The organism is Streptomyces sp. HUAS YS2 (assembly GCF_033343995.1).
GTDB classification, from domain to species: domain Bacteria; phylum Actinomycetota; class Actinomycetes; order Streptomycetales; family Streptomycetaceae; genus Streptomyces; species Streptomyces solicathayae.
Genome location: NZ_CP137573.1, coordinates 4,244,695 through 4,302,365, shown reverse-complemented (window position 1 = coordinate 4,302,365; position 57,671 = coordinate 4,244,695). Strand labels below are relative to the sequence as shown.

Sequence of the window (57,671 nt, the reverse complement as noted above, 5' to 3'; positions counted from 1 at the left end):
CCCGCACCTGCGGCGACGCGGCCCGCGCGGCCCGCGCGATGTCGGTGGTCCCCCGGTAGTGGCGCACCCGCACCCCGGCGAGGTCCAGCTGTCCGACGTACCGCACCTCGCGTGCGCCCCGCAGCAGCTCGGCCGCCGCGGCCGGGTCGGTCGCCCCGCCGGTGACGAGGTTGCCGTCGGTGAGCGTGGTGGTGTCGATCCGCACCCACTTGTCGGCGGGCACCCCCGCGCCGCGGTTCTTCATGTACAGCGCGCCGGGGGCGAGCAGCTCGGTGATCGGCCGGTGCTCCTCGGCCCCGGAGGCGTCCGTGGGCAGCACGACCTTCAGCCGGCCGACGCGCTGCCGGAAGTCGTACGTGCCTTCGCCGCGGATCGTGACCCGGGTGCCGCCGGTCGCCATCTCCATGGACGTCCGCGTCTTCGACGTACCGGCGTGGGCCAGCACCACCGAGGCGTCCCGCACCGTCCGCGTCGGGTCGGCCTCGCCGGTCCGGGCGTCGGCCCGGCCACCGGAACAGCCGCTGAGGGAACCGGTGAGGGCCGTCACTCCGACCACGGCGGCGGCGACGGCGACCGTCCCGCCTCTGAGCCTGTGCTGCTGCACCACCATCGCCTGCCAACCCCCAACGCGGTCCCGCCGATTGCCCGAACCCACCCAGCCGTCCTAACGACGGCCTCGGGCACTCGTCACGCGAAGTACCGTGGAGAGGTGCACGACCAGCCCCTCCATCAGACGTCCACGACGGAACGCGGCTCGTTCGCGGTAGCCCGGTGCAGCTGCGGCTGGACGGGGCCGGCCCGCAGATCGCGGGAGCGCGCGCGAACGGACGCGGCGGCGCACTTGGCGCCGCCGCAGAAGGATTCGTAGGGGTGTCGTAGGGGCACGCAGGAGGCCGTAGGGGACTCCGTAGAGGCTCGTGGGGCGAGTCGGTAGGCCGCCCCCGCCGATCGGGAGAGGGCAGGCCCGACCTCAGGCCGCCAGGTCGTTCTCCCCCGAACCGATGCGGGGCTCCGGGATGTCGACCGCCTCGGTCAGCGGCAGGTCCGCCTTCCGGGACCGTACGAGCCTGCCGACCCGCGGCGAGCGGGCGACGGCGGAGACGACCGGGGTGAGCAGCGCGAGCGCGAGCGGGGCGAGCAGGAGCGCCACGGCCGTGCCGAGCGCGAAGCCGCCGACGACATCGGTCGGGTAGTGCACGCCCATGTAGACGCGGCAGAAGCCCTCGGCGAGGGCGAGGCCGATCGCGGCGAGACCGAACTTGCGGTTGGCGACGAAGAGTCCGACGCCGATCGCCATCGCCATCGTGGCGTGGTCACTGACGAAGGAGAAGTCCGTCTTGCCGGACACCAGGACTTCGATGCCCTCGTGGTCGTTGAACGGCCGGGGCCGCTCGACGAAGCCGCGGATGGGGATGTTGACCAGGAGGGCGATGCCGGCCGCGAGCGGGGCCCAGATCATGCCGGCCACGCCGGAGACGGAGTCCGTCAGGGAGCCCCGGCGGCGGACGCTCCACCAGCACCAGAGCACCACCATGACCATCGCGAGCATGATGCCCCACTCGCCGACGAATTCCATGACCCGGTCGAACCACGGGGGTGCCGACTTCGCGAGTCCGTTGATGTCGTAGAGCAGGCTGACATCGGGGTTCGACCCGTCCGATGCGAGTCCAGCCATCTGCTGCGGCCCCTTGCCTTGTATTCCGGCCCCCGTGGTCGTGTGTGGTCAGAACTAGGGAACGACACGCTCCGCGCATACGTTCCAGACTCCACCGAACGATCACTATGACGTTATCGAAGAGTGACACATCGTCGCAGCTCAGGGCCTTGGCTTCACGGAGAGTTCCGTCCCCGTCCGACAGGACGTCAGGCGCGCGGCAGGCCGGTCGGCAGCGCCGCGGCCCCGTCCTTGGTGACCCGGGTCGCACCGAAGTAGTCCGGTGTGTCGATCTTGTCGAACCGGATGACGGCCCCAGTGTACGGCGCGTTGATCATGTAGCCGCCGCCGACGTACAGCCCCACGTGCCGGATGGCCCGCGAGTTGCTGAGGTCGTCCGAGAAGAACACCAGGTCACCCGGAAGGAGTTCGTCCCGCGACGGATGCGGCCCGGCGTTGTACTGGTCGTTGGCCACGCGCGGCAGCTCGATGTCCACGGTCCGGTACGCGGCCTGCGTCAGGCCCGAGCAGTCGAACCGCCCGTTCTGCTCCGGCGTACCGTTGCCGCCCCACAGGTACGGCGTGCCCAGCTTCTGCTGCGCGAAGTAGATCGCCCCGGCCGCCTGCCGCGACGGCTCGATCCGGCCGACCGGCCGCGCGAAGCTCTTCTCCAGCTCGCGGATGATCCGCACGTAGTTCTGGGTCTCGCTGATCCGCGGCACGCCGCCGGACTTAATGACCCGGTACGCGCCGGCGTTGTACGCGGCGAGCATGTTGTTGGTGAGGTCGCCGGGCACGTTCTTCACGTACCCCGCGAGCTCGCAGTCGTACGAGGCCGCGCTCGGGATCGCGTCGTTCGGGTCCCAGACGTCCCGGTCCCCGTCCTTGTCCCCGTCGATGCCGTGCCCGGCCCAGGTGCCGGGGATGAACTGCGCGATGCCCTGCGCGTTGGCCGGGCTGACGATCCGCGGGTTCCAGCCGCTCTCCTGGTACAGCTGCGCCGCCAGCAGCGCCGGGTTGATCGCGGGGCAGAGGTTCCCCCACTTCTGGACCAGCCCCTGGTACGCGGCCGGAACCGCGCCCTTGGCGAGCGCCACGGTGCCGTTCTTGCCGTTCCCCGCACCCCCGATGAGCCCGGCGGCGGCGGAGTACGTGCCGACGACGAGGAGCACGACGAAGCCCAGGCAGGCCCCGATCGACACCCCGGCGACCATCCACGCCTTACGCACCGTCAACCACCCCTAGGGTCTTGGCAGTCCATCCCGCCCAGTCTAGGCGGGCAGGGTGGTCAGCCGAAGGAGAGCAGCGCGACGAGGCTCAGAATGACCGTCAGATGCGGCAGCAGGCCCATGGACGCCACGGCGAGCCGGGCACGCTGCCAGCGCACCCGCCAGGGCAGGGCCAGCGCGGCGACCATCGCGAGCGGGGTCAGCACGAAGATCCCGTAGTAGGCCAGCGACATCACGGTGAGCGGCACCGTGACGCCCGGCGCGCAGTCGTCGGGGCCGCAGCTGCCCGAGGCCATGGCCGAGAAGCCGTAGACCAGCAGCACGAAGAAGTGCGCCGCGACCGCCACGAGCCCGACCACGACCGACGGCACCCACGCCGTCGTGTCCCGCTCCTCGGGCCGGCGCGGCAGCTTCCGCTGCGCGGCCCAGTGCGCCCGGGCATACACCTTGTCCCAGCGGGGGTCGGTGGAGCGGGCGGCGGTGGCGGTCGCGGGCCGGTTCGTCGTCATGCGTCCATGACACCGCGCGGGGCGGACGGGGCGCCTCGGCGCGGGTACTCAAGGCGTACTCATCGCGTACTCAAAAAAATTCTCGGCGGACCTGTCACATCGGTCCCCCGGCGCGGGTCAAGCCAGTGAACGACAACAGCGAACCACCGAGCCCGACCCACACGAACGCCGCTGAGGAGCCCCGACCATGAACGTCGACTTCACCGCCTCGACCGCCACCACGATCGTCACCGTCGTCGCCGCCGCCCTGGTCGGCTTCTCGGCCTTCTCGGTCTTCACGAAGGCCCAGTGGGTGGTGCAGCCTATGGCCGACTACGGCATCCCGATGAACTGGCTGCCGCTGCTGGGCACCGCCAAGGCCGCCGGGTCGCTCGGCCTCCTGGCCGGACTGTTCGTCCCCGTCCTCGGTCTCGCGGCGGCCGTCTGCCTCGTCCTGTACTTCACCGGGGCCGTCATCGCAGTGGTCCGCGCCCGCTCGTACGCCCACATCCCGTTCCCGCTGGTGTACGTGGCCCCGGTCGTCGCCGCCCTGATCCTGGCGAACTGACGGGTGCCGGCCCCCGCCGTCACTTCCGGCCGACGCCCGCGTACATCGCGACGTCGGCCGCAGGCGTCTCCGGCCGCCACGCCGAGCACGAGACCACACCGGGCTCCAACAGCTCCAGCCCGTCGAAGTAGCGCGCGACGGCGTCGGGGGTGCGCTGGGTGAGCTTCGGGGTCCCGTGCTCGTTCCAGAACGCCACCGCCGCGTCGACGTCCGGCATCTCGGGGTGCTTGACCGTGTGGGAGAGGACCAGGTGGCTTCCGGGAGCGAGCGCGTCCATGAGCTTCCGCACGATCCCGTACGACTCCTCGTCGTCCTCGATGAAGATGACGACGCCGAGCAGCATCAGCGCGACGGGCTGCGAGAGGTCGAGCGTCTTCGAGGCGGCGGCGAGGATCGTGTCGACGTCCCGCAGGTCCGCGTCCAGGTAGTCCGTACGGCCCTCGGGCGTGCCCACGAGCAGTGCACGGGCGTGGGCGAGCACGAGCGGGTCGTTGTCCACGTAGACGACACGGGACTCCGGCGCGACGCGCTGCGCGACCTCGTGCGTGTTGTCGGCGCTCGGCAGCCCGGTCCCGATGTCCAGGAACTGCCGGATGCCCTCCTCCTCGGCCAGATACCGCACCGCCCGCCCCAGGAACAGCCGGTCGGCCTTGGCGTACTCCCCGATCCCGGGATGCAGCTCCCGGATCTGGTCGCCCGCCGCCCGGTCGACGGGATAGTTGTCCTTGCCGCCGGTCCAGTAGTTCCATATCCGGGCGGTATGGGGCCGGGACGTGTCGATCCGCGATTCGATGTCGGTCACGCCCCCAACGTACCCGCGATCGATGAACTCCCCGCGAACCAGGGCCCCTTGACATCTCTATGTCACATGACACTCCCAGCCCACTCGACCTGTGGCGGGAACGCGGGGGCTACGGTGGCCATGGAAGTCTCCAAGTGGGGAAGTGGGTTGGTCGCGCGAACTCATCCACAACCTGGCCCAGAGCCTGTGAAGGGGAGCCCGATGACCTCGTACGCCTGGCAGAAGTCCTCGTACTGCCCGCAGGGCGAAGCCTGCCTGCACGCAGCCGCCACCGCCGACGGCAACATCGCTCTCACCGAGTCCGACGACCCCACCGGCTCCATAGTCACCACCACCCCCGCCCGCTTCCGCGCGCTCCTGGACTCTGTCCGGGCGGGCGGGCCCTTCACCTACGACGAGATCGAGGTCCTGCCCGGCCCCGACGGCGTCGTCCGGCTGCGGGACGTGGACGGGGGCGCCGTCGTGACGACGTCCCGGGCGAACTGGGACGCCTTCGCCCGCGGCGCGCGGGACGGCGAGTTCGACCACCTCGTACGGATCCGGCCGCGGCAGTTCCACGAGGCCGCGGGGACGGAGGACTGGCGGGTCCTCGGCGAGGGCGCGTGTGCGTACTTCCGTACGGGATCGTTCGCGGCGGGCGTGCGGTTCGTGCAGGCGATCGGGGAGCGGGTCGGGGAAGGGCCCGACATCGACCTGCGGGCCGAGGGCGTGACCGTCCGGCTGATCACGCTGACGGCGGAGTACTACGGAATGACCGAGCGGCACGTGACGCTCGCCCGGGAGATCTCGGCCGTGGCACACGAGCTGGGCCTCACGGCGGACCCGTCCGCCGTGCAGACGGTCCAGGTGACCGTGGACGCCCTGGCGATCGAGAAGGTCACACCGTTCTGGCGGGCGCTGCTCGGGTACGAGGAGCGGGCCGGGAGCGGTGAGGACCTGGTCGATCCGCAGGGGCGCGGCGCCCCGTTCTACTTCCAGGAGATGGACGCGGCGCGGCCACAGCGCAACCGGGTGCACGTCGACGTGTGGGTGCCGTACGACCGGGCCCAGGCCCGGATCGCCGCGGCGATCGCGGCGGGCGGGACGCTCGTGACGGACGAGCACGCACCGGGCCACTGGGTGCTGGCCGACCCCGAGGGCAACGAGGCCTGCGTGGGCACCACGGGCGGCTGAGCGGCCAGGAGCGCCGGGAGCGGCCGGAGTCGCCGACGCCGCGGCCGCATCGCACGGCTCGTGGCGTCGGCGGTCAGACTGCCGTCAGGCGGGCCGCGTGAGCGGCCGCGACGAGCGCTTCAGGACCGTGATGCCGACGGCCAGGGCCCAGTAGACGACCAGCGCGGCAGTCATGGCGGTGTTGCCCCAGCCGACCGCACTGTAGAAGTCGGCCGCGTCCGTCCCGAAGAACAGGGACGGAACGAACGCGAGGTTGACGATCGCGACGGCGTAGGCGAGGCGTCCGGTCCAGCGCGGCAGCGTTCCACTGCGCAGGATCGCGTATCCGGCGGCCGTCAGCAGGATCGCCGTCAGGAGCCGGGCCCACCGAGCCGTGCAGGAGCATGTTCGCGTGGGACGTAGGCCAGCCCGGAGCCGAACACCAGACTCGCCGGCCACTCGAACTCGGGGCCCGCGCTCCGGATCAGATGGCGCAGCCCCGTGAGGAAGACCAGGAGCGCACCGCACGTCAGGATGTTCAGCAGGATCCTGGCCAGCACGTTCGATGCCGGCGGTGCTCCGGAGTACACGAAGTAGAGGGGGACGCTGACTGCGGCGAGTGCGCCGGCGGCGACGCCGCAGACGCCCATGAGCCGTCCTAAGCGGATGTCATTCATCCCGTGCTTCCTTCCGTCGTACGTCAGGGGATGCCAGTCGGGTCTCGATGCCGTCCAGCAGGCACTGCATGCCGTGGCGGACGATGGGAGTGACGTCGCCGTCCTCCTCGTCGTCGAGCCCCTCAGTGCCCAAGAGCGAGCACAGGGTGGGGAATCGATCCGGGTCCAGGCGCTCGGCCAGGACCTGGCCGTAGGCGGCGGCCTTTGCGGGGTCGAGTTCGGTGGCGACCCGTGCCAGGTCGCGCACAGCGCTGGAGACGAAGGTGGCGAGCGGAATCAGCTCGCCGTGGTCGAGTCCGGCGCGGTGGAGAGGGGCCAGCAGGGCCTCCAGCCACGCCAGTTCGTTCGGGCCGACCGGTGCGCTCAGCGTCTTCGCCTGCAGCATCCACGGGTGACCGAGGTAGACGCCCCACAGCGCCTGCACCCACGACTCGACCTCGGTGCGCCATGTCGTGTCGGGCGAGGAGGTCGCGGGTGGCCGGCCGGTGGCGGCGTCGGTCATCGCCGCGATGAGCTGGTCCTTGCTCGCGACGTGCCGGTAGAGCGCCATCGCGGTACAGCCCAGTTCGGACGCCACGCGCTGCATCGAGAGCCCGTCCAGACCTTCGGCGTCGGCGACGGCGACCGCGGTACGCACGATCAGGTCGACGCCCAGCCGGGGACGGGCTTGCTCGGCGCGGTCGGCATCCGCGCGCCACAGGAGGTCTGCGACGGCGCTCAGTTCGTTCGTGCTCTTGGAGCCCTCGGTGCGATTTGCGTCAGGCATGAACCCCTCCCGATAGCTTGTTTACACGCTTAAACAAGGGCTCACTCTTCGGTCGCACCGCCCCCTCCGCTGCGCGGCGGAGCAGGTGCGGCCCGCTGGGCGATGCCCGGTGGGCCGCCGGCTGCGAGCGTCGAGACCGAGCGGGCCGGCCCGGGCCCACCGGAACCGAGGACCGCCCATGCAGCCGACCCCGCACGTCAAGGAACCCGCCGTCGCTGTCCGACCCGGGCGCCTTCGCGCCGCGTGGCGGTCGGCGCACGAACCGGCCGACGGAGTGTCCCGGCGGATGCGACTGCTCGCGTACGCCGTCCCGCTCACCGTTCTGCCGGCCGGGCTGTGGCGACTTCCCGCCGCGTTCGACACGGGCATCGGGATCGGCGAGCGGCTGTACATCGTGTTCCTGTCGCTGTTCTCCGAGGCGGTCGCCTTCACGGCGATCGGCCTGATCGCCCGGTGGGGCGAGGTGTTCCCGGCCTGGATCCCGCTGCTGCGAGGGCGGAGGGTGCCCACGACGCCGGTGGTCGTCCTGGGGTCCCTCGGGGCGGCGTTCGTGACGCTGCTGTTCAGCGTTCTGACGGTGGTCAGCCAGCTGGCGGGCACGACGATCCGGGGCGACGAACTGCCCGCGGACTTCCCCAGCGAGGCCGGCGGTTGGGAGGCCGCGTCGTTCTACGTCTGCTACGCCCCGCTGCTGCTGTGGGGCCCGCTGCTGGCCGTGCTGACGGTGGCGTACGCGAGGCGGCGCCGCAACCGGAACCGGTGACGGTGACGGTCATGCAGGTGCGGGTCGACCTGAGGTGCTTGGGGTGGGCCGGGTCCTCAAGAGGCGGGTGGGACGGGGTCCACGCGAACAGGCCGGTTGGCGCGTGCCACCGTGGGCGGCTGCCGCGCCCGTGGGTGGGATGCGCGGCAGTTGCATGGGGTGCCCCATCCCGTCTCGGCGGCACGGCGGCCGTCCCGGGGCCGGGCCTCATGCCCCGCTGGTCATTGCCCGGCGCGCACTAACGAAGAGATTAAGAGCAAGGGTGGGGCGGGTGTTGCGTGGTGTGACTCAGGAGGCGACACCCGGGCGGCAATAGTTCGCTTACGTCGGTGTCAGACCCCAAAGGCAGGGAGGGCCAGGGCGTACGCGCCGTAGAGGAAGGAGGCGGCGAAAGCGCTGATGACCAAGAACCAGATCACTTGGCTTCTCATGGAGCCCGGCCCCGGGCAGCGGACGGCGATCTCCGGCTTCTGCGGATGGTAGGCGACACGAATGGGCCTGCCCTTGTCACTGCCTCGGATGTAACGGGTCACGCCGTCGGAATCCACGTACGCGTTGGTGGTGTAGCCGTTCCGGAAGACCTGCTGAGCGTCCACGGTGATGCCGTGGCGAGGCAGGTACCACAGCCTCCACAGACCCGGAAAGTCGTGGGAGGCGTGGAACGCGATCCCCACGCCGACTTCCCCGAGCAGCAGCACAGCGATCGCGCGGCTCGGATCCCTGCCGACGAACCCCGCGGCCACCGCGAAGAGCGCCATCGCGGCCACGGCGGCGTACCCCGCGCGCTTGCGGCCGGCCGACAACAGCCAGTCGTCTTCCAGCTCGTCTTGGGCGGCGGCAGCGATCCTCAAGCTGCGGGTGACGACGAGCGTGGTGCCGTCGACCTCCCCTTCACCCGTGGCGCGCTCCGGCAGCATGGCGTTCACCCTGTCCGCGAAGAGGGTGGCGGCGGCTGCGCTCACGACGCGGCGCACCGGCCGCGCTCCCTCCCCCACCACCGGGCAATGACCAGCCGGGCATGAAGCCAGCCCCGTGGCGGCCGGCTGCCGCCGAGACGGCATTGGGCAAACCCATTGCACTGGTGCGCAACCCACCCACGGGCCTGCCGACGCCCACGGCCCCGGCGCACAGCGGCGCACCCGCGTGGACCCGTCCCCACGGGCCGCCCTCCGAGTGTGAAAAGGCGTGCTCCGGTGGTGGGTCAAGGGTGGAGCGAAGCGAAATCGCGAAGCGACGCGACGCAGGAGCGCCCTTGACGCGGCACCGGAGCACGCCACACTCGGAAAGAGGGCGGCCCCACCAGAAGCGGGCAAGACCGTTCACCCCTAGCGCCTCACCCCGGCCCGCACCCGCATGACCGGCCGTCGCGGCACGCGGAGACCCCGCACCCCGACGCGTACGCGCCCTGAGGTGTAACAACGACAGTAATTGCCCGGAGTCACCCTGCGTGATACACAGAGTGACCATACGCGTCTTCGCATACAACCAGCCCGCGCCGCCGCAGGTCAGCGCGGCCGGTTCGGTCAAATGTGCGGTGATCGGGTAAAGAGAGCCGCCAAGCCGTCACACGCGAGCGGTTTCATCAGCGAAGATAGGGCGATGACCCATGCCATCGGGCACGGGCAACGAACTACCCAACAGGGGCGGTGAGTTACATGTACCTGGCGGCCGAAAAGGGCGACATCACCACCATCATCGGTGGAATCGCCCCTAACTGGGGGCCTTTCGGGAGCCTGGGGAACGAGGCCCGCGTGATGATCGAGGTCGTGATGGCGGTGGCCATCCTCCTCTGCCTCGGCATCGCGATCTGGGGTGCGGCCAAACAGCGCATCGGCGCGACCGCCCTCCGGGACACGTTCAGCGCCGAACAGGGCAAGGGCCTGATCGTGGCCGGCCTGACCGGCGTCTTCATCATCGGCTCGCTGGGGACGCTGTTCACCATCGTGTACGGAATGGCTGTCTGACCTCCCCTGATGTCCAGTCACCACACCGTGAGAGCAGCACGACCACTGTCGAACCCGCGAAGGGTTGAGGGGGCGTACCCGGCATGAGCCTCGGCGACGAGAACGACGGCTACGAGGGCGGTGTGGGCGGCGCGCGCCAGACACGTACGCGCCTCCCGGAGGGTGCCACCGGCGACCCCTACGGCGGCCGCCGCCCCGCCGCGCGCGGATCGCGGTCGCTCATCACGGTGGTCGGCGTGGTGGTCCTCCTGATCGCGGCGATCGCCTTCGCGAACCGCGGCAACGGGGGGGACGCCGACACGGGCACGGACGGCGCGAAGAACCCGGGTGTGTCGCCGACGGCGGCGACGGGGGTCGTGCCAGTGGGCAAAGGCTGGGCGAAGGACGAGCAGGGCGCGCAGAGCGCGGCGTCGAACTACGCGGTGCTGCTGGGTTCTGACGGCATGTTCAACGACGAGCGCCGCCACGACATTGTGCGCTCGATCGCTGATCCGAGCACGCTCGAAGCGCTCCAGTCCGGCTTCGACGCCGACTACTCGCAGGCGTTTCGGACCCAGATCGGCCTGAACGCCGACGGCAGCGCGCCGGACGGCTCGACCTTCGTCAACCGCACGGTCCCCGCCGGGGCCAAGGTCAAACGCTTCGCGGGTGACACGGCTGAAGTCGACGTGTGGTGCGTCGGGCTGTTCGGCCTCACGGGTGAGGGGTCCACCAAGCCGGTGACGAGCGGCTGGTTCACGGTGAGCTTCAAGCTCCAGTGGAACAACTCCGACTGGAAGGTCCTGTCCACCTCGCAGAAGACCGGCCCCACGCCCGTGACCGGGGACAACCCCGTGTCAGGGTCCGAGGAGATCTCCGACGCGGTCAAGGAGTTCGGGGGGTTCACGTATGCCCGCTAGTCATCGATCTCGTACCCGCTCTGTCCTCGGCGTCCTCGTGGCCGCCCAGGTGGCGGCCTTCTCCCTGGCGTCCAGCGCGTCCGCCGCGCCCAGCCCCACGCCGACGCCTTCGTCCACGCCGTCACCCGGCGCGAGCAACGACCCATGCGCGCTGATCGCCGGGCCTGCGCGCCAGTACTGCGAAAACGGCCAACCCGGCCGTACCGGCGGAGCAACCACCCCCGACCCCACCTCCGCCCTGGACCCCCTCACCTCCCTCGCCCGCGGCTGCGCCGACGCCGCCGTGGCGATCGTCGACGCGCTGTCCAAGGCGGTCAAAGAGACCGCCGACGTCGACTTCACGAACTCCGCGTTCCTCGCCCGCTACGCGGTCGTGTTCGCCGCCGCCACCTTCCTCACGCTCCTCCTCTGGCTCCTGGCCGTCGCCAAGCGGGCCATCCGCGGCGTGCCGCTGACCATCGCGCTGTCCGAGGCGATCGGGTTCCTCTGGCTGACCGTTCTCGCGTCCGCGTTCACGCCGCTGATCCTCTACACCGTCGTGTCGGCGACCGACTCCGTCACCGAGGTCATCGCCTCCGGCACCAACCAACAGACGGACGTCTTCTTCGGCAGCTTCAAGCAGGCGCTCCAGAAGGGCGACAGCATCGGCGGCGGGCCGATCATGCTGATCATCGTGTCGCTCGTCACGGTCCTCGCCGCCGGCGTGCTGTTCCTCGAACTGTTCCTGCGGGCCGTCCTGCTCTACGTGGGCGCGCTGCTCGGCGTCGTCGTGTACTCCGGGCTCGTCGACAAGAACATGTGGGGGCACGTCCGCCGCTGGGCCGGGATCATGATCGCGGTGATCCTCGTCAAGCCGGTCATCGTGATCGTGCTCGGGCTCGCCGGGGCGCTCAGCTCCGGGACCGGGCCGGACTCGTTCTCCGCCGTCGTGTCCGGGCTGGCCATCATCCTGCTCGCGATCTTCGCCTCGGCGATGATCTACCGGTTCGTGCCGGGCTTCGGCGACGAGATCGTCGCCTCCCGGAACAACCGCCTGCACCGCGCCGGCGAGAACGCCGCCGCCGCCGTCATCTCCTCCCCCGCCTCGCTCGTCTCGCAAGGCATCAAGACCCACAGCACCCGCGACAACGGAGGCGGCGGAGGGAACAGCGGCTCGCAGGCCGCGCGCCCCGCCAACGCGGTCTCCGGGGGCGTCGCCGCCCACAGCAGCCGCGGGGGCGGCGGCGGATCTGTCCCCTCCGCCGCACCCCCGCCGCCGCCGCGCAGCGGCGGTAGCGGCAGCGCCGCCCCGACCACCGGCACCCCGCACAGCAACCGCAAGAGCACAGGAAGCACAGGAGGTGGAGGGCGTTGACGACCCAGTCCCATGCGGTCGCGCCCCGCCGCACGTATCTGATCGGCCGCGCCCGGCCGAACGCGATCGTCGGCAAGAACCGCGAGACCGGCGAGATCGCGCTGATCATCGCGGGCGCGTTCCTCGGCATGATGAGCGGACTGCTGGTCCCCGTCCTGTCCCTGCGGATCGTGCTGCTCACCGGCTTCCCGATGCTGGCGCTGGCCGCCGTGTACGTGCCGTACAAGCACCGCACCTTCTACAAATGGTTTGAAATCAACCGCAGTTACAAGCGCATCCTCAAGCGCGGCACCGCCTACCGTTCCGGGGCCGCCGAGGCCGGCACCAGGCTCGACGGGCGTGAGGTGGAGATCGGCCCGCCGCCCGGCATCGGGCGGATCAGCTGGCTGTCCGCCCCGTTCGGGCCGGACGAGATCGCCGTACTGCTGCACGCCGACCGGCGTACCGTCACCGCCGCCATCGAGATCGAGGGCCCCGGCGTCGGCCTGCGCGACAGCGAGGACCAGGAGGCGCTGGTCGACCGGTTCGGCACGCTGCTCAAGCACGTCGCCAACGGGGACGGCTTCGTCACCCGCCTGCAGATGCTGGCCCGCACCCTGCCCGCCGACCCGGACGCGCACGCCAAGGACGTCGCCCAGCGCGGCGACAGGCAGGCCCCGGCCTGGCTCCAGCAGTCGTACGACCAGCTCCAGTCGATGGTCTCCACCTCCAGCGAGCAGCACCGCGCCTACCTCGTCGCGTGCATGCACTACACCCGCGAACTCGCCGCCGAGGCCAACGCCATGGCCCGCGCCGCCCGCCAGGCGGCCGGTACGAAGAAGCTCGACCAGGACGCCGGGCTCGCCGTCGTCATGGCCCGTGAGCTGACGGACATCTGCGCCCGGCTCGCCGAGGCGGACATCCGGGTACGGCAGCCCCTCGGCCAGTCCCGGCTCGCGTCCCTCGTGCACTCCATGTACGACCCGGACCACCCCATCGACCACATCCAGGCGATGACGAAACGAAACGCTTGGCCGGCCGAGCTGGACGCCGTCGAGCCGACGTTCCTGCAGGCCAAGACCCGCGAGTCGTCCACCCGCGCGCCCTGGTGCCACGCCACCGCCTGGGTGAAGGAATGGCCGATGACGCCCGTCGGCGTCAACTTCCTCGCCCCGCTGCTCGTCCACACCCCGGACGTCATCCGCACGGTCGCCGTCACCATGGACCTGGAGCCGACCGAGATCGCCATCGAGCGGATGCTGACCGAGAAGACGAACGACGAGGCCGAGGCCAACCGCGCCGCCAAGATGAACCGCACGGTCGACCCGCGCGACATCGCCGCGCACGGCCGGCTCGACCAGCGGGGTGAAGATCTCGCCAGCGGCGCGGCAGGCGTCAACCTCGTCGGGTACATCACTGTGTCGTCGCGTTCCCCCGAAGCCCTGGCCAGGGACAAGCGCACGATCAGGGCCTCCGCCGGCAAGTCGTATCTGAAGCTGGAGTGGTGCGACCGCGAGCACCACCGGGCCTTTGTGAACACCTTGCCGTTCGCGACCGGCATCCGACGCTGAGCACGGCCTAGCGCCGATAGGGGCCCTGATCCTGATGCGAGATCCGCTGTCCGTCCTGACCGAAGCCTTCACCTCCTTCCTCTTCGGCAAGGTCGAGACGACCCGGCTGCCGGTACGGACGTCCACCGGACAGGCCCAGGCCGTCTACCTGCCGACGGCCGCGCCCGGCCTCGGCGACTCGGGCGTGATCATCGGCCGCGAGGTGTACAGCGGCAAGGGCTACATCTACGACCCCTTCCAGCTGTACGGCCAGCAGCTCCCCGCCCCGCACTGGCTCGTCCTCGGCGAATCCGGCAACGGCAAGTCGGCGCTCGAGAAGACGTACGTGCTCCGGCAGTTGCGGTTCCGCGACCGCCAGGTCGTCGTCCTCGACGCGCAGGGCGAGGACGGTGTCGGCGAGTGGAACCTCATCGCCCAGGAGCTGGGGATAACGCCGATCCGGCTCGACCCGATGGTCGCCGTCGACGACGGCATCCGGCTCAACCCGCTCGACCCCTCGATCACCACCACCGGCCAGCTCGCGCTGCTCCGGACGATCATCGAGGTGGCGATGGGGCACGGCCTGGACGAGCGCTCCGGCTTTGCGCTGAAGGTGGCGCACGCGTACGTCAACGACCACATCACCGACCGGCAGCCGATCCTCACCGACATCGTCGAGCAACTGCGCCACCCCGAGGCGGAGTCCGCCGAGGCGATGAACGTCGACATAGACGACGTACGGGCCTGGGGCCTGGACGTCGCACTCGTCCTGGACCGGCTGGTCGACGGCGACCTGCGCGGCATGTTCGACGGGCCGACGACCGTCGGCATCGACCTCGACGCGCCGCTGATCGTCTTCGACCTCTCGCACATCGACCGCAACTCGATCGCGATGCCGATCCTGATGGCGATCGTCGGCGTGTGGCTGGAGCACACCTGGATCCGCCCCGACCGGAAGAAGCGCATCTTCCTGGTCGAGGAGGCCTGGCACATCATCAACAGCCCCTTCGTGGCCCAGCTGTTCCAGCGGCTGCTGAAGTTCGGGCGCCGGCTCGGCCTGTCGTTCGTGGCGGTGGTCCACCACCTGTCCGACGTCGTGGACGGGGCGGCGGCCAAGGAGGCCGCGGCCATCCTGAAGATGGCCTCGACCCGGACCATCTACGCCCAGAAGGCGGACGAGGCACGGGCGACGGGCCGGGTCCTCGGCCTGCCCCGGTGGGCGGTCGAGATCATCCCGACGCTCACCCCGGGCATCGCGGTCTGGGACGTCAACGGCAACGTGCAGGTGGTCAAACACCTGATCACGGAGGCGGAACGGCCATTGGTCTACACGGACCGGGCCATGACCGAGGCCTCGCTGCCGGACGACGTCCAGGAGGCGGAGTGGGAGGCGGAGCGCCGGGCCGCGCTGATCGAACAGCAGCAGCGGGCGGAGCTCGGCGAGTCCTCCGAGTCGACGGTGGCGTAGGCGACGACAGGGCATACGGCGGTGGCGGTGGAACGGCGCGACGAACGGCACGGGGAACGGCGCGAGGGCGGCGGGATCCCGGACGGCCTCCTGGTGGGGCTGCTCGGGTTCCTGGTCGGCCTCACGGTCCTGATCTGGACGGCGACGGGCCTCGCCGGCCTGTTCGCGCACGGTGCCTGGCCGGACGGAGTCACCTTCGCCCGGACGCCACTGGCCGCCCGCTCGCTCCTCGGCGCCCCGCAGGACCTGGCGGCGGCCTGGCCGGCCACCCCGCCGGGCCAGCTCTCCGGCTACGGGCTGTTCTGGGGGCTGCTGATCGGTGAGCTGATGGTGCTGGCGGTGCTCGCGGTGTTCGTCGTCGGCACGCTGGCGCGGTGGAAGGCGGTACGGCAACGGGGCGGCGCGGCGAAGACGGCGGCTCCGGCGGCGGCTCCGCAGCCGGTACGGGAGGCCGAGCCCGAGCCCGTACGGGAACCGGAACCCCAGCCTGTGCGCGCACCCGCGCCCGAGCCCCGGCTCGAACCCGCGCCCCAGCCCGTCGTCGAGGCGGCCCTCGTCGAGGCCACGGCCCCCCAGCCCTCGTCCGAGCCCCCCGCGCACCCGGACCCGCTCCCCGTCCCCTCCCCCCGTACCCCCCGCCTCGTCTACGGCGCCGCGGCGGCGCGGCGGCCGTCGGCGCTGCGGGCGGTGCAGGAGGCCGAAGGGGCCGTGCTCGTCGTCACGTCCGACCCCTCGCTCTGGAACGACACGAAGGACGCCCGGGCCAAGCTCGGCCCCGTCCTCCTCTACGACCCGGGGCACCTGTGCGACACCCCCGCCCGGCTCCGCTGGTCGCCCACCAGCGGCTGCGAGGATCCCGCGATCGCCCAGGAGCGGGCGCTCGCGCTGCTCGCCCCCGTACGGCCTCCGTCCCGTCTCGACGCGGCCGTCGCCGAGACCGCCGAAACGCTCCTGCGCTGCTGGCTGCACGCGGCCGCCGTCGACGGGCGCCCCTTCAAGCAGCTGCACCGCTGGGCCCAGGGCACCGGCGCGCACGAGCCGGTACGGATCCTGCGCACCCACCCGAAGGCGGCCGGCGGCTACGCGGGACTGCTCGAGGCCCAGCTCACCGCGCACACCGAGCGCCGCGACGTGGCGCAGGAGCTGACGGCGCGTGCGCTGGCGGCGCTGTCGTCCGTGCACATCCGGGACGCCTGCACGCCGAACCGGGCCGATGCGCTGACACTGGAATCTTTCGTCCGTGAAGGGGGCACCCTTTACGTGGTGGGGGAACCGATCGAGGACCCGCGCAGCCGCCCCGGCGCAATGCCCCTGCTCACCGCTCTCACCGCAAGCGTGGTCGAGCACGGCCGCCGCATGGCCGCACGGTCATCCGACGGTCGGCTCGACCCACCACTCGCGCTCGTCCTCGACGACGTCGCCGCGGTGGCCCCGCTCCCGCAGCTCCCGGAGCTGCTGGCGACCGGCCAGGACCGCGGCCTGCCGACCCTGGTCCTGCTCCGCTCCCAGGAACAGGCCCGCAGCCGCTGGGAGCAGTCGCTTCCTCAGGCATGAAGCCCGGTCCGGGCCGTCAACGGCCCAGGAGCGCATCGAGGGGCGGCTGGCGCGTGTACGTCCCGACGGGGGCGTGCCGGCGCAAGGCCGCGTCCAAGCGGGCCAGTTCGGCGTGCTTCCCCGCCGGCCCGTACCACAGGAACGTGCCGACCTTTCTGCTGGGCCCCTGCGTCCGCAGGACGTACGGCACGTCCCGCATGCTGCGCGGCTCGACCATCAGCATCCACCGGGCCCTGCCCAACTCCTCCCCGAACCCCATGACCGAGACGCTGTTGATGCCGTCCCAGGAGGTGTGCCACCTCCGGTCGCCGAAGTCGTACGCCAGGCCTCGCGCGTCCACCCGGACGAAGCCCCGCCTCCTGAGCAAGGTCGACAGCCCGACCACGATGATGAGGACGGCTCCCCCGCCCACACCCACAGGCGCAGCCGCCATGTACCCCGAGAACATCCCCAGAAGGCCGAGCGTCATGGACACCCCCGCGACCCCGAACGCGGGTCGCATCCACGTCACGCCCCAGTTCAGCGCCGTTCCCGCGTCCCAGTGCTCGGGGGCCGACGGCCCCTCGTCCCGGGCGGCCTCTCCGGGCGCCCCCGGCACCGTCACCGTCGGTGTCGTCGGTGTCGTCGGTGTCGGCACTGGGATCGGTGTCGACATCGGTGCCTGCGGGTCCACCACCGTCGACGCGGACGCGCCCGGCGCCGCCGCCTCCCCCTCGGCCAGCAGCCCCAGCAGCTCTCCCGCCGTCGGCCGCCGCCCCGGGTCCTTCTCCAGGCACCGCGCCACCAGCCCCCGCAGCCCCTCCGGCACCCCGTCCAACCTCGGTACGTCGTGGACGACGCGGTACAGCAGCGCCGGCACGCTCCCGGCCCCGAACGGGCCCTCCCCCGTCGCCGCGAACGCGAGCACGGCGCCCAGCGAGAAGACGTCGCTCGGGGCCCCGACCTCCTCGCCCGTCGCCTGCTCCGGCGACATGAACCCCGGCGTGCCGACCACGAGCCCCGTGCCCGTCAGGGCGGTCGCGCCCTCCAGGGCCTTGGAGATCCCGAAGTCGATGACCCGCGGCCCGTCCGTCGTGACCAGCACGTTCGACGGCTTCAGGTCCCGGTGCACGAGCCCCGTCCGGTGGATGGCGTCCAGCGCCTCGGCGAGACCCGTCGCCAGGCCCCGTAACGCCGCCTCGCCCATCGGGCCGTCCCGGCGGACCAGCTCGCCGAGTTCCGGGGCCTCGATGTACGCGCTCGCCACCCATGGGGAGGCCGCCTCCGGGTCCGCGTCGACGACCGGGGCCGTCCAGAAGCCACCGACGGCCCGGGCCGCCTCGATCTCACGGCGGAACCGCCGCCGGAAGCCCGGATCGGCGGCGTGCTCGGAGCGGACCACCTTCACGGCGACCTGTCGGCCGCTGACCGACCGGCCCAGATAGACGCGTCCCATCCCGCCCTCGCCGAGCAGCCCGGTCAGCCGGTACGGGCCGATCACCGACGGATCTCCCGGCCCTAACTCCCGCATGCCGCCCCCGAGTTCATCTCAGCATCAGGAGACCAGTGAACCACCGGTCGGGCGCCTCAGGCGGTCGGCCGACGGATCTCGTACTCCAGCTCCAGGGCCCCGTCGTCGCCCGGCATGGGGACCGTCTCCCCCGTCGCCGTGAAGCCGAAGCGGCGGTAGAAGGCCGCGGCCCGCGCGTTGTCCTCGTGGACGTACAGCCGGACGCGCTGGACGGCCGGGTCCGGAAGCGTCCAGGACCAGTCCACACCAGCCTGGAACAGCGCCTCCGTCACGCCCGTGCCGCGCGCCTCCGGACGGACGTACACGCCGACGACGTGCGTCTGGTCGACCTTGGCCGCTTCGCCGAACCGGACCTCGTCCGAGGGACGCTCCACGAGCACCGTGATCGTCCCCGCCCACGTGCCGTCCGGGGCCTCCGCGACGAACTGGCGGGCCGTCGTACTGCCCTCTGAAGCGCCCTCCGCACGCCCCTGCCAGAAGGACTCCGGCTGGGCGAGCGCGTTGTCGTACGTCTCCAGGAACGCGATCGACGCGGCCGGGTCCTGCAGCGCGGCGAGCCGGAGCTCGCGGGTCTTCTCCCACTCGTCGGCGCGGACGGGGCGTATCAGGTAGTCGTTCATCCGCCGATCCTCGCCTCGGCGCCCCCGCCCCGACAAGGGGATATCGGAGTCGGCCGGCTCACCGTCGTACCCCGGTACTACGCCCGGTCCGCCGCTTGCCGTCCACGGTCGGACGTCCGGCCGCCGCCCGCTCCCTACCGTCGAAGACATGATCAGCGCCTACGAACTCACCAAGCGGTACGGGGACAAGACCGTCGTCCACGACCTGAGCTTCACCGTCCGGCCCGGAACCGTCACCGGCTTCCTCGGGCCCAACGGCGCCGGGAAGTCCACCACCCTGCGCATGCTGCTCGGCCTGGACGCGCCCACCCGAGGCCGCGCCACCGTCGGCGGCCGGTCGTACGCCGCCCACCCCGCGCCGCTCACGCAGGTCGGCGCACTGCTGGAGGCCCGGTCCGTCCACCCCGGCCGGTCCGCCCTGAACCACCTCATGGCCCTCGCCCACACCCATGGCATCCCGCGCTCCCGCGTCGACCACGTCCTCGAGCTCGCCGGCCTCACCGAGGTCGCCCGCCGCCGGGTCAAGGGCTTCTCGCTCGGCATGGGGCAGCGGCTCGGCATCGCCGCCGCGTTGCTCGGCGACCCGGAGACGGTGATCCTCGACGAACCGGTCAACGGGCTCGACCCCGAGGGCGTCCGCTGGATCCGCAACCTCCTCAAGTCGCTGGCCACCGAGGGCCGTACGGTCCTGGTCTCGTCCCACCTGATGAGCGAGATGGCGCTGACCGCCGACCACCTGATCGTCATCGGACGCGGCCGGCTGCTCGCCGACACCACGGTCGCCGAGCTCGTCCGGGAGGCCGGTGGGGACACCGTCAAGGTGGTCACCCCGGAGGCCGACCGGCTGCGCACGCTGCTGCTGTCCACCGGCGCCCAGGTCGCCGCCGAGGAGGCCGCCGACACCCTCCGGGTCAGCGGCACGGACGCCGCCGCCGTCGGTCGCACCGCCGCCGCCCACGGCGTCCCGCTGTACGAACTCACCCCGCAGACCGCCTCGTTGGAGCAGGCGTTCATGGACCTCACCCATGACTCGGTGGAATACCAGGGAGCAGCCGCATGAGCACCGTCACCGCCGACACCACGACCGGCACTGCCGCCACTGCCGCCACTGCCGCCAGGGCGTCCTCGTACCGCGTCACCCCCGCCCGCGTCCTGCGCTCCGAATGGCACAAGCTGTGGACGGTCCGCTCCGCCTGGATCACGCTGCTCACCGGCGTCCTCCTCGTCCTCGGCGTCGGCATCCTCATGGGCGCCACGTACGAGAGCGGCGGCGGCGACTCCGACGTCGACACCGTGCTCCTCACCCTGTACGGCACCCAGCTGGGCGGCGTCTGCCTCGCCGTCCTCGGCATCCTCGTCACGGCCGGCGAGTACACCACCGGCATGATCCGCGCCTCGCTCACCGCCGTCCCGCGCAGACTGCCCGTCCTGTGGGCGAAGGCCGCCGTGTTCACCGCCACGGTCTTCACGCTCTCCCTGCTCACCGCGCTGCTCACCTTCCAGGTGGCGCAGGTGTTCCTGGGCGACACCGACCAGGCCGCGTCCCTCACCGACGACGGCGTCCTCGGCGCGATCGCGGGCAACGCGGCCGGCACCACCCTCCTCGCCGTCGTCGCCCTCGGCCTCGGCGCGACGCTCCGCTCGGTGGCCGGCGCGATCGGCGCGTTCATCGGCGGCGTGATGGTGCTCCCCGAGGTCATCGGGATGCTCCCGTACGACACGATGGAGACGGTCGTCCGCTACTTCCCGACCCAGGCCGCCGGGGCCCTCGGCACCGCCACCCCGATGCCGGGGGCCGCGACCCCGGGCGCGGCGCTCCTCGCGCTCGTACTGTGGGCCGCCGCGGCCCTGGCCGTACCGGCCGTGTTGCTCAAGCGCCGGGACGTGTGACGGCGGACGGGCGATCATGAGAGGCATGGAGACGACGACGGGCGCCCCGGACCAGGACTGGTCCGCGGGCGCCCCGCCGCTGAGCCGGTACATCCAGCGGACGGTGCGGTGGGCCCGGGACTTCGACCTTCGCCGCCCTTGGGTCTGGGACCTCCTGGTGACCCTGTTCTGGACCGGCGCGGCGCTGACCGACGCGGCCGGCGGCTGGCGCACCACCGCCCGCGACCCGGACGTGCCGGTGTGGCTGGTCGTGACGACCAGCCTGGCCCTGTCCGTCCCGCTGTTCTGGCGCCGCCGACGGCCGCTGACGGCGCTCGGCGTGATGGCGGCGGCCGCGGCCGTCGGCTACGGCTCGGGGGCCTTCCTCCAGGCCGCGTACCTCCAGATGATCCTGGTCTTCGACATCGCCCTGCGGCTGCCGCCGCGGACCCTGGTGTGGCCGCTCGCGCTCGCCCTGCCGCCGCTGGTGATCGGCGCGGTCCGCTTCCCGAAGGAAAGTTGGGACCAGCTGATCGTGCCGACGATGTGGGCGTACGCGATGGTCGCGCTGCTCGGCATCGCCGTCCGCGCCCGCCGCGACCACAACGCCGCGCTCGTCGAGCGGGCCCACCGCCTGGAGGTCGAACGCGACCAGCAGGCCAGGCTCGCGACCGTCGCCGAACGGACCCGCATCGCCCGCGAGATGCACGACATCATCGGCCACAACCTGTCCGTCATCACCGGCCTCGCCGACGGCGGCGCCTACGCGGCCGCCAAGAGCCCCGAACGCGCCGCCCAGGCGCTCACCGCCATCGGCGACACGAGCCGGCAGGCCCTCGCCGAACTCCGCCGTCTGCTCGGCGTCCTGAGCGCCGACAGCGACGACGTGGACGCGAGCGAGGCGGACCGCGCGCCGCAGCCCACCCTGGCCGACCTGGACGCCCTGGTCGACGGTGTACGGGCCGCGGGCCTGCCGGTGCGCCTCGACGTCCACGCCGCCCCCGAGCCGCTGCCCCTGTCGGCGGGACGGCAGTTGACGGTGTATCGGGTGGTGCAGGAGGCGCTGACGAACACCTTGAAGCACGCGCGAGGCGCGGCGCCGAGCGCGGAGGTGGTGCTGACGTACAACAGGCAGGCTCTGGACGTCCGCGTCACGGACACGGGGGACGGGACAGGCGGCGACGGCGAACGCACCGGCGGGGGCCAGGGGCTGAGCGGAATGCGCGAGCGCACGGCGCTCTACGACGGCACACTCGAGACAGGCCCGCTGCCCACCGGCGGCTGGCAGGTAAGGCTCCGACTCGCACTGGAGGACACCCCGTCGTGACGACCGTGCTCATCGCGGACGACCAGCCGATGCAACGCTTCGGATTCCGCATGCTGTTGGAGAGCCAGGACGACATGACGGTGGTCGGCGAGGCGGCTAACGGCAGCGAGGCCGTCCGCCTGGCCGAGCAGTACCACCCGGACGTCGCCCTCATGGACGTCCGCATGCCCGGCCTGGACGGCATCGAGGCCACCCGGCGCATCGTCGCCGCGGGCAACCGCACCCGCGTCCTCATCGTCACCACCTTCGACCTCGACGAGTACGCGTACGACGGCCTGCGCGCCGGCGCCTCCGGCTTCCTGGTGAAGGACGCCCGGCCCGAGGAACTCCTCGCCGGCATCAGGGCGGTGGCGAGCGGCGACGCGGTCGTCGCCCCCAGCCTCACCCGCCGCCTCCTGGACACGTACGTCCACCACCTGCCGGCCGCCCCGGGGGCTCCGGCGACCCCCGCCGCTGAGGATCCGCGGCTGCGCGCCCTGACGGAACGGGAGCGCGAGATCCTCACGGTCATCGCCCAGGGCTGGACGAACACGGAGATCGCGGAACGCCTCCACCTCGCCGAGTCGACGGTGAAGACGCACATCAGCCGCATCCTGGCGAAGACCGGCGCGCGCGACCGCGTCCAGGCGGTCATCCTCGCGTACGACACCCAGCTCGTCGCCCCGTCCTGACCACCCGAAGGTGGGGGCGCGGCAACGCCCCTTCCCCTGAACGCAGAAAAGCCCCGCACCATAAGGTGCGGGGCTTTCCCACAATGATTGTTCGGCGGCGTCCTACTCTCCCACAGGGTCCCCCCTGCAGTACCATCGGCGCTGAAAGGCTTAGCTTCCGGGTTCGGAATGTAACCGGGCGTTTCCCTAACGCTATGACCACCGAAACACTATGAAGTTGAACTCAACCGGCAAAGGGAGTTCGTTACTTCAGAACTAACACAGTGGACGCGAGCAACTGAGGACAAGCCCTCGGCCTATTAGTACCGGTCAGCTCCACCCATTACTGGGCTTCCACATCCGGCCTATCAACCCAGTCGTCTACTGGGAGCCTTACCCTCTCAAGGAGGTGGGAATACTCATCTCGAAGCAGGCTTCCCGCTTAGATGCTTTCAGCGGTTATCCCTCCCGAACGTAGCCAACCAGCCATGCCCTTGGCAGGACAACTGGCACACCAGAGGTTCGTCCGTCCCGGTCCTCTCGTACTAGGGACAGCCCTTCTCAATATTCCTGCGCGCACAGAGGATAGGGACCGAACTGTCTCACGACGTTCTAAACCCAGCTCGCGTACCGCTTTAATGGGCGAACAGCCCAACCCTTGGGACCGACTCCAGCCCCAGGATGCGACGAGCCGACATCGAGGTGCCAAACCATCCCGTCGATATGGACTCTTGGGGAAGATCAGCCTGTTATCCCCGGGGTACCTTTTATCCGTTGAGCGACGGCGCTTCCACAAGCCACCGCCGGATCACTAGTCCCGACTTTCGTCCCTGCTCGACCCGTCGGTCTCACAGTCAAGCTCCCTTGTGCACTTACACTCAACACCTGATTGCCAACCAGGCTGAGGGAACCTTTGGGCGCCTCCGTTACCCTTTGGGAGGCAACCGCCCCAGTTAAACTACCCATCAGACACTGTCCCTGATCCGGATCACGGACCGAGGTTAGACATCCAGCACGACCAGAGTGGTATTTCAACGGCGACTCCACAACCACTGGCGTGGCTGCTTCAAAGTCTCCCACCTATCCTACACAAGCCGAACCGAACACCAATATCAAACTGTAGTAAAGGTCCCGGGGTCTTTCCGTCCTTCTGCGCGAAACGAGCATCTTTACTCGTAGTGCAATTTCACCGGGCCTATGGTTGAGACAGTCGAGAAGTCGTTACGCCATTCGTGCAGGTCGGAACTTACCCGACAAGGAATTTCGCTACCTTAGGATGGTTATAGTTACCACCGCCGTTTACTGGCGCTTAAGTTCTCAGCTTCGCCCTGTCGAAACAGAGCTAACCGGTCCCCTTAACGTTCCAGCACCGGGCAGGCGTCAGTCCGTATACATCGCCTTACGGCTTCGCACGGACCTGTGTTTTTAGTAAACAGTCGCTTCTCGCTGGTCTCTGCGGCCACCCCCAGCTCAGAGTGCAAGACTCATCACCAGACGTGGCCCCCTTCTCCCGAAGTTACGGGGGCATTTTGCCGAGTTCCTTAACCATAGTTCACCCGAACGCCTCGGTATTCTCTACCTGACCACCTGAGTCGGTTTAGGGTACGGGCCGCCATGAAACTCGCTAGAGGCTTTTCTCGACAGCATAGGATCATCCACTTCACCACAATCGGCTCGGCATCAGGTCTCAGGCTACGTGCTGTCCGGATTTGCCTAGACAGCGCCCTACACCCTTACCCCGGGACAACCACCGCCCGGGCTGGACTACCTTCCTGCGTCACCCCCATCGCTTACCTACTACCACCTTGGGTCAGCGGCTCCACCACTCCCCTTTGCCCGAAGGCTCCGGGGCGGCTTCACGGCCTTAGCATTAATGGGCTCGATATTGGGCGTTTCAAAGCGGGTACCGGAATATCAACCGGTTGTCCATCGACTACGCCTGTCGGCCTCGCCTTAGGTCCCGACTTACCCTGGGCAGATCAGCTTGACCCAGGAACCCTTAGTCAATCGGCGCACACGTTTCTCACGTGTGTATCGCTACTCATGCCTGCATTCTCACTCGTGAACCGTCCACAACTCGCTTCCGCGGCTGCTTCACCCGGCACACGACGCTCCCCTACCCATCACAGTCCCCGTTGGGGGTATGTACTGCAATGACACGACTTCGGCGGTACGCTTGAGCCCCGCTACATTGTCGGCGCGGAATCACTTGACCAGTGAGCTATTACGCACTCTTTCAAGGGTGGCTGCTTCTAAGCCAACCTCCTGGTTGTCTCTGCGACTCCACATCCTTTCCCACTTAGCGTACGCTTAGGGGCCTTAGTCGATGCTCTGGGCTGTTTCCCTCTCGACCATGGAGCTTATCCCCCACAGTCTCACTGCCGTGCTCTCACTTACCGGCATTCGGAGTTTGGCTAAGGTCAGTAACCCGGTAGGGCCCATCGCCTATCCAGTGCTCTACCTCCGGCAAGAAACACACGACGCTGCACCTAAATGCATTTCGGGGAGAACCAGCTATCACGGAGTTTGATTGGCCTTTCACCCCTAACCACAGGTCATCCCCCAGGTTTTCAACCCTGGTGGGTTCGGTCCTCCACGAAGTCTTACCTCCGCTTCAACCTGCCCATGGCTAGATCACTCCGCTTCGGGTCTTGAGCGCGCTACTGAATCGCCCTATTCGGACTCGCTTTCGCTACGGCTTCCCCACACGGGTTAACCTCGCAACACACCGCAAACTCGCAGGCTCATTCTTCAAAAGGCACGCAGTCACGAGACGTGCAATCACGTCCGACGCTCCCACGGCTTGTAGGCACACGGTTTCAGGTACTATTTCACTCCGCTCCCGCGGTACTTTTCACCATTCCCTCACGGTACTATCCGCTATCGGTCACCAGGGAATATTTAGGCTTAGCGGGTGGTCCCGCCAGATTCACACGGGATTTCTCGGGCCCCGTGCTACTTGGGTGTCTCTCAAGCAAGCCGCTGACGTTTCGGCTACGGGGGTCTTACCCTCTACGCCGGACCTTTCGCATGTCCTTCGCCTACATCAACGGTTTCTGACTCGCCTCACAGCCGGCAGACTGTGAAAGAGAGATCCCACAACCCCGCATGCGCAACCCCTGCCGGGTATCACACGCATACGGTTTGGCCTCATCCGGTTTCGCTCGCCACTACTCCCGGAATCACGGTTGTTTTCTCTTCCTGAGGGTACTGAGATGTTTCACTTCCCCTCGTTCCCTCCACATGCCCTATGTGTTCAGGCATGGGTGACAGCCCATGACGACTGCCGGGTTTCCCCATTCGGAAACCCCCGGATCAAAGCCTGGTTGACGGCTCCCCGGGGACTATCGTGGCCTCCCACGTCCTTCATCGGTTCCTGGTGCCAAGGCATCCACCGTGCGCCCTTAAAAACTTGGCCACAGATGCTCGCGTCCACTGTGTAGTTCTCAAGCAACGACCAGCCACCCATCACCCTGACCACTAGAGCCAAGTTCACTGGGGCCGGCATCGCGAAGGTTCGACCAACCGGCCGTACCCTCAGATACCCAACAACGTGCCAAGCACGAGTCCCGTCCGTGTCGTTCCGTTCCACGCCGAAGCAGTACTGGGAAGACCTTCAGGACACTCGTGCCAACTAATCAACGTTCCACCCATGAGCTGACCGTGCAGAACATTTGCCTGCAATCGGTGCTGTGCTCCTTAGAAAGGAGGTGATCCAGCCGCACCTTCCGGTACGGCTACCTTGTTACGACTTCGTCCCAATCGCCAGTCCCACCTTCGACGGCTCCCTCCACAAGGGTTGGGCCACCGGCTTCGGGTGTTACCGACTTTCGTGACGTGACGGGCGGTGTGTACAAGGCCCGGGAACGTATTCACCGCAGCAATGCTGATCTGCGATTACTAGCAACTCCGACTTCATGGGGTCGAGTTGCAGACCCCAATCCGAACTGAGACAGGCTTTTTGAGATTCGCTCCGCCTCGCGGCATCGCAGCTCTTTGTACCTGCCATTGTAGCACGTGTGCAGCCCAAGACATAAGGGGCATGATGACTTGACGTCGTCCCCACCTTCCTCCGAGTTGACCCCGGCGGTCTCCTGTGAGTCCCCATCACCCCGAAGGGCATGCTGGCAACACAGGACAAGGGTTGCGCTCGTTGCGGGACTTAACCCAACATCTCACGACACGAGCTGACGACAGCCATGCACCACCTGTATACCGACCACAAGGGGGGCACTATCTCTAATGCTTTCCGGTATATGTCAAGCCTTGGTAAGGTTCTTCGCGTTGCGTCGAATTAAGCCACATGCTCCGCTGCTTGTGCGGGCCCCCGTCAATTCCTTTGAGTTTTAGCCTTGCGGCCGTACTCCCCAGGCGGGGAACTTAATGCGTTAGCTGCGGCACCGACGACGTGGAATGTCGCCAACACCTAGTTCCCAACGTTTACGGCGTGGACTACCAGGGTATCTAATCCTGTTCGCTCCCCACGCTTTCGCTCCTCAGCGTCAGTAATGGCCCAGAGATCCGCCTTCGCCACCGGTGTTCCTCCTGATATCTGCGCATTTCACCGCTACACCAGGAATTCCGATCTCCCCTACCACACTCTAGCCTGCCCGTATCGAATGCAGACCCGGGGTTAAGCCCCGGGCTTTCACATCCGACGCGACAAGCCGCCTACGAGCTCTTTACGCCCAATAATTCCGGACAACGCTTGCGCCCTACGTATTACCGCGGCTGCTGGCACGTAGTTAGCCGGCGCTTCTTCTGCAGGTACCGTCACTTTCGCTTCTTCCCTGCTGAAAGAGGTTTACAACCCGAAGGCCGTCATCCCTCACGCGGCGTCGCTGCATCAGGCTTTCGCCCATTGTGCAATATTCCCCACTGCTGCCTCCCGTAGGAGTCTGGGCCGTGTCTCAGTCCCAGTGTGGCCGGTCGCCCTCTCAGGCCGGCTACCCGTCGTCGCCTTGGTAGGCCATCACCCCACCAACAAGCTGATAGGCCGCGGGCTCATCCTTCACCGCCGGAGCTTTCCACCCGGGAAGATGCCTTCCCAGGTCGTATCCGGTATTAGACCCCGTTTCCAGGGCTTGTCCCAGAGTGAAGGGCAGATTGCCCACGTGTTACTCACCCGTTCGCCACTAATCCACCCCGAAGGGCTTCATCGTTCGACTTGCATGTGTTAAGCACGCCGCCAGCGTTCGTCCTGAGCCAGGATCAAACTCTCCGTGAATGTTTACCGGTTATCCGGTGACACTCGCGTTGAGCGGAACGTCCGGTCGGAATAGGACCGAACGTTCACAGCGTCCTCGCTGTGTATGTTGCCTACCTGCCACATGGGCCAGTAGGACTTCAAAGGAACCTCGACCATCCGAAGATGGACGGGGTATCAACTAATCTGGCGTTGATTTTTGGCACGCTGTTGAGTTCTCAAGGAACGGACGCTTCCTTCGTACTCACCCTCTCGGGCTTTCCTCCGGGCTTTTCCCTTCGGTCTTGCGTTTCCGACTCTATCAGATCTTTTCGATCCGATTTCCTCGGTGCCTTTCGGCTGCTTTCCGGTCCCTTTCGCTTTCGCTCCGGGCCCTTCCGGCGGTTCCGACTCTATCAGATCCTTTCGGCGTCTGATTCCCAGTCAGCGGGGGTTGTCTTTCCGGCTGTTGGGCCGTTCCGACGCTCAAACTCTAGCGGATTTCCCCGGCGACTCATAATCGAGCCATTCGAAATGAATTACGGCATGCCGAAATTCGTCCCGGTCCGGGAGATCGTGCGAGTTGAGTTGCCGCTACTGCGGCGGGATGGCTGTCGAAGAACCGTTACGGCCCCGCGACAACTCGGAGAACACTACGGATCCGGGAGGGGCGTGTCAACCCCGGTCAGTCCAGGTCCGTCAGTCGCCCGCCGGCGTCCGGCTGGGCGTGCTCCACGCGGCGGAGCAGGCGGGTGAGGAGGCCGCCGAGAACACCGCGCTCCTCCGTCGACAGGTCCTGGAGGAGGTCCTCCTCGAAGCCCGTCGCCATGCGCATGGCCTCCTGCCACTTCGCGCGGCCCTCGTCCGTCAGCTCGACGATCACGCGCACGCGGTTGTTCTCGTCCCGGTCGCGGGTGACCAGGCCCTCGCCGGCCATGCGGTCGATGCGATGGGTCATGGCGGCCGGGGTGAGGCCGAGCCGCTTCGCGAGCTCGCCGGGGCCGAGGCGGTACGGGGCGCCGGCGAGGACGAGGTGTTTGAGGACCTCCCACTCGGCGTTGCTGATGCCGAGGTCGGAGAGCTGGCGGCCGTACGCGACGTTCATCCGCCGGTTCAGCCGGCCGAGGGAGGAGACGACCTTCTCGACCTGGGGGTCGAGGTCGCGGTACTCGCGCTGATACGCAGCGACGAGCTCGTCGAGGGTCGGCTCCTGCGGCGACTGCGCCTGGGTGTCGGACATGCCTCGAGTATCCCACGCAACTCATTGGCGTCGAAGTCCTTGGATGTGTATTGTTAAGGCTCTAACTTTAGCGTTGAAGTCTTCAAGGCTCAGACCTACGGGTTCGAAGCCGCACGTGACGGAGTGGGTGGTTGTGACCAAGGCGAGGGGTGCAGCGATGCGCCGGATTCAGGCAGGGAGCGCGCTGAGCGCGTTCGGGCTCGGCTTCACCGTGCCGTACCTCTATGTGTACGTGGCGCAGGTGCGGGAGCTGGGGGCGAGTACGGCGGGGGCCGTGCTCGCCGTCTTCGCGCTGGCGGCACTGATGGTGCTGCCGTTCAGCGGCCGGGCGATCGACCGGCGGGGGCCCGTCCCCGTTCTTCTGGTCGCCTCCGTCCTCGCCTCGCTGGGCGCCCTGGGGATGGGCCTGTCCGACAGCGTCCCCGCGGTCGTCGCCTCCGCCGCCGTGCTGGGAGCCGGTACGGCCGTGATGCAGCCGGCGCTGGCCACGATGATCGTCTGGGGCTCCACCCCGGCGACCCGTACCCGGTCCTTCGCCATGCAGTTCTTCCTGCAGAACCTGGGCCTCGGCGTCGGCGGTCTGATCGGCGGGCAGCTCGTCGACGAGAGCCGGCCGGGCAGCTTCATCCTGCTGTTCTCGATCGAGTCCGTCATGTTCCTGGTCCTCGCGGCCATCGTGCTGACCGTGCGGATGCCGGGCTCCCCCGCCCTGCAGGACAGGCGGCCGGGCGACAGGCCGGCCGGCGGGGTGCGTGCGCTGCTCGCGCACAAGGCCATGGTGCAGCTGTGCGTCCTCGGCTTCGTCCTCTTTTTCGCCTGCTACGGGCAGTTCGAGTCGGGGCTCGCGGCGTACGGCACCGAGGCCGCCGGTATCGAGCCGTCGACGCTGGGCATCGCGCTGGCCGCCAACACCGCGGTCATCGTCGTGGCGCAGTTCGTCGTGCTGAAGTTCGTCGAGCGCCGGCGGCGCAGCCGGGTCATCGCGGCCGTCGGTCTGATCTGGGCGCTGGCCTGGATCGTGGCCGGGTACGCGGGCCTGGGGCAGGGCAGCCAGGCGATGGCGACCGCTGCGTTCATCTCCACGTACGCGCTGTTCGGGCTGGGCGAGGCGATGTTGTCGCCGACCGTGGCGCCGCTGGTCGCGGACCTCGCGCCGGAGGCGATGGTCGGTCAGTACAACTCGGCGTTCGCGCTGGTCAAGCAGCTCGCGCTGGCGGTCGGTCCGGCCGTCGGCGGGCCGATGGGCGCCGCGCTGCACGGCCCGTACATCGTGACGTTCGTGCTGTTCTCGCTCGGCATCACCGTGCTGGCGCTGCGGCTGGGCAAGCGGCTCACGCCGGTGCAGGACCAGCCGTCGCTCGCGGTGAAGCCGTCCCGCGTGGTGGCGCGGCACGAGCCGGAGCCTGTCAAGGAGCCGGCCGCGGCCTGAGCCACGACCGTCGTCCCGTAGCCCCTCGCCCTGCCGGGCCTAGTCCGGCAGGGCGAACTCGCACCAGACCGCCTTGCCGCCGCCGGGCGTGCGGCGGCTGCCCCAGGACGAGGCGATGGTGGCGATGATCGAGATGCCCCGACCCGACTCGTCCTCCGACTCGGCGCGGCGGCGGCGCGGCAGATGGTCGTCGCCGTCGGTGACCTCGATGATCAGGCGGCGGTCGGTGCGGCGCAGCCGCAGCCGCATCGGCGGGGTGCCGTGCTGGAGGGAGTTCGCGACCAGTTCGCTGGTGGCGAGGACGCCGAGGTCGCGCAGTTCGACCGGGAAGCGCCAGCTGGACAGGACGCCCGAGGCGAAGGCCCGGGCGCGCGGCGCGGCCTCGACTCCGCCGAGCAGCTCCAGTGCCGCGTTGTGGAAGAGCTCGGCGTCTGCTCCCGTGCGGGAGGGGTGCTGCACGACCAGGACGGCGACGTCGTCGTCGTGCTCGGCGGTGACGCCGAGGGAGCGGAGCAGCCGGTCGCAGACGACCTGCGGGGTGCCGGTCGCGCCGGACAGGGCGCGCTCCAGGGCGGCGACGCCCTCGTCGATGTCCTCGCGCCGGCGCTCGACCAGGCCGTCGGTGTAGAGGACGGCGGTGGCGCCCGGGGGCAGGGCGATGGAGCCGGAGGTGTGCAGCCAGCCGCCGGTGCCGAGCGGGGGGCCGGTCGGGTCCTCGGCACGCCGGACGGTGCCGTCCTCGTCGCGGACGAGGATCGGCAGGTGGCCGGCGGAGGAGTAGACGAGCTTGCCCTCGTTGGGGTCGTGGACCGCGTAGACGCAGGTGGCGATCTGGCTGGCGTCGATCTCGGCGGCGAGGCCGTCGAGCAGCTGGAGGACCTCGTGCGGCGGCAGGTCGAGCCGGGCGTAGGCCCGTACGGCGGTGCGGAGCTGGCCCATGACGGCGGCGGCGCGCACGCCGCGGCCCATCACGTCGCCGATGACGAGCGCGGTGCGGCCGGCCCCCAGGGTGATGACGTCGTACCAGTCGCCGCCGACCGCCGCGTCGGTGCCGCCGGGCTGGTAGGTGGCGGCGATCCGCAGGTCGTCGGGCTGCTCCAGCTCCTGCGGGAGCAGGGAGCGCTGGAGGGTGACGGCGGTCTCGCGGTGCCGGCGCTCGCTGGCGCGCAGGCGTTCGGCGGCCTCGGCGTGGTCGGTGACGTCGGCGGCGTGCACGAGGACGCCGCCTGCCTCGTGGTGCGGGGTGTCGACGGGCAGGCAGCTGACCGTGTACGAGCCGCCGTCGCGGGTGCGGCGGGACTTGACCGTGCGCGGCTTGCCGCTGCGCAGCACCTGGTCCATGAGCGGGAGCAGGCCGAGTTCGTCCGCCTCGGGGCAGGTGTCGGCGACGGTCGCGCCGGCCGGGCGGGGGCCGAAGGCGGCGGCGTACGCGTCGTTGACGTACGCGATGCGGTGCTCGGGCCCGTACACCAGGGCGACGAGGCCGGGGAGGCGGCCGACGACCTCGCGTACGGAGAAGTCCTCCAGGGCGGGGACGTCGTCGGGGAGGGACTCCAGCTGCTGCTCGTACTCACCGCGGGCCGCGGGCACGGAGCCGCGATCGGTCCGCGCCGCCGCGCGGCGCTGCGTACCGGGGAGCCGGGCGCTCCAGCGGGTGAAGTTCACGGATCTCAATGCCTCGTGGTGTCGTTGCCGTGCTGAGTCACTCTGTGCAGGTGTGAGCCCACCTATGGTCACACGTCCAGTGTGACCGAGCGCACTGACAAGGGGTCAGCCGGACGCCGGGCCCTTCTTCGGGCCGTCGGCGGGGCCTTTGTCCGGGCCGTTGTCGGACGCCTTCTTCGGAGGTGCGGCGGCGAGTTCGAACTCGGCGCGCGGGTGTTCGAGGGAGCCGAGAGAGACGATCTCCCGCTTGAACAGCCCGGCGAGGGTCCACTCGGCGAGCACTCGGGCCTTGCGGTTGAAGGTGGGCATGCGGCTCAGGTGGTAGGCGCGGTGCATGAGCCAGGCAGGGTAGCCCTTGAGCTTGCGTCCGTACACATGGGCGACGCCCTTGTGCAGGCCGAGCGAGGCGACCGAACCCACGTATTTGTGGGCGTACTCCTTGAGCGGTTGTCCGCGCAGGGAGGCGGCGATGTTCTCGGCGAGCACCTTGGTCTGGCGGACGGCGTGCTGGGCGTTGGGCGCGCATTCCTTGCCGGGCTCGTCGGAGGTGACGTCGGGGACGGCGGCGGCGTCGCCGGCCGCCCAGGCGTGCTCGACGCCCTCGACGGTGAGTTTCGCCGTGCACTTGAGCCGGCCGCGCTCGTTGAGCGGCAGGTCGGTGTCGGCGAGGACCGGCGCGGGTTTGACGCCGGCGGTCCACACGACCGTCCGGGTCGGGAGGCGGGTGCCGTCGCTGAGGACGGCGACGCGGTCCGCGCAGGACTCCAGGCGGGTCTCCAGGCGCACGTCGATGTTGCGGGCGCGCAGCTCACGGATGGCGTACTTGCCCATCTCCTCGCCGACCTCGGGCAGGATCCGGTTCGACGCCTCGACGAGCACCCACTTCAGGTCCTCGGGCTTGATGTTGTGGTAGTACCGCGACGTGTAGCGGGCCATGTCCTCCAACTCGCCGAGCGCCTCGACCCCGGCGTAGCCGCCGCCGACGAACACGAAGGTGAGGGCGGCGTCGCGCAGGGCCGGGTCGCGGGTGGAGGACGCGATGTCCATCTGCTCGATGACGTGGTTGCGCAGCCCGATGGCCTCTTCGACTGCCTTGAATCCGATGGCGTAGTCGGCGAGGCCGGGGACGGGCAGGGTGCGGGAGATCGAGCCGGGGGCGATGACCAGTTCGTCGTACGTGAGCTGGATGTTGCCGGTGCCCTCCTCCTCGGTGGCGAGGGTGGAGAGCGTCGCGGTGCGCTTGGCGTGCTCGATCGAGTGGACCTCGCCGATGAGGACCCGGCACTTGTCGAGGACGCGGCGCAGCGGCACGACGACGTGGCGCGGCGAGATGGAGCCGGCCGCCGCCTCCGGCAGGAACGGCTGGTACGTCATGTACGGCTCGGGTGTGACCACCACGATCTCGACGGCACCGTCTCTCAGCTCGGCCTTGAGCTGCCGCTGCAGACGCAGCGCGGTGTACATCCCGACGTAGCCACCGCCGACAACGAGAATGCGCGCAGGTTCGGTCACCGTCCCATGACGCAACGCCGTCCGTGGTTTGTCCACAGGCCCGACAAATCATGTGACCGGAGGGGTACGGGGGCGTGGGGTGGCGCACGAGGTCGGTACACGCGGAAGTGCGCAGGTCACCATAGGGGTGGGGGGTGAGTGCAGGGGTCAGAATCGGGAGTGTTCCGGCCCTTGCTCCGATCGGGGGGCGCACCGTACGGAACGGCCCCTTCTGAATTGCTCGCAACTCAACTATGTTCGTACCTCGTCGGGGTGTCGGGTCGGTGTACGAAGACCTGAGCAACGGGACCGATCCCCGGCGAGTCAGGGCGGGGAGTCTCCGGGGGGAGACATCATGAGCGGGGGAACGCTTATGCACATTCAGGATTCTCATTGGCAGGCCGTCGTCGCTTCGCCGACGGACGGCATCGCGACGAACGGACGCGGGACCGCGGGTCCGGTGGGCCGTGCCGCTCCGCTGCGCGTGGACGCGCAGCGGAATCTGGAGCACGTGCTGCGGGCCGCGCGCGAGGTGTTCGGCGAGCTGGGCTACGGCGCTCCGATGGAGGACGTGGCGCGGCGGGCGCGCGTCGGCGTCGGCACGGTCTACCGGCGCTTCCCCAGCAAGGACGTGCTGGTGCGGCGGATAGCCGAGGAGGAGACCTCCCGGCTGACGGAGCAGGCGCGGACGGCTCTCGGGCAGGAGGACGAGCCGTGGTCGGCGCTGTCCCGGTTCCTGCGCACGTCGGTGGCGTCGGGCGCGGGGCGGCTGCTGCCCCCGCAGGTGCTGCGGGTCGGCGTGGACGGGGACGAGCCGCTGGGTGGTCCGGCCGCCGAGGCGGAGGACGAGGCGCGGGTGCCGGCCCAGCGGGGTGCGGCGGTCGGGCAGCCCGAGCTGCGCGTGGTCGCGCCGCGTACGGCCCCGCCGGTCGAGCAGGACGACGCGGGGGCCTCGGAGCTCCTGGAGGTCGTCGGTCAACTGGTGGACCGGGCACGGGCGGCGGGCGAGCTGCGTGTCGACGTGACGGTGGCGGACGTGCTGCTGGTCATAGCCACGGCGGCGCCGTCGCTGCCGGACGCGGCGCAGCAGGCGGCGGCTTCGTCCCGGCTCCTGGACATCCTGCTGGAGGGGCTGCGTTCGCGGCCGTCGTCCTGAGCCCGATCGGTACGTGACCGGGGCCGGGGCGGCGTGTGCCGCTTCCGGCCTCGTTCGGCCGGTTCGGCCGACCGTACCGTCAACCTCACGCGTCACTCGGATCGTTGAGCATTTCACGAACGAGTGATCGGTTACGCCCTTACCCGCGAAGTCGCCCCGGACGAGTGGTTGACCGACGCGGAGGCTCGGCGTAAGCACGCCCTGTGGCACTCTTGGCCGGTGTTCGGGTCTGAGCGTGCAAACGGGGGCTTCCGCGATGAGCGGTGAGGGTCGGGACGAGCCACAGGGCGATCACGGCGGCACGGAGACGGAGCCCGGCGGGCTGCCCTCCCGGCAGGTGCCGAGCCAGGGCGGCCCCCTGGGTTCCACCGGCACACCCTCCGGCAACGCGGCCGGGCGAGCCGAGCACCCCGCCGAGCCCACCGAACCGGTCGACGCGAGCGTGCCCGCGCAGCGCGAGGCCGCCGGCGGCGGATCCGTCCTGCCGCCGCCGCTCGACCTGCCGCCCGCGGACGCCGAACTGATCCAGCGGATGCGGGCCGGCGACGACAGCGCGTACGAGGAACTGTTCCGCCGGCACTCCGAGGCCGTCCGCCGCTACGCCCGTACCTGCTGCCGCGACGCGCACACCGCCGACGACCTGACCGCCGAGGTGTTCGCCCGCACCCTCCAGGCGGTGCGCGGCGGCGCCGGGCCCGAGCAGGCCGTCCGCGCCTACCTGATGACGACCGTCCGCCGGGTCGCGGCGAACTGGACGAAGACGCAGCGGCGCGAGCACCTGGTCGACGACTTCGCGGTGTTCGCGGCGCAGGCCGCGCGCGCCTCCGAGGTCTCCGACGAGGACACGATGGACCTGGGCGCCGACGTCCGCGCCATGCACGAGGCCGAGCAGTCGCTGGCCCTGCAGGCCTTCCGGTCGCTGCCGGAGCGCTGGCAGGCCGTGCTGTGGCACACCACCGTCGAGGAGGAGTCGCCGAGCGAGGTCGCGCCGCTGTTCGGGCTGACCCCGAACGCCACGGCCGTGCTCGCCAGCCGGGCCCGCGAGGGCCTCAAGCAGGCCTACCTCCAGGCGCACGTCAGCCAGGCGCTCACCGCGGGCGGCGACTGCGCCCGGTACGCGGACCGGCTCGGCGCCTACGCGCGCGGCGGGCTGCGGATGCGGGCCGAACGGGGCCTGCGCAAGCACCTGGAGGAGTGCGCCAAGTGCCGCGTGGCGGCGGGCGAGCTTGAGCACGTCAACGCCGGGATCCCGGCGCTGCTGCCGATCGCGGTCATCGGCTGGTTCGCCGCCGGGTACGCGCTCAAGGCCGGCGGCGTGGTGGTCGGCGGTGTGGTGGGCGCGACCGGCGCGGGTGCGGCGGCCGCCGCCACCGGGGCCGTGTCCGGTTCGTCGACGACCGCCGGAGCCTCGTCCGCCGCGGCGGCCGAGGGGCTCGGCGCCCCCGCGAAGGCCGGCATCGCCGCCGCGGTGGCCGTCGCCGCGACCGCGGGTCTGGTCTGGGCGCTGTCCGGTGACCCGCAGGAGCCGGTGGCCAAGCCCCGGCCGACCCCGCCGGCCGCCGCCCCCGCCGTACCGCCGCCGGCGCCCGCCCCGAAGCCCACCCCGATCCCGCCGCCGCCCCCGGCCCCGGAACCGGCCCCGAAGCCCAAGCCGACGCCCACCCCGACTCCCCCGCCGAAGCCGGCGCCCGAGCCGGTCCCGAAGCCCGCGCCGACCCCCAAGCCCACCCCGAAGCCCAAGCCCAGGCCGAAGCCCGCGCCGGCCGACTACCGGATCAGCCAGCTGGAGTACGGCACCTTCGGCGACGGCACCAAGCCCGAGGTGCGACTCGGCGAGAGCAGCTGGATGTGGCAGCGCACCGGCCTGTACATGGGCGGCACCCGGTACGCCCACGGCGTCAGCGTGCACGCGCCGTCGTCCCTGGTCATCGATCTCAACCGGCAGTGCAGGAGCTACGACGCGGTGGCCGGCATCGACGACATGAGCGCGGACCTCGGGGTCGGCGGGGTGCGCTTCGTGGTCCTCGCGGACGGGAAGCGGGTCTGGCGGTCCAAGGTCGTCGAGGCGGGTGACCCGCCGGTCCCGGTGCACGTGCCGCTGTCCGGGGTCCGCACGATCACCCTGGTCGTCGAGCCGCACACGCCGTTCGGGCGGGCGGCGATCGCCGACTGGGCGGATTCCCGGATCAGCTGCTCCTGACGGCCGGTTCGTCGCCGCCCCGGCCTCGGCCCTCCGGGGCGAAGCCGGCCGCGAGGGCGAGCAGCGCCTCCACGTCCAGTTCCGCGCCCGCCGCGTGCTCGGCCGCGTACCGCTCCTCGCCGAGCGCGTCCCGCCCCCGACCGGCGAGGAACTCCAGATCCCGCCGCTCCGGAGCCGACAGCGGGAACGTGCCGCGCCGCGTGGCGGCGGCGCCCATCGCCCGTGCCGCGGGTCCGGCCGCCCCGGCGAGCAGCAGCGCCGTCGCCAGGACCTCGGTGAGGTGCACCATGATGACGTCGACGCACTGCGCCTCGTGTGCCAGGCGCAGTGCCTCCGCCGCCTGCGCGACGGCCGCCGCCCCTTCGCCCTCGAACGCCCGGACCCGGGCGTCGAGCCCCATGACCGCCGCGCCGAAGTGCGGCGGCGCGGCGCCCACGGCCATCAGTTCCATGGCGACGTCGAGATGCGCCCGGGCCTCCGCGACGTCGCCGCGGTCCATGGCGAGGGCGCAGCGCATGAACAGGACGTAGGACCGGGACTCGTTGACGTGGTACCGCTCGGCCTCGGCGGCGGCCTCGGCGAGGCCCTTCACGGCCGCCTCGGTGTCGCCGGCCCGGTAGCGGAGTTCGGCCAGCCGCGCGAGCAGGAACGGCGCCTCGGCGTGCGCGCCGACCTCGCGGGCGAAGCCGAGCGCCTCCTCGTACGCGGCGCCGGCGTCCTCGTACCGGGCGCGCATCATGTGCGCCTCGGCGGCGGCGCTGGCGACCTGGGCGCTCATCCAGCGGTCGCCGACCCGGCGGGACAGGGCCCGCAGTTCGACCAGGTCGTCGTCGATGCCGTCCATGCCGCCGGGCATGTCGATGGCCATGTGGGTACGGAACATCAGGGTGACACCGGTCTCCCACTCGCCGCCGTACCGGCGGCAGTTGTCGACGGCGATGTCCAGGAGGCCGCGCACGCCCGACGGGTTGTCCGTCAGGTAGGCGGTGAACGGCCAGAGCAGGCCGGGGAAGCGGGCCGCCTGCGGCCCGGGCTCGGAGAAGGCGGCGCGGACCCGGGCGACGAGCGCGACGAGCTCCGGGTCCTCGCGGTAGTCGCTGATGAGGTGGCTCTCCACGGCCAGGAAGAACTGCATCATCCGCAGCTGCATCCGCGGCCAGTAACGCGGGTCGTCCCGGTCGGCCGGGTCGTCGCCGAGCGCGACGGCGCGGTCGACCCAGGCGACGCCCTCCGGGCGGTAGTTGCGCAGCCACCAGAACCAGCCCATGGCGAAGACCAGCCGGAGGGCGGCGGGTTCGTCGCGGTCGGTGAGGACGGTGCGGTGCAGGGCGGCGCGGATGTTGTCGAGGTCGGTCTCGATCCGGTCGATCCAGGGGAGCTGGTCACCGGAGCGGAGCCGCGGCTCGGCGGTCTCGGCGAGGGCGGTGAAGTGGGTGGTGTGGGCGGCCTCCGCGGCGGCGAGCACGGCGGGGGTCTCGGCGGCGCGCTCGGTCGCGTACTCGTGGACGGTCTCCAGGAGCCGGTAGCGCATCCCGTCGCCGTCGGCGGGCGCGGCGACGACGAGGGACTTGTCGACGAGGGCGCCGAGCGGGCCGGCGGCGTCGGGGGTGAGCGCCTCGGCGGCGGCGAGGTCCCAGCCGCCGGCGAAGACGGAGACCTGGCGCAGCAGGGTGCGTTCGGCGTCGTCGAGGAGGTCCCAGGACCAGTCGACGACGGCGCGGAGGGTCTGCTGGCGGGGCAGGACGGTGCGGCTGCCGCTGGACAGCAGGCGGAAGCGGTCGTCGAGCCGGTTGGCGATCTGGCGCGGGGAGAGCAGCCGGAGCCGGGCGGCGGCGAGTTCGATGGCGAGCGGCAGGCCGTCGAGACGGCGGCAGATCTCGTCGGTGGCGGCGGGGTCCTCGTCCGGGTCGAAGTCCGGGCGGACTGCGCGGGCGCGTTCGGCGAAGAGCCGGTGGGCGGGCGCGGGCGGGAGGGGTTCGACGGGGCGAACGGCCTCGCCCGGGACGCCGAGCGGTTCGCGGCTGGTGGCGAGGATGCGGAGATCGGGGCAGTGGGTGAGCAGGGTCTCGGCGAGGGCGGCGGCGGCGTCGACGACGTGCTCGCAGTTGTCGAGGACGAGGAGGAGGGGGCGGCGGGCCAGGTGCTCGACGAGGGCGGCGGTGGGGTTGTCCTGGAGCGGCTGGCCCTCGCGGGTGATCAGGTTGATCTCGCGGAGCCGCAGCGCGGAGAGGACGGCGCCGGGGACGGCGTCGGGGTCGTCGAGCGGGGCGAGTTCGGCGAGCCACGCGGTGGGCCCGGCGGCCTGTTCGGCGAGCCGGGTCTTCCCGGAGCCGCCGGGGCCGGTGAGGGTGACGAGGCGGGAGCGGGAGAGGTCGGCGCGGATGGCGTGGAGTTCGGGCTCGCGGCCGACGAAGGAGGTGAGCCGGGCCCGGATGTTGCCGGGCTCGTACGCGGGGCCGTCGGCGGGCGCGGCCGGTCCGGGCGCGGGCGCGAAGGACGGCGCCGGATCCGGGTTCAGCAACTCCTGGTGCAGGGCCTGCAGTTCCGGCCCCGGGTCGGCGCCGAGCCGGTCGGCGAGGGTGCGGCGGGCGTCCTCGTACGCGGCGAGGGCGTCGGCGGTACGGCCCTCGGCGCGCAGGGCGCGGACGAGTTGGGCGCGGAACGTTTCGTCGTAGGGGTGTGCGTCGGTGAGCTCGGTCAGCTCCGGTACGAGCCCGTCTGCGGCGCCGCGCCGCAGGTCGGCCTCCACCCGCAGCCGTACGGCCTCGAGCCGGCGCGCCTCGGGCCGGACGGCGGCGCTGCGGTCGGCGAGGTCGGCGAGCGCGGGCCCGCGCCAGAGGGCGAGCGCGGTACGGAGCCCGGTCGCGGCGGCGACGGCGTCGCCCGCGTCGAGGGCGGCGGACGCGTCGGTGAGGGCGCGCTCGAAGCCGTACAGGTCGACGTCCTCGCGCGCGGCGACGAGCCGGTAGCCGGGACCGGGGGTGGCCTCGACGGCCTCCTTCCCGATCGCCCGGCGGAGCCGCCCGACGAGGGCCTGGAGCGCGGCGGGCGCGTCGTACGGCGGCTCGTCCCCGTACACGTCGTCGATCAGCTCGACGACGGACACGGTCCGCCCGGCGCGGTACGCGAGCGCGGCGAGCACCGCCCGGACACGGGGCCCGCCGAGGGGAAGGGGTGCGCCCTGACTGTCACGCGCTTCGGTCACACCGAGGATGAGATACCGCACCGGGTCATTGTCCCCGGGGACCTCCGCGTACGCCTCGGGGTTTCGCCGCCTCGCGGTTTCGCCGCCTCGCGGTTTCGCCGCCTCGGTACGCCGCCTACCCCAACGACGCCCGCGTCGGGACCCCGCCCGCGACCGCGCGCAGGCGGGGGGCCGCTGTGCCGGTCCAGCAGGTGCCGCGGCGGGCGAGGAGGCGGCGGAGCCAGAGTTCGGTGGAGACGAGGTCGGCGAGGCCGTCCAGCGGGACCGGTTCGCCGTCGGCGGCGGCTCGTAGGGCGCGGCGGACCACGCGGGCCTCGATCAGGCCCGCGTCGGCGAGGAGCGGGGCGGTGAAGAGGGCCAGGAGCTCGGGGAGGGCTTCCCGCAGGCCCGCCCGTGCCGGCGCGGCGCCGCCGGCCGCCGCGCCCCAGCCGGGCGGCAGGTCGTGGATGCCGGCGCCGGCGAGGACCGAGCGGAGGATCGTCGCCCGCGCGTCCGGCTGGACCCGCAGGGATTCGGGGAGTTCACGGCAGGCCCGGACGACCTGGTTGTCCAGGAACGGCGCGTGCAGCCGCTGGCTGCGGATCTCCGCGGCCTGCTCCAGGACGCGGTGGTCGGCCGCCGCCCGGGCAAGGGCGGCCCGCGCCCGGGACTCGCCCGGCCGCTGCACGGACGTCGGCAACGTCGCGGCCCGGTTCAGCCGAACCGATACTTCGGCGAGCGCCTCCCCCGTCAGCCAGCGCGCCGCCGGCCCCGGCCGCGACCAGGTCAACGCCGCGAGCGAGGCCCCCAGCGGGCCCTGGGCCGGCACGGTCGCGCGGTTCGCCTCCAGCAGGCCGGCCGCCGCCGTCTCCAGTCCGGTGCGGTACGGCGTACGGGCGAGGCGGCGGGCCGCCCGGTACACGGTCAGCGGCACGAGCAGCGCCTCCGCCGACGCGCCGGTCGCCTTCGCCAGCGCGGTCACCGGCCGCACCAGCGACCTGCGCCGCCGGTCCATCAGCAGGTCCGCGAGCCGCGCCGGGTGCGCGTCGAGGACCTGCCGGGCACCGAGCCCGGTGAAGTGGTCCGCGCTGCCGGCCCCGAGCCGCCGCCGGTGCCGCTCCGCGGTGACCAGCGAAGGACCCGGCTCGTCGGTGAGCGGGCCCTCCAACTCGGCGTACGGCAGCGCCTCCTCGCGCGCCGCGACGACGACGTGGTGCAGCCGCGGGTTCGCCGCGATGACCCGGGCCCGCTCCAGTTCGTCCTCCCGGCCCCGGGTCGCCAGGTCGTTGAAGGTGACGGCGAGCAGCCGCTCCCCCGCGCCGGTGCCGTGGCCGAGGATCGTGCCGGGTACGCCCGGCAGCCCGGCGGCGAGCAGCGCGAGCGTGCCGGAGGCGCTGCCGCCCGACAGGTCCGCGCCGATGCCGGGCGCGGGCCCGGCGCCGCGGGCGGCCCGCCGTTCGGCCGGGCCCATGCCGGGGACCGGCCCCGGGTCCGGCGGCAGGGTCTCGGGCGCGTGCCGGGGCGCGGTGAGCCGGGCCCGTACGGCCTCCACGAGCGCGTCCCGCACCCCGTCGACAGCCTGCCGGGGGTCCTTCTCGGGGGCGGCGACCGCGAGCGAGGCGACCGGCTCGTACCCGGTGATCTCGCGCGAGCCCTCGCGCAGCACGAGCGCGTGGCCGGGCGGGATGCGCCGGACCCCTTCGTACGGGGTGGAGTCGCGCAGCGCCTCAGGGGTCTCGGGGCAGGCGAGGAGCGCGGCGAGGTGCCCGATGTCGAGCTGCGCCTCGATGAGGTCGGCGAGCGGCAGGGCGGCGGTGGCGTACGCGGTGCCGCCGGCCCACGGCGTGTGGAAGACGGGCCGCGCACCGGCGAGGTCGCCGGTGACGGTGATCCGGCGGCCGGCCTGCACGACGACGGTGTAGCTGCCCGCCCAGGCGGTGAGGTGCCGCAGCGCCCCGCCGCGCGCCGCGAAGAGCGCCACCTTGAGTTGCTCGTCGCTCGCCGCGCAACAGCCCAGCACCGCAAGGCGGGTGTCGGCGTCGACGGAGACGACGCGGACCTCGTCGGGGCGCCAGTCGCCGACCGCCCAGAGCGGATCGGGGTCGCCCCACAGGAGTTGGGCGCCGACCGGGTGGAGGGTGAGCCCTTCCGACTCGTCGCCGTACGCGCCCGCGGCGTCCGGGCCGCCCGCCGGACCGACCCGCGTACGCGTACCGAAGCGCGCGGCGATACTGCTCCAGCCCACCAGCCACCGCATCGCTGCCTCCACAGACTGTGGACAACTTTCGTCGCGTCCAGTGGAGAACATGCTGCCACGACAAACGGCGTGCGGGAGCGGCTCCGGGTCGCGCACGCAAAACGCGAATGCGCCCCTGGCATTGGCCAGTTGCCGACGGTCGACACCAGTGCGACGAACCGTCGTCATTCGGCCAATCTCGGCACGGGACGGTTCGGGCGTGTCGCCCTGCGTCAGGCTGCCGCACCCGGCACCCGGTGACAGTCCGGGAGGCGCCGCTCGCCTCCCGGACCCGTCCGCCGCCCGCGGGGATTGGGGCGGCGGTATCCCCCAGCCCACTGCCGCTTCGCGCAGCGGGCCGACCCACGCATCACCCATGGAAGCGCTCCCCCCGACACCGGACGAGAGCGCACGGGTGGGCGCACGGCCACACACCCGGAGCACAAGGACCGGCCGCCGAGCCTCCGCCATCCCCCCGTACGCACCACAATCCCGCCATAGGGAACACCGCCTCTTAACGGTCGGGATGCGGCGAACTACGCTGGGTTTACGAATGCCGCACGCCTATGCCGGGCGGTGCGGCGGCCGTCGGTGTGTCGAGGGGTGACGCATGTCCAGGGAACAACGCGGGCCGAACGACAAGCTCGGCACGGTTCTCGCCCTCGCGGGAATCAGCAACGCCGGGCTCGCCCGGCGCGTCAACGACCTCGGTGCGCAGCGCGGCCTGACGCTCCGTTACGACAAGACGTCGGTGGCCCGGTGGGTGTCGAAGGGCATGGTGCCGCAGGGCGCCGCCCCACACCTGATCGCCGCCGCGATCGGGCAGAAGCTCGGCCGTCCCGTCCCCCTCCACGAGATCGGGCTCGCGGACGCCGACCCGGCGCCGGAGGTGGGCCTCGCCTTCCCGCGGGACGTGGGCGAGGCGGTCCGCTCCGCGACGGATCTGTACCGGCTGGATCTCGCCGGTCGGCGCGGCGGCGGAGGCGGGATCTGGCAGTCGCTGGCGGGATCCTTCTCGGTCAGCGCGTACGCGACCCCGGCCTCCCGCTGGCTGATAACCCCCGCCGACTCCTCGGTGGAGCGGCTCGCCCCGGCGGCCGGAAACGGCATCTCGAACGGCACCACCGGCGGCGGCAGCGGCCCGCCCGAGAGCGCCGACGAGGGGCACGCCCGCGTCGGCCACAGCGACGTCGCCAAGCTCCGCGAGGCCGCCGAGGACGCCCGCCGCTGGGACTCCAAGTACGGCGGCGGCGACTGGCGTTCCTCGATGGTGCCCGAGTGCCTCCGGGTGGACGCGGCGCCGCTACTGCTCGGCTCGTACTCGGACGAGGTCGGCCGCGCCCTCTTCGGCGCGACCGCCGAGCTGACCCGGCTGGCCGGCTGGATGGCCTTCGACACCGGGCAGCAGGAGGCGGCGCAGCGGTACTACATCCAGGCGCTGCGGCTCGCCCGCGCCGCGGCCGACGTCCCGCTCGGCGGGTACGTGCTCGCCTCGATGTCGCTGCAGGCCACCTACCGGGGCTTCGCCGACGAGGGCGTGGACCTCGCCCAGGCGGCCCTGGAGCGCAACCGGGGCCTGGCGACCGCGCGCACCATGTCGTTCTTCCGGCTCGTCGAGGCGCGGGCGCACGCGAAGGCGAACGACGCGGCGGCGGCCGGCACGGCCCTGAAAGCGGCGGAGGGCTGGCTGGAGCGCTCCCGGGCCGGCGACGCGGACCCGTCCTGGCTCGGCTTCTACTCGGAGGACCGGTTCGCGGCGGACGCGGCCGAGTGCTACCGGGACCTGAAGGCGCCGCGGCAGGTGCGGCGGTTCACCGAGCAGGCGCTGTCCCGGCCCACGGAGGAGTTCGTGCGCTCGCACGGCCTCCGTCTCGTGGTGAGCGCGGTGGCCGAGCTGGAGTCGGGGAACCTGGACGCGGCCTGCGCGCAGGGGGTGCGGGCGGTGGAGGTCGCAGGTCGGATCTCGTCGGCCAGGACCACGGAGTACGTACGGGACCTGCTGCACCGCCTGGAGCCGTACGGGGACGAGCCGCGGGTGATGGAGCTGCGGGAGCGGGCCCGGCCGCTGCTGATGGCGCCGGCGTGAGGCCCCGGCCCCCAACCGAAGCGTCGGCGTGACACGCGTCCCACCGGGTGGGCGTTTAACGGGAATGTCAGTGGGCCAGTGCACTATCGGGGTGGGAGGTGGCACTGGTGTCCGGGTCCAGGTACACGTTCGACTGTGACGTGCTGATCGTCGGCGGCGGAATCGTCGGTCTGTCGACGGCGTACGCGCTGACGCGCGCGCGGCCGGGCACACGCGTCACCGTCCTGGAGAAGGAGCTCGCCCCGGCGCGCCACCAGACGGGGCGCAACAGCGGGGTCATCCACAGCGGGATCTACTACCGGCCCGGCTCCCTGAAGGCACGGTTCGCCGTCGCGGGCGCGTCGGAGATGGTCAAGTTCTGCGCCGAGTACGGCATCCCGCACGAGGTCACCGGAAAGCTGATCGTCGCCACCGGGCGGGACGAGTTGCCGCGGCTGCACGCCCTGGTCCAGCGCGGCCGGGAGAACGGGATCCCGGTGCGCGAGCTGGGGCCCGCGCAGATCAGCGAGTACGAGCCGCGGGTGCGCGGGATCGCCGCGATCCACGTCGGCACGACCGGCGTGTGCGACTACGGGGCGGTCGCGGCGCAGCTCGCGGAGGCGTCGGGCGCGGAGATCGCGTACGGCGCGGAGGTCGTCACGGTCGACCGGCGGCCGTGGGGCGTGGCGGTCCGCACGGCGGACGGGCGGATCGTCCGGGCCCGGGTCCTGGTGAACTGCGCGGGCCTGCACTGCGACCGGGTGGCGCGGCTCGCGGGCGACGACCCGGGGATGCGGATCGTGCCCTTCCGCGGGGAGTACTACGACCTGGCACGGCCCTCGCTCGTGCGCGGCCTGGTGTACCCGGTGCCGGATCCGGCGTTCCCGTTCCTCGGGGTCCACCTGACGCGCGGCGTCGACGGCGGCGTCCACGTCGGGCCGAACGCGGTGCCCGCGCTGGCGCGCGAGGGCTACGGGTGGACGACCGTCCGCCCCGGCGACGTGGCCGGCACGCTGGCCTGGCCGGGCTCGTGGCAGATCGCGCGGCAGCACTGGCGGTACGGGGCAGGCGAACTGCGCCGGTCGGTCTCGAAGCGGGCCTTCACGGAGGCGGTCCGCAGGATGCTGCCGTCGGTGGAGGAGTCCGACCTCCGCCCGGCGCCGGCGGGCGTCCGCGCGCAGGCGGTCCTCAGGAACGGCACGCTGGTGGACGACTTCCTCATCCAGGAGTCCCCCAGAACCGTCCACGTCCTGAACGCCCCGTCCCCGGCGGCGACGGCGTCCCTCCCGATCGGCCGCGAGATCGCCACCCGCGCACTGAAGCATCTGTAGCGCCCACCCCCACCGCCGTGTGGGCAATCGTCCCGCAGGGCGGCGCGGGTGTGCGCCGCCCCCGCGGGGCGCCTGGACACGACGGGGCGCGCCGTACCATGGAACGCACTGTGTCTGAGATTCGTGAAACCGCCCCCGCTCCCGCCCGCCGCGGCAGTCGTATGTTCGCGCCCGGTGAGGGCCCCGCGCCCGACCCCGCCGGGTCGCACCACGAGCGGCGGATCCGGAGCTTCCAGCCGCGCCGCAGCCGGGTGACCGCCGGGCAGGCCGAGGCGATGCTGAAGCGCTGGCCGGACTGGGGCTTCGACATCGACGGCAAGCGCGTCCTGGACCTCGGCGCGATGTTCGACGGCCGCCCCGTCGTCCTGGAGATCGGCTTCGGGATGGGCGAGGCCACCGCGCAGATGGCCGGCGCCGACCGGGAGACCGGCATCCTCGCCGTGGACGTCCACACCCCCGGCCAGGGCAACCTCCTCGGTCTCGCCGACCGCAACGGCCTCGACAACGTCCGGGTCGCCAACGGCGACGCGATCATCCTGCTCCGCGAGATGCTCGCCCCCGACGCCCTCGACGGCGTCCGCGTCTACTTCCCGGACCCCTGGCCCAAGAAGCGCCACCACAAGCGCCGCCTCATCCAGCCCGAGTTCCTCAGCCTCGTCGCGACGCGGATGAAGCCCGGCGCCGTCCTGCACTGCGCCACGGACTGGGAGGAGTACGCCGAGCAGATGCTCGAGGTGCTCTCCGCGCACCCCGACTTCGAGAACACGGTCGCCGACGGCGGCTACGCGCCCCGCCCCGCGTTCCGGCCGCTCACCCGGTTCGAGGGCCAGGGCCTCGACAAGGGCCACGTCGTCCACGATCTGCTGTTCCGCCGGAACGCGAAGTAGCACGCGGCGCCCCGCACCCCCCGGCTACGGTCGAGGGGTGCCGAACCATCCGGTGGCGCCGAGCCATCCCGTACCGCCCGCCGCCGCGCCGACCGGCGTTCCGGAGGACCGCGCCCAGTGGCGCTACCGGCCCCGGCTCTCGCTCGGGCGCCGTCGGGTGCTGCGCGCCGCCGCGGTCTTCGCGGTGCTCGCGCTCTGCGGCCTGGTGATCCTCGCGCTGGTCCGCGAGGAGACCGGCACCGAGGGCCTCCTCGTCGGTCTCGGCCTGGCCGTCCTGCCCGTACCGCTGCTGATGACCGTGTTCCGCTGGCTCGACCGGGTCGAGCCGGGCCCGTGGAAGAACCTGCTCTTCGCGTTCGCCTGGGGCGCCTGCGCCGCCGCCCTCGTCGCGATCCTGGCGAACTCCTTCGCGGTCCGCTGGATCGCCTCGGCCACCGCCGACGCCTCCGACGCGGACACCCTCGGCGCCACCGTCGTCGCCCCGGTCGTCGAGGAGAGCGCCAAGGCCGCCGCCGTGCTGCTCCTCTTCCTCTTCCGCCGCCGGAACTTCACCGGCCTGGTCGACGGCGTGGTCGTCGCCGGCTTCACCGCGACCGGCTTCGCGTTCACCGAGAACATCCTCTATCTCGGCAGCGCCTTCGGCGAGGACCAGGAGTTCGGGGCCACCGGCATCGGCTCCGCGACCGTCGGGACCTTCTTCGTACGGATCGTGATGTCGCCGTTCGCGCACCCGCTGTTCACCGTGCTCACCGGCATCGGCTTCGGGCTCGCCGCGTCCGCCGCCCGCGGCCGGCGCGCCCGCCGCGTGCTGCCTCCGCTCGGCGGGCTGCTCCTGGCGATGGGGCTGCACGCGGTGTGGAACGGCTCGTCCGTCCTCGGCCCGTGGGGCTTCTACGCCGTGTACGGGGCGTTCATGGTGCCCGCCTTCGCCCTGCTGACCTGGCTCGCGGTGTGGAGCCGGCAGCGCGAGCTGCGGACGATATCCGGACGGCTCCCGGCGTACGCGGCGGCCGGGTGGCTCGCCCCCGCCGAACCGCTCGCGCTCTCCTCGATGCGGGCCCGCGCGATGGCCCGCGCCTTCGCCTCGCGGACGTACGGCCCCGACGCGGCGCGGGCGGTCGGCGAGTACGAGGCGTTCGCGACGACCCTGGCGTTCCTGCGCGACCGGGCCCACCGCGGGGCGGCGGACCCGGACTTCCCGGCGCGCGAGCAGGAACTGCTGCACCACCTGTGGCAGCGCAAGGCGGTCGCCTCGCCGGCGCTCACGTACGCGGCACGGGCGACTGGCCGCGCCTGGACCCCGCCGCCTCACCGGGACTACGCGACGCCGAACCCGTACCGGGGCTGAGTGCCCACCCACCTGAGACACGGAAGACGCAGAAGACGCCGACCGGTTGTCCGGTCGGCGTCCTGCGTCAAGCGTCGGATCGAGGGGCCTCGTCCGTCAGACCGACAGGCCCTTGTCCCGCAGCCAGGCCGCCGGGTCGATACCCGAGCCGCCCGGGGTGTGGACCTCGAGGTGCAGGTGCGGGCCGGTGACATTGCCGGTCGCGCCGACGCGGCCGATGGTGTCGCCGGTGCCCACGGACTGGCCGACGCCGACGGTCATCGACGACAGGTGGCAGTACCAGACCTCGGTGCCGTCCGCGAGCTCCAGGACGATCCGGTAGCCGTACGAGCCGGACCAGCCGGCCGACTTCACGGTGGCGCCGTGCACGGCCTTGACCGGCGTGCCCGTGGGCGCCGCGAAGTCGAGGCCGGTGTGGTAGCCGGAGGACCACATCGAGCCGGCCTCGCCGTACGTCGAGGTGATCGAGTACGAGGACGTGGGCAGCGCGTAGGCCGCGGCGAGCGCCGCCTTGCGGGCCGCCTCGGCCTTGGCCGCGGCCTCCGCCTCGGCCTTCGCCTTCGCCTCGGCGGCGGCCTTCGCGGCGGCCGTCTGCTGGGCCTTCGCCTCCGCGGCGGCCTTCTCCGCGGCGGCCTTCTCGGCCGCGGCCTTGGCCTCGGCGTCGGCGGAGGCCTGCTGCTGCTCGGCCTGCTGGAGGATTCGGGCGCGCAGGGCCTCGCCCGCGCCGCCCGCCTCTGCGGAGGCCTGCTCCCCGTCGGCGGCGGGCAGGGCCAGGGAGGCGTTGAGCGGTTCGAGGTTGCTGCGGTCGCCGGTCTCGTCGTCGCCGGAGATCAGGCCGCCGACGCCGGGAAGGTCCTTGGCCTCGGGGAGATCCACCCCGGGCACGTCCATGTCCGGCAGCGAGATGGCGACCGGGGGCTTGTCCTGCGCGGTGGCGATGCCACCCGCGCCGACGGCCGCGATGACGCCGACGCCGAGGACGGTGGAACTACGGGCGATGCTGCGCTGCTTGACGACGCGGTGCCGGCCGCGGACCGGACGGAGCGACTCCTCGCTGGGGTTCCACTCCTCCGCATACTCGCCTCCCCCAGTCATCGGGGCGCCATAGGCGTCGAAGTGGGTCTCGGGAGCAGCAGGGTTGGACGCCACGGAGGCGCACTCCTTTCCTTCCTTCTCGCCTACCGGGTTAGCTGACGGGTTCGGAGCAGGAAGGTCTCCTACGGGTCAGGTTCGACCCGATTCACCCCAAGTGGTGGTTCCCCGGTTCCCTTTCGGGATTCGGCGCACGCGCGCGGTGCCGTCTCTGACGACGGCTGGGCGACCGCGCTGCGTTATCGAACGTTAATAGACACCGGGGTCCGATTCCAAGCTGTTCCTGTTGATCGTTAACGCCATTGGCCTGGACTTAACCAGCCACAACGGGGTGGAAACGGGCGAGTTGACCGCGCCTCACAGGGTGCGGCCGGGACCTTCTGCTCTTGACGGTGCGTCAGCCGTTATCTCTCCGAGATCCCGCAACTACCCATCGTCACGGCACCACCGGGATCGTCCGGCGCCGCTCCGGCTGGCCCGCCGCCGGCCGGCTCACCGCCAGCAGCGCCATGTCGTCCGTCGATCCGCCCCCGGTGTGCCGCCGGACGTCGTCGACCAGTGCGTCCAGGAGTTCGTCAGGCCCCGGGAAGAGCCGCCCGGCCAGCCGCTCCGCCGGATCGTAGAACTCGCCGTCCGCGCCGCGCGCCTCGGACAGCCCGTCCGTGTAGAACAGCAGCGTCGCTCCGGGCGGGCAGGGCCGTTCGTCGACATGGTCCGGCCAGGCGGCGAGGTCGCCCATGCCGAGCGGCAGCGCGGCCCGGGTCGGGACCAGCCGCTCCATTCCCCCGTCCGTGTGCAGCAGCAAGGGCTCGGGGTGCCCTCGGTTGACGATCCGTACCCGGTCGACGCCGCGCGGGATCTCCGCGAGCACGGCCGTCGTGAAGCCCTCGACGACGTCCAGGCCGCCGCCGCGCCGGGTCCCCTCCCGGGCCAGCGCCCGTTCCAGCCGCTGCGCCACGCCGTCCAGGCCGGCCTCCTGCTCGGCCGCCTCCCGGAAGGCACCGATGATCACCGCCACCGCCTCGACCGCGTCGAGCCCCTTGCCGCGTACGTCGCCGACGACCAGCCGCACCCCGTGCGGGGTGTCCTGGACGGCGAACAGGTCACCACCGATGAACGCGTCCGCCTGCGCCGCCTCGTACCGCGCCGCGATGTGCAGCCCGCCGATCCGCTCGGCGGGCGTGGGCAGCACGGCGCGCTGCGCGGTCTCGGCGATGACCCGCGCGGACGCCAGCTGTCTGCTGCCGCGCCGCACCACCCGGTTGCTCAGCAGCGCGAGCGCCGAGACCGTCAGGACGGTGAGGGTCTCGATGATGGCGGGCACGTCGGTGGCCGTGTCGTTGTACGTGTGCAGGGCGACGCTCATCACGACGGCGACGACGGCCGTCAGCAGCGTCGTGCGGAACGAGAAGAACGGGGCGGCGATCAGCGGGGCGGCGGAGTAGAACGGGGCGGCCGTGTACTCCGGCGGGGTGGACAGGTCGAAGGCGGCGCCGCCGACGATGAGGAGCGCGGGCAGCGCGCGCACGAACCGCCGCGCTCCCGGAGGCTTCGGGTCGTCCGCCGCCGCGTCCCTCCCCGGGCCCGGCCCGTCGTCCGCATCTCGTCGCCCCACCTGTGGTCTCCCTGCCGGTCCGCCTGGGGTGCGGACGGTACTCCGCCCCACTCAGGCTGGCCGGAGCCGCGCCCTGCGGCGACCCGCCGTCGGCCGTCCGGGGGAAGCGAAGCCCCCGGACGACCGCATGCACCGCTGAACGACCGCACCCTCAGCCGGTCGCGGCCACCGCCGCCCCCTTCGGCTCCGGCGGCGCCGCCAGGTGCCCGCCGCGCGACAGCAACGCCACCGCACCCGCGCAGCCCGCGCCGACCGCGCACATCACCAGCCACGGCAGCGGCGAGCCGACCCCGGTCGCGTCGAGCAGGACGCCCGTGCCCAGGTTCCCCAGGGTGATCCCGATGCCGCAGACCGTGTTGTAGAGGCCGTAGTGCGTGGCCACCCACCGGTTCCGGGCGAGCGCGACGACGGTGTCCATCTCGTACGGGTAGAGCACCGCGTTCGCCACCGCCAGGACCGCCGCGCACAGCAGCGGCCCCGCCGGGCCCGGAAGCGCCGCGGGCAGCAGGAACGCCGTGCCCATCAGCGCCAGGCCGAGGACCAGGCAGCGGGTCCGGGTGAGCCACCGCCTGCACCAGTCGGTGATCCGCAGCTGGAAGCCGAGGGTGACGAGCGCCGAGACCACGAACAGGGCGGTCGTCGCCGTCGTGCCGTCCGCCGCCAGCGGCAGTGCCAGGTAGATCTGGAACGACAACACGTACGAGCCGGTCATCGCCAGCGAGAACAGCCAGAAGGAACGGTTCGCGAGGACCGCCCGCAGCTGCCCCCGGCCACCGCCCCGCTCGGCCACCGACGCCTTCGACGGCAACGCCTCCGACGCCTCTGACGCCTCCGATTCCGCCGCCTCCTGCCCGGCCGTCTTCGCCCGGCCCGGCAGGTGCCGCAGCTGCACCACCGTCAGCAGCGCGAACAGCAGCGCCGCCACCGTGCAGGTCAGCCGGAACGACACCCCGGTCAGCGCCACCCCGACCAGCGGCCCGAACAGAATGCCCGCCTGGTAGTACGTGTTGAACAGCGCGAACGCCTCCACCCGCCGCTCCCCGGCTTCCGCCGCGACGTAGGCCCGCACGGCCGGGTTGAACAGCGCGCCCGCGAGCCCGGTCGCCGCCGAGGCGGCGATCAGCAGCGGCAGCGACTGGGCGAAGGCGAGCGCGCCGAAGCCGACGGTGCGCAGCGCGCAGCCCGCGACGATCAACGGCTTGAAGCCGAACCGGTCGGCGAGCGCCCCGCCGACCAGGAACATGCCCTGCTGGGAGAGGTTGCGGACGCCGAGGACGAGCCCGACCGCCCAGGCCGCCATGCCGATCCCGTCCGCGAGGTACGCGGCGAGGTACGGCATCAGCATGTAGAAGCCGAGGTTGATGGTCAGCTGGTTGAGGAAGAGCAGCCGGACGGCCGGGTCGAAGCTGCGGCTCTGCCGCCAGATACGGCGCATCAGCGCGGCCCCTTCCGGTCCAGGGCGCGCCGCGTCCAGCCGGTGACCGCGCCGCCGGTCGCGTCGTACGCGACGGGCTCCTCGCGCACCGGGCCGTCGAGCAGCCCGTGCGCGGCGCAGTACTCGTCGCTGAAGACGGTGTCGAAGTAGCGCTGCGGCCCGTCCGGGAAGACCGCCGCGATCCGGGTGCCGCGCGGCCGGCTGCGGGCCAGCCAGCCCGCGACCAGCGCGACCGCGCCGACGCTCCAGCCGCCGGTGGCGAACTGACGGGCGGCCAGCGCCCGGGCGGCCCGGACCGCCTCGGCCGGCGCGACCCAGTGGATCTCGTCGAAGGCGTCGTGGTCCACGTTGCCGGGGCGGATGGACGAGCCGAGGCCACGCATCAGCCGCTCCCCCGCCGGGAGTCCGAAGACGGTGGAGTTGATGGAGTCCACACCGACGAGTTCGAGCGCGGGACTGCTGGTGGCGCGCAGCGCGCGGGAGATGCCGGCCGAGTGGCCGCCGGTGCCGACGGCGCAGACCAGCACGTCGATCCGGTCGAGCTGCTCCGAGAGCTCGGCGGCGAGACCCGTGTACGCCCGCTGGTTGTCGGGGTTCTGGTACTGGTTCGGCCACCACGCCCCGTCGAGCGCGAGCAGCAGCTCGGCGACCCGGTCCATCCGGGCCTGCTGCCATCCGCCCTGAGGGCTCGGCTCGTCGACGACATGGACCTGGGCGCCGTGCGCCACGAGCATCCGTTCGACGATCGGCTCCAGGCCGGGGTCGGTGACGACATGGACGGGGTGGCCGTGCAGCACGCCGGCGAGAGCGAGGCCCAGGCCGAGGGTGCCGGAGGTCGACTCGACGATCGGGGCGCCGGGCCGCAGATCGCCGCGGCGGCGGGCCTGTTCGACCATGTGGAGGGCGGCACGGTCCTTGATGCCGCCGAAGTTGAAGCCTTCGAGCTTGGCCCAGTAGCCGGTGCCGGGGCCCTCGTCCACCCAGAGGGTGGGGGTGTTCCCGACGGTCTGCTCGGCGATCCGCTCGGCGGCGGACAGCAACTTGCTCATGACGTACACATCCTGGGAGTGGGTGCGGAAAGGCGCCGGGTCGTGTGGTGCGTGACCCGGCTCAGTTCCGGTCGACTCCGAGGGCGATGAGCAGCCGCCCCGGCTCGGGTCCGGGCCCGGCCCGGCCGCGGACGCACCGCAGGTGCGGGGCGGCGGGCGGGACGATCCGGTGCGCGAGGGGGACGGCGCCGGCCGCGTCAGGGGCGGCGGGCTGTGGGGCGGCCTGCGCGGGCAGGTGCGCGTCGAAGGTCCACCGCTCGTCGGGACGGTCGCAGCCGTGCGGGAGGCCCGGCGCGGAGACGGTGGGGGTTCCGGTGGCGGGGAGCGTGTGCCCGTGCGAACCGTGACAGACGCTCACGAGCAGCGCTGCGAGCGCGAACAGGAGGAGGACCGCGGGGAGCCGCCGTCGTACCTGCCGCAGCTCGGGCGCGCTGTGGTCACTCATGGCGCACGTGACATTACGGGTGGCCAGGGTGCAGCTGCAAAGAGGCAGGCACGGTTTTGGCCGGTCTTTATGTCGTACGACTCGGGACATGCACGAGGGCCCGGATCCATTCAATGGATCCGGGCCCTCGTCACGCTTTGCCAATTAAGGCAGTAGTAGCGGGGACAGGATTTGAACCTGCGACCTCTGGGTTATGAGCCCAGCGAGCTACCGAGCTGCTCCACCCCGCGTCGGTGAACCCAACAGTACGTCATGCGGAGCAGCATCGGAAATCAATAAGGCGCACAGCGACGTGACCCTGGTCTCACGACCCTGTCAGCAGCCGCAGTCCTCGGCGTCGACGGGCGCGGTCAGCGGGTCGGCGTCGTGCTTCGCCGGACCCTCCCAGGTCTCGTACGCGAAGCCCTCGCGCGCCCAGTACTCGAAGCCGCCGAGCATCTCCTTGACCTGGTAGCCGAGCTCGGCGAGGGCGAGCGCGGCGCGGGTCGCGCCGTTGCAACCGGGGCCCCAGCAGTACGTGACGACCGGCACGGACTTGTCGAGCAGCTTCTCCGCCTGCTCCACGATGAGCGCGGTCGGCAGGTGGACGGCGCCGGGGACGTGGCCCTGGTCCCAGGACGCGGTCGAGCGCGAGTCGATGACCACGAAGCCCGGGTCGCCGTCCGCCGCGAGGGCGGAGGCGACGTCGGAGACGTCGGCGTGGAAGGCGAGGCTGGCCGAGAAGTACGCGGCGGCCGCGGCCGGGGAGGCCGGCGGGACACGGAGCACGGCGTTCGCGGGGGCGGCAGGGGCGGCGGCGGTAGTGGCGGTGGAAGCGGCGTTGACCTGCGTCGTTGTCGTCATGCCAGAGAATCTACGGACGAAGATCATCGGGTTGAAGTGGGGAATCCCGGCAGTCACGGGGATCCGCCGGGAATTTCCGCGCGTCCGGCGCGGCTCGGCGCGGATCTCACGTGCCGGGACGCCGATCGGTCACATCGGCCCTCTCGCGTCCGTCATGAAGGGTGAGCGACCGCGCCGACGAGGGGAACGGACCACGATGAACGACAAGGACCTGCTGGCCCAGCGCTTCGAGGCGGACCGCGACCGTCTGCGCGCGGTCGCGTACCGGATGCTCGGCTCGGTGAGCGAGGCCGAGGACGCCGTTCAGGAAGCCTGGTTCAAGCTCAGCCGCTCCGACGCCTCGGCCGTCGAGAACCTCGGCGGCTGGCTGACCACCGTCGTCGGCCGGGTCTGCCTGGACATGCTCCGCTCCCGCACCTCGCGCCGCGAGGACTCCCTGGACGCCCGCGTCCACCTCCCCGACCCGGTGGTCCAGGCACCGGACCAGGGCGCACGGACGGCCGCCGACCCCGAACAGCAGGCGCTGATCGCCGACTCGGTCGGGCTCGCGCTGCTCGTCGTCCTGGAGACGCTCGGCCCGGCGGAGCGCCTCGCGTTCGTGCTGCACGACATGTTCGGGGTGTCCTTCGACGAGATCGGCCCGATCGTCGGCCGCACCCCGACCGCCGCCCGGCAGCTCGCCAGCCGGGCCCGGCGCCGTGTCCGGGGCGCGGCCCCGGAGCCGGAGCGCGACGCGGCCCGGCAGCGGAAGGCCGTCGACGCGTTCCTCGCGGCCGCCCGTGGCGGCGACTTCGAGGGCCTGCTCGCGGTGCTCGACCCGGACGTGCTGCTGCGCGCCGACGGCGGCTCGCTGCGCGCGGTCGCCACCACGCTGGTCCGCGGTGCGCGGGCCGTCGCCTCGCAGGCGCTCATGTTCTCCCGCGCCGAAGCCCAGGGCGTGCCGGTCCTGGTCAACGGCAACGCCGGGCTCCTCGCGATCGAAGCCGGCAGCCCGTCCGCGCTGCTCGCCTTCACTGTCTCCGAGGAGGGCCTCATCGTCGAGATCGACATCCTCGTGGACCCGGAGCGCCTGGAGCGCCTGGACGTCGGCGCCCTGGACACCGGTACCGACAAGGACACCGGCACCGACACCGCGACGCCGGAGGACTGACCCGGTGGGGTGAAGGAAACCTTCGTACGGGTCTGTGGAGGCCGTCGTACGTGGATCCGGCGCCGCCCCGCCCCCTTCACTGGCCAGTCGACACCCGTCGACCGGCCAGGGGAGAAGTCATGCGCGCGCGCCGCTCGTTGCTCGTGGGGGCGGGGCTGCTGGCCCTCGCGTCGCTCGCCGTGCCCCCGGCGGCGTCCGACACGGACCCGGTGCCCGAGGACCCGGCCTGGGTGCTGCGCAGCCGTACCCAGCGGATCGACCCGCACGCGTACGAGTCGCTGTGCACCGCCCGTACGCGCGACGGCGCGCCCGGCACCCGGACCCTCGACCTGTTCCACGACGTGTCGGTGACGGCGGTCGCGGACCGGGTGGAGCGGGACGCGCGGGGCACGGTGACGTGGGCGGGCCATGAGGCCGGGCGGCCGGAGCGGACGGTGCTCCTGACGGTCACCGGCGCCTGCGAGCCGAACGCCCGGGCGGCGTCCACGGCCGTGGACGGCGTGGTGACCCGGGGACCGCTCACGTACACGCTCTCCTCGGCGCCCGGCCGGCCGGGCCGGGTCCTCGTCACGGAGGAGGACCCGCGCAAGCGGCCGCTGCCGGTCACCGACGAGGTGGCGGCGGGCGCGCCGCCACGCCACAACCCGCCGGGCGTTCCGGCCGCCGAACCCGAGCCGGTCGTCATCGACATGGTGGTCGGGTACACGCCGCGGGCGGCCGAACGGATCGGCGGCGCGACGGCGATGCGGTCCCGGATCGCGCTGGCCGACGCGACCGTCGACAGCGCGCTCGCCGACAGCGGGGTCCGGGCCAGCGTCGACGTGGTGGCGGTGTACGAGGCCCCGTACGACGGCAGCGAGCGCGCGTCCGACGTGTACCGCAAACTCTCCGACCCGTACGACCGGCGGCTCGGCGCGCCCGCCGCCGCACTGCGCGAGCGTCACGCCGCCGACCTCGCCGCGCTGCTGGTCACCGTGCCGGCCGGCACGAGCAGCGGGCAGGGCAGCCTGCCGTCGCCCCCGACGCCCACGTCCGACGACGCGGCGTACTCGGTGACGGACGTCGACAGCGTCGTCGACTGGTTCAACTTCGGCCACGAGGTGGGGCACAACCTGGGCCTCTGGCACGACCGGGCGACCCTCGCCCGGCAGAACGTGGGCCGAGACTGGACGCGATCCCTGACCACGCCGTACAGCACCGGCTGGGTCACGCCGGACGGCCGCTTCCACACGATCATGGCGTACGGCTCCTCCTGCCCGGGGCCGTGCGCGGCGGTCAACCAGTTCTCCAACACCCTGCGCACGCGGGAGGGTCAGCCGCTCGGCGACGCCGACAACGACAACGCGCGGGTCGCCGCCCTGACGGCGCCGGTCGTCGCCGGCTACCGCACCCCCGAAGTCCCGGTGACCCGGCACGCGCTGACGCTCGCCGCCGCGCCGACGGCCGGCGGGGCGGTCGCGCCGGGCGCCTGGGGCCCGTACCGGCCGGGCACCGAGGTGACGGTGACGGCCGTGCCGGCGCCGGGCCTGGTCTTCGCCGGCTGGCTCCTGGACGGCCGGGCGCACCCGCACAAGGAGCCGGTGATCGCGGTGACGATGGACGCGGCGCACGCGCTGACGGCGAGGTTCGAACCGCGGCCGGTTCGGCCGCCGGCGAAGTGAGGGACGCCCGGCGGGTCAGGCCGCGGTCCGGGCCTGGCGCCGGTACCCGCCCGGTGCCTGCCCGTACTCCCGCTTGAACGCCTTGGCGAACGCGTACTCGGAGCCGTACCCGGTCCGCGCC

General features: G+C 71.6%; 45 protein-coding genes, 1 tRNA gene, 3 rRNA genes and 1 riboswitch (2 of these 50 only partly in view). Of the genes, 22 read left to right on the top strand and 27 right to left on the bottom strand.

Annotated elements, in window-relative coordinates; genetic code table 11:
- The 4 genes from R2D22_RS19825 to R2D22_RS19810 form a co-directional block, all read right to left on the bottom strand.
- Positions 1-610, bottom strand: the 5' portion of a protein-coding gene (locus R2D22_RS19825) for an SCO4651 family lipoprotein (protein ID WP_318105361.1). It extends 227 nt beyond the left edge of the window; the window shows 610 of its 837 coding nt (coding positions 1-610); the start codon lies at positions 608-610; the stop codon falls past the left edge of the window.
- A 360-nt stretch (positions 611-970) separates the two neighbouring features.
- Positions 971-1,675: a phosphatase PAP2 family protein gene (locus R2D22_RS19820; protein WP_318105358.1), complete on the bottom strand. Its 705-nt coding sequence runs from the start codon at positions 1,673-1,675 to the stop codon at positions 971-973.
- A 188-nt stretch (positions 1,676-1,863) separates the two neighbouring features.
- A complete protein-coding gene (locus R2D22_RS19815; RefSeq protein ID WP_411977152.1) occupies positions 1,864-2,868 on the bottom strand; it encodes a C40 family peptidase in 1,005 nt (334 codons plus the stop codon).
- A 74-nt stretch (positions 2,869-2,942) separates the two neighbouring features.
- Positions 2,943-3,392 carry a hypothetical protein gene (locus R2D22_RS19810; protein WP_318105356.1) on the bottom strand — a complete coding sequence of 150 codons (450 nt, stop codon included), beginning with the start codon at positions 3,390-3,392 and terminating at the stop codon, positions 2,943-2,945.
- 187 nt (positions 3,393-3,579) lie between these two features.
- Here R2D22_RS19810 and R2D22_RS19805 point away from each other — a divergent pair, with 187 nt between their 5' ends.
- On the top strand, positions 3,580-3,939 hold the full coding sequence (locus tag R2D22_RS19805) for a DoxX family protein (RefSeq protein WP_318105354.1): 360 nt from the start codon (positions 3,580-3,582) through the stop codon (positions 3,937-3,939).
- Between the two features lie 19 nt (positions 3,940-3,958).
- Here the strand turns inward: R2D22_RS19805 and R2D22_RS19800 are convergent, their stop codons facing one another.
- Positions 3,959-4,741 (bottom strand): SAM-dependent methyltransferase, encoded by a 783-nt coding sequence (locus R2D22_RS19800; protein WP_318105351.1) that lies wholly within the window; start codon positions 4,739-4,741, stop codon positions 3,959-3,961.
- 201 nt (positions 4,742-4,942) lie between these two features.
- Between R2D22_RS19800 and R2D22_RS19795 the strand changes: the two genes are divergently transcribed.
- Positions 4,943-5,914: a VOC family protein gene (locus tag R2D22_RS19795; RefSeq protein WP_318105350.1), complete on the top strand. Its 972-nt coding sequence runs from the start codon at positions 4,943-4,945 to the stop codon at positions 5,912-5,914.
- A gap of 84 nt (positions 5,915-5,998) precedes the next feature.
- On the opposite strand, the gene R2D22_RS19790 is transcribed toward R2D22_RS19795, so the two are convergent.
- Genes R2D22_RS19790 through R2D22_RS19780 form a run of 3 tightly spaced genes read right to left on the bottom strand, consistent with a single transcriptional unit; the run spans position 5,999 to position 7,336 of the window.
- Complete coding sequence (locus tag R2D22_RS19790) at positions 5,999-6,352, bottom strand: hypothetical protein (protein ID WP_318105347.1); 354 nt, start codon at positions 6,350-6,352, stop codon at positions 5,999-6,001.
- On the bottom strand, positions 6,265-6,570 hold the full coding sequence (locus tag R2D22_RS19785) for a hypothetical protein (protein WP_318105345.1): 306 nt from the start codon (positions 6,568-6,570) through the stop codon (positions 6,265-6,267). Before R2D22_RS19785 ends, R2D22_RS19790 begins: the two co-directional genes overlap by 88 nt.
- A complete protein-coding gene (locus tag R2D22_RS19780; protein ID WP_318105343.1) occupies positions 6,563-7,336 on the bottom strand; it encodes a TetR/AcrR family transcriptional regulator in 774 nt (257 codons plus the stop codon). The genes R2D22_RS19785 and R2D22_RS19780 overlap by 8 nt, the downstream gene beginning before the upstream one ends.
- Before the next feature lie 178 nt (positions 7,337-7,514).
- Here R2D22_RS19780 and R2D22_RS19775 point away from each other — a divergent pair, with 178 nt between their 5' ends.
- On the top strand, positions 7,515-8,099 hold the full coding sequence (locus R2D22_RS19775) for a hypothetical protein (RefSeq protein WP_318105341.1): 585 nt from the start codon (positions 7,515-7,517) through the stop codon (positions 8,097-8,099).
- 332 nt (positions 8,100-8,431) lie between these two features.
- Here the strand turns inward: R2D22_RS19775 and R2D22_RS19770 are convergent, their stop codons facing one another.
- On the bottom strand, positions 8,432-9,073 hold the full coding sequence (locus R2D22_RS19770; RefSeq protein WP_318105340.1) for a hypothetical protein: 642 nt from the start codon (positions 9,071-9,073) through the stop codon (positions 8,432-8,434).
- Positions 9,074-9,754: 681 nt separating this feature from the next.
- Here R2D22_RS19770 and R2D22_RS19765 point away from each other — a divergent pair.
- The 6 genes from R2D22_RS19765 (at position 9,755) to R2D22_RS19740 (ending at position 16,867) form a co-directional block, all read left to right on the top strand.
- Positions 9,755-10,063, top strand: coding sequence for a hypothetical protein (locus tag R2D22_RS19765; RefSeq protein WP_017945892.1), 309 nt, complete (start codon positions 9,755-9,757; stop codon positions 10,061-10,063).
- A gap of 83 nt (positions 10,064-10,146) precedes the next feature.
- Positions 10,147-10,962, top strand: a complete 816-nt coding sequence (locus R2D22_RS19760; protein ID WP_318105329.1) for a hypothetical protein — start codon at positions 10,147-10,149, stop codon at positions 10,960-10,962.
- Positions 10,952-12,316, top strand: coding sequence for a hypothetical protein (locus tag R2D22_RS19755; RefSeq protein ID WP_318105327.1), 1,365 nt, complete (start codon positions 10,952-10,954; stop codon positions 12,314-12,316). The genes R2D22_RS19760 and R2D22_RS19755 overlap by 11 nt, the downstream gene beginning before the upstream one ends.
- Positions 12,313-13,866, top strand: coding sequence for an SCO6880 family protein (locus R2D22_RS19750; RefSeq protein ID WP_318105325.1), 1,554 nt, complete (start codon positions 12,313-12,315; stop codon positions 13,864-13,866). Before R2D22_RS19755 ends, R2D22_RS19750 begins: the two co-directional genes overlap by 4 nt.
- A 34-nt stretch (positions 13,867-13,900) precedes the next feature.
- Positions 13,901-15,313, top strand: a complete 1,413-nt coding sequence (locus R2D22_RS19745; RefSeq protein WP_318105323.1) for an ATP-binding protein — start codon at positions 13,901-13,903, stop codon at positions 15,311-15,313.
- 27 nt (positions 15,314-15,340) lie between these two features.
- Positions 15,341-16,867 (top strand): type VI secretion protein, encoded by a 1,527-nt coding sequence (locus R2D22_RS19740; RefSeq protein WP_318105322.1) that lies wholly within the window; start codon positions 15,341-15,343, stop codon positions 16,865-16,867.
- Between the two features lie 16 nt (positions 16,868-16,883).
- Here R2D22_RS19740 and R2D22_RS19735 read toward each other — a convergent pair whose 3' ends face one another.
- Together R2D22_RS19735 and R2D22_RS19730 are read right to left on the bottom strand one after the other, a co-directional pair.
- On the bottom strand, positions 16,884-18,347 hold the full coding sequence (locus R2D22_RS19735; protein WP_318105320.1) for a serine/threonine-protein kinase: 1,464 nt from the start codon (positions 18,345-18,347) through the stop codon (positions 16,884-16,886).
- Between the two features lie 86 nt (positions 18,348-18,433).
- Positions 18,434-18,997, bottom strand: coding sequence for a GNAT family N-acetyltransferase (locus tag R2D22_RS19730; RefSeq protein WP_318105317.1), 564 nt, complete (start codon positions 18,995-18,997; stop codon positions 18,434-18,436).
- Positions 18,998-19,145: 148 nt separating this feature from the next.
- Between R2D22_RS19730 and R2D22_RS19725 the strand changes: the two genes are divergently transcribed.
- Genes R2D22_RS19725 through R2D22_RS19710 form a run of 4 tightly spaced genes read left to right on the top strand, consistent with a single transcriptional unit; the run spans position 19,146 to position 22,864 of the window.
- The gene (locus R2D22_RS19725; RefSeq protein ID WP_318105315.1) at positions 19,146-20,057 is read left to right on the top strand and encodes an ABC transporter ATP-binding protein; all 912 of its coding nucleotides are present in this window, start codon (positions 19,146-19,148) and stop codon (positions 20,055-20,057) included.
- Positions 20,054-20,887, top strand: coding sequence for an ABC transporter permease (locus R2D22_RS19720; RefSeq protein WP_318105313.1), 834 nt, complete (start codon positions 20,054-20,056; stop codon positions 20,885-20,887). The genes R2D22_RS19725 and R2D22_RS19720 overlap by 4 nt, the downstream gene beginning before the upstream one ends.
- A 25-nt stretch (positions 20,888-20,912) precedes the next feature.
- Positions 20,913-22,193 (top strand): sensor histidine kinase, encoded by a 1,281-nt coding sequence (locus R2D22_RS19715; protein ID WP_318105310.1) that lies wholly within the window; start codon positions 20,913-20,915, stop codon positions 22,191-22,193.
- A complete protein-coding gene (locus R2D22_RS19710) occupies positions 22,190-22,864 on the top strand; it encodes a response regulator (RefSeq protein ID WP_318105307.1) in 675 nt (224 codons plus the stop codon). The genes R2D22_RS19715 and R2D22_RS19710 overlap by 4 nt, the downstream gene beginning before the upstream one ends.
- Positions 22,865-22,953: 89 nt before the next feature.
- On the opposite strand, the gene rrf is transcribed toward R2D22_RS19710, so the two are convergent.
- From rrf to R2D22_RS19690, 4 genes are all read right to left on the bottom strand, one after another.
- A 5S ribosomal RNA gene (rrf, locus tag R2D22_RS19705) occupies positions 22,954-23,070 on the bottom strand.
- A gap of 73 nt (positions 23,071-23,143) precedes the next feature.
- Positions 23,144-26,261 (bottom strand): 23S ribosomal RNA (locus tag R2D22_RS19700).
- 285 nt (positions 26,262-26,546) lie between these two features.
- A 16S ribosomal RNA gene (locus tag R2D22_RS19695) occupies positions 26,547-28,070 on the bottom strand.
- The 16S, 23S and 5S rRNA genes sit together here, the layout of an rRNA operon.
- 643 nt (positions 28,071-28,713) lie before the next feature.
- Positions 28,714-29,268 (bottom strand): MarR family winged helix-turn-helix transcriptional regulator, encoded by a 555-nt coding sequence (locus tag R2D22_RS19690; RefSeq protein WP_318105304.1) that lies wholly within the window; start codon positions 29,266-29,268, stop codon positions 28,714-28,716.
- Positions 29,269-29,425: 157 nt separating this feature from the next.
- On the opposite strand from R2D22_RS19690, the gene R2D22_RS19685 reads away from it, so the two are divergent.
- Positions 29,426-30,697: an MFS transporter gene (locus R2D22_RS19685; protein WP_318105302.1), complete on the top strand. Its 1,272-nt coding sequence runs from the start codon at positions 29,426-29,428 to the stop codon at positions 30,695-30,697.
- A 39-nt stretch (positions 30,698-30,736) separates the two neighbouring features.
- Here the strand turns inward: R2D22_RS19685 and R2D22_RS19680 are convergent, their stop codons facing one another.
- Together R2D22_RS19680 and R2D22_RS19675 are read right to left on the bottom strand one after the other, a co-directional pair.
- A complete protein-coding gene (locus R2D22_RS19680) occupies positions 30,737-32,362 on the bottom strand; it encodes an ATP-binding SpoIIE family protein phosphatase (protein WP_318105299.1) in 1,626 nt (541 codons plus the stop codon).
- Positions 32,363-32,467: 105 nt separating this feature from the next.
- On the bottom strand, positions 32,468-33,826 hold the full coding sequence (locus R2D22_RS19675; RefSeq protein WP_411977151.1) for an NAD(P)/FAD-dependent oxidoreductase: 1,359 nt from the start codon (positions 33,824-33,826) through the stop codon (positions 32,468-32,470).
- A gap of 400 nt (positions 33,827-34,226) precedes the next feature.
- Here R2D22_RS19675 and R2D22_RS19670 point away from each other — a divergent pair, with 400 nt between their 5' ends.
- Both R2D22_RS19670 and R2D22_RS19665 read left to right on the top strand, forming a co-directional pair.
- Entirely contained in the window at positions 34,227-35,009 is a 783-nt protein-coding gene (locus R2D22_RS19670; RefSeq protein WP_318105295.1) for a TetR/AcrR family transcriptional regulator, read from the top strand.
- 256 nt (positions 35,010-35,265) lie between these two features.
- Positions 35,266-37,209: a sigma-70 family RNA polymerase sigma factor gene (locus R2D22_RS19665; RefSeq protein ID WP_318105293.1), complete on the top strand. Its 1,944-nt coding sequence runs from the start codon at positions 35,266-35,268 to the stop codon at positions 37,207-37,209.
- Here R2D22_RS19665 and R2D22_RS19660 read toward each other — a convergent pair.
- Positions 37,196-40,435, bottom strand: coding sequence for an AfsR/SARP family transcriptional regulator (locus R2D22_RS19660; RefSeq protein ID WP_318105292.1), 3,240 nt, complete (start codon positions 40,433-40,435; stop codon positions 37,196-37,198). The genes R2D22_RS19665 and R2D22_RS19660 overlap by 14 nt on opposite strands.
- Positions 40,436-40,529: 94 nt before the next feature.
- The gene (locus R2D22_RS19655) at positions 40,530-42,650 is read right to left on the bottom strand and encodes an asparagine synthase-related protein (protein ID WP_318105290.1); all 2,121 of its coding nucleotides are present in this window, start codon (positions 42,648-42,650) and stop codon (positions 40,530-40,532) included.
- A gap of 589 nt (positions 42,651-43,239) precedes the next feature.
- On the opposite strand from R2D22_RS19655, the gene R2D22_RS19650 reads away from it, so the two are divergent.
- The 4 genes from R2D22_RS19650 (at position 43,240) to R2D22_RS19635 (ending at position 48,260) form a co-directional block, all read left to right on the top strand.
- A complete protein-coding gene (locus R2D22_RS19650) occupies positions 43,240-44,715 on the top strand; it encodes an NsdA family TPR-like regulatory protein (RefSeq protein WP_318105289.1) in 1,476 nt (491 codons plus the stop codon).
- 107 nt (positions 44,716-44,822) lie between these two features.
- Positions 44,823-46,025 (top strand): L-2-hydroxyglutarate oxidase, encoded by a 1,203-nt coding sequence (gene lhgO / locus R2D22_RS19645; protein WP_411977050.1) that lies wholly within the window; start codon positions 44,823-44,825, stop codon positions 46,023-46,025.
- 161 nt (positions 46,026-46,186) lie between these two features.
- Positions 46,187-46,912 (top strand): tRNA (guanosine(46)-N7)-methyltransferase TrmB, encoded by a 726-nt coding sequence (gene trmB, locus R2D22_RS19640; RefSeq protein WP_318109875.1) that lies wholly within the window; start codon positions 46,187-46,189, stop codon positions 46,910-46,912.
- A gap of 37 nt (positions 46,913-46,949) precedes the next feature.
- The gene (locus tag R2D22_RS19635; RefSeq protein ID WP_411977049.1) at positions 46,950-48,260 is read left to right on the top strand and encodes a PrsW family intramembrane metalloprotease; all 1,311 of its coding nucleotides are present in this window, start codon (positions 46,950-46,952) and stop codon (positions 48,258-48,260) included.
- A gap of 96 nt (positions 48,261-48,356) precedes the next feature.
- Here the strand turns inward: R2D22_RS19635 and R2D22_RS19630 are convergent, their stop codons facing one another.
- The 7 genes from R2D22_RS19630 to R2D22_RS19600 form a co-directional block, all read right to left on the bottom strand.
- Positions 48,357-49,409, bottom strand: coding sequence for a M23 family metallopeptidase (locus R2D22_RS19630; protein ID WP_411977048.1), 1,053 nt, complete (start codon positions 49,407-49,409; stop codon positions 48,357-48,359).
- Between the two features lie 11 nt (positions 49,410-49,420).
- A riboswitch (cyclic di-AMP (ydaO/yuaA leader) is annotated at positions 49,421-49,554 on the bottom strand.
- 234 nt (positions 49,555-49,788) lie between these two features.
- Positions 49,789-50,967, bottom strand: a complete 1,179-nt coding sequence (locus tag R2D22_RS19625; RefSeq protein WP_411977047.1) for a PP2C family protein-serine/threonine phosphatase — start codon at positions 50,965-50,967, stop codon at positions 49,789-49,791.
- Positions 50,968-51,118: 151 nt separating this feature from the next.
- A complete protein-coding gene (locus R2D22_RS19620) occupies positions 51,119-52,402 on the bottom strand; it encodes an MFS transporter (RefSeq protein ID WP_318105287.1) in 1,284 nt (427 codons plus the stop codon).
- Entirely contained in the window at positions 52,402-53,451 is a 1,050-nt protein-coding gene (locus tag R2D22_RS19615) for a PLP-dependent cysteine synthase family protein (protein WP_318105286.1), read from the bottom strand. The genes R2D22_RS19620 and R2D22_RS19615 overlap by 1 nt, the downstream gene beginning before the upstream one ends.
- Before the next feature lie 61 nt (positions 53,452-53,512).
- On the bottom strand, positions 53,513-53,896 hold the full coding sequence (locus R2D22_RS19610) for a hypothetical protein (protein WP_318105285.1): 384 nt from the start codon (positions 53,894-53,896) through the stop codon (positions 53,513-53,515).
- Between the two features lie 156 nt (positions 53,897-54,052).
- Positions 54,053-54,126 (bottom strand) — tRNA-Met (locus R2D22_RS19605).
- A gap of 85 nt (positions 54,127-54,211) precedes the next feature.
- Positions 54,212-54,739, bottom strand: coding sequence for a rhodanese-like domain-containing protein (locus tag R2D22_RS19600; RefSeq protein WP_318105283.1), 528 nt, complete (start codon positions 54,737-54,739; stop codon positions 54,212-54,214).
- 196 nt (positions 54,740-54,935) lie between these two features.
- Here R2D22_RS19600 and R2D22_RS19595 point away from each other — a divergent pair, with 196 nt between their 5' ends.
- Complete coding sequence (locus R2D22_RS19595; RefSeq protein ID WP_318105281.1) at positions 54,936-55,889, top strand: sigma-70 family RNA polymerase sigma factor; 954 nt, start codon at positions 54,936-54,938, stop codon at positions 55,887-55,889.
- Between the two features lie 119 nt (positions 55,890-56,008).
- On the top strand, positions 56,009-57,550 hold the full coding sequence (locus tag R2D22_RS19590) for an InlB B-repeat-containing protein (protein ID WP_318105279.1): 1,542 nt from the start codon (positions 56,009-56,011) through the stop codon (positions 57,548-57,550).
- Positions 57,551-57,565: 15 nt separating this feature from the next.
- Here R2D22_RS19590 and R2D22_RS19585 read toward each other — a convergent pair whose 3' ends face one another.
- A protein-coding gene (locus R2D22_RS19585; RefSeq protein WP_318105276.1) for an AraC family transcriptional regulator crosses the window boundary here: on the bottom strand, positions 57,566-57,671 show its end. 836 nt of this gene lie beyond the right edge of the window; the window shows 106 of its 942 coding nt (coding positions 837-942); its start codon lies beyond the right edge, outside the window; its stop codon occupies positions 57,566-57,568.

What these genes read in the sequence shown, in the direction of transcription:
- R2D22_RS19820 (WP_318105358.1), bottom strand. Translation starts at nt 1,675, where the DNA reads ATGGCTGGACTCGCATCGGACGGGTCGAACCCCGATGTCAGCCTGCTC.
- R2D22_RS19815 (WP_411977152.1), bottom strand. Translation starts at nt 2,868, where the DNA reads ATGGTCGCCGGGGTGTCGATCGGGGCCTGCCTGGGCTTCGTCGTGCTC.
- R2D22_RS19810 (WP_318105356.1), bottom strand. Translation starts at nt 3,392, where the DNA reads ATGACGACGAACCGGCCCGCGACCGCCACCGCCGCCCGCTCCACCGAC.
- R2D22_RS19805 (WP_318105354.1), top strand. Translation starts at nt 3,580, where the DNA reads ATGAACGTCGACTTCACCGCCTCGACCGCCACCACGATCGTCACCGTC.
- R2D22_RS19795 (WP_318105350.1), top strand. Translation starts at nt 4,943, where the DNA reads ATGACCTCGTACGCCTGGCAGAAGTCCTCGTACTGCCCGCAGGGCGAA.
- R2D22_RS19785 (WP_318105345.1), bottom strand. Translation starts at nt 6,570, where the DNA reads ATGAATGACATCCGCTTAGGACGGCTCATGGGCGTCTGCGGCGTCGCC.
- R2D22_RS19780 (WP_318105343.1), bottom strand. Translation starts at nt 7,336, where the DNA reads ATGCCTGACGCAAATCGCACCGAGGGCTCCAAGAGCACGAACGAACTG.
- R2D22_RS19775 (WP_318105341.1), top strand. Translation starts at nt 7,515, where the DNA reads ATGCAGCCGACCCCGCACGTCAAGGAACCCGCCGTCGCTGTCCGACCC.
- R2D22_RS19765 (WP_017945892.1), top strand. Translation starts at nt 9,755, where the DNA reads ATGTACCTGGCGGCCGAAAAGGGCGACATCACCACCATCATCGGTGGA.
- R2D22_RS19760 (WP_318105329.1), top strand. Translation starts at nt 10,147, where the DNA reads ATGAGCCTCGGCGACGAGAACGACGGCTACGAGGGCGGTGTGGGCGGC.
- R2D22_RS19755 (WP_318105327.1), top strand. Translation starts at nt 10,952, where the DNA reads ATGCCCGCTAGTCATCGATCTCGTACCCGCTCTGTCCTCGGCGTCCTC.
- R2D22_RS19745 (WP_318105323.1), top strand. Translation starts at nt 13,901, where the DNA reads ATGCGAGATCCGCTGTCCGTCCTGACCGAAGCCTTCACCTCCTTCCTC.
- R2D22_RS19730 (WP_318105317.1), bottom strand. Translation starts at nt 18,997, where the DNA reads ATGAACGACTACCTGATACGCCCCGTCCGCGCCGACGAGTGGGAGAAG.
- R2D22_RS19725 (WP_318105315.1), top strand. Translation starts at nt 19,146, where the DNA reads ATGATCAGCGCCTACGAACTCACCAAGCGGTACGGGGACAAGACCGTC.
- R2D22_RS19720 (WP_318105313.1), top strand. Translation starts at nt 20,054, where the DNA reads ATGAGCACCGTCACCGCCGACACCACGACCGGCACTGCCGCCACTGCC.
- R2D22_RS19715 (WP_318105310.1), top strand. Translation starts at nt 20,913, where the DNA reads ATGGAGACGACGACGGGCGCCCCGGACCAGGACTGGTCCGCGGGCGCC.
- R2D22_RS19690 (WP_318105304.1), bottom strand. Translation starts at nt 29,268, where the DNA reads ATGTCCGACACCCAGGCGCAGTCGCCGCAGGAGCCGACCCTCGACGAG.
- R2D22_RS19685 (WP_318105302.1), top strand. Translation starts at nt 29,426, where the DNA reads ATGCGCCGGATTCAGGCAGGGAGCGCGCTGAGCGCGTTCGGGCTCGGC.
- R2D22_RS19675 (WP_411977151.1), bottom strand. Translation starts at nt 33,826, where the DNA reads ATGTACACCGCGCTGCGTCTGCAGCGGCAGCTCAAGGCCGAGCTGAGA.
- R2D22_RS19670 (WP_318105295.1), top strand. Translation starts at nt 34,227, where the DNA reads ATGCACATTCAGGATTCTCATTGGCAGGCCGTCGTCGCTTCGCCGACG.
- R2D22_RS19665 (WP_318105293.1), top strand. Translation starts at nt 35,266, where the DNA reads ATGAGCGGTGAGGGTCGGGACGAGCCACAGGGCGATCACGGCGGCACG.
- R2D22_RS19655 (WP_318105290.1), bottom strand. Translation starts at nt 42,650, where the DNA reads ATGCGGTGGCTGGTGGGCTGGAGCAGTATCGCCGCGCGCTTCGGTACG.
- R2D22_RS19650 (WP_318105289.1), top strand. Translation starts at nt 43,240, where the DNA reads ATGTCCAGGGAACAACGCGGGCCGAACGACAAGCTCGGCACGGTTCTC.
- trmB (WP_318109875.1), top strand. Translation starts at nt 46,187, where the DNA reads ATGTTCGCGCCCGGTGAGGGCCCCGCGCCCGACCCCGCCGGGTCGCAC.
- R2D22_RS19620 (WP_318105287.1), bottom strand. Translation starts at nt 52,402, where the DNA reads ATGCGCCGTATCTGGCGGCAGAGCCGCAGCTTCGACCCGGCCGTCCGG.
- R2D22_RS19615 (WP_318105286.1), bottom strand. Translation starts at nt 53,451, where the DNA reads ATGAGCAAGTTGCTGTCCGCCGCCGAGCGGATCGCCGAGCAGACCGTC.
- R2D22_RS19610 (WP_318105285.1), bottom strand. Translation starts at nt 53,896, where the DNA reads ATGAGTGACCACAGCGCGCCCGAGCTGCGGCAGGTACGACGGCGGCTC.
- R2D22_RS19600 (WP_318105283.1), bottom strand. Translation starts at nt 54,739, where the DNA reads ATGACGACAACGACGCAGGTCAACGCCGCTTCCACCGCCACTACCGCC.
- R2D22_RS19595 (WP_318105281.1), top strand. Translation starts at nt 54,936, where the DNA reads ATGAACGACAAGGACCTGCTGGCCCAGCGCTTCGAGGCGGACCGCGAC.
- R2D22_RS19590 (WP_318105279.1), top strand. Translation starts at nt 56,009, where the DNA reads ATGCGCGCGCGCCGCTCGTTGCTCGTGGGGGCGGGGCTGCTGGCCCTC.